The organism is Pseudoalteromonas sp. NCIMB 1079 (assembly GCF_040567695.1).
Classification (GTDB): Bacteria; Pseudomonadota; Gammaproteobacteria; order Enterobacterales; family Alteromonadaceae; genus Pseudoalteromonas; species Pseudoalteromonas distincta.
Genome location: NZ_JBEWZA010000001.1, coordinates 2,364,530 through 2,422,200, shown reverse-complemented (window position 1 = coordinate 2,422,200; position 57,671 = coordinate 2,364,530). Strand labels below are relative to the sequence as shown.

48 protein-coding genes, 1 pseudogene and 1 riboswitch (2 of these 50 running past the window's edge) are annotated in these 57,671 nt (G+C 39.6%); of the genes and pseudogenes, 28 read left to right on the top strand and 21 right to left on the bottom strand.

The window, feature by feature from the left end; genetic code table 11:
• The 4 genes from ABX891_RS11145 to ABX891_RS11130 form a co-directional block, all read left to right on the top strand.
• Window positions 1–1,004 carry the final stretch of a TonB-dependent receptor plug domain-containing protein gene (locus ABX891_RS11145; RefSeq protein WP_354629511.1) on the top strand. Its footprint begins 2,035 nt before the window's first position, so the window shows 1,004 of its 3,039 coding nt (coding positions 2,036–3,039); its start codon lies beyond the left edge, outside the window; its stop codon occupies window positions 1,002–1,004.
• A 307-nt stretch (window positions 1,005–1,311) separates the two neighbouring features.
• Window positions 1,312–2,622 (top strand): IS4 family transposase, encoded by a 1,311-nt coding sequence (locus ABX891_RS11140; RefSeq protein WP_354629510.1) that lies wholly within the window; start codon window positions 1,312–1,314, stop codon window positions 2,620–2,622.
• A 41-nt stretch (window positions 2,623–2,663) separates the two neighbouring features.
• Window positions 2,664–3,191: a hypothetical protein gene (locus ABX891_RS11135; protein ID WP_354629509.1), complete on the top strand. Its 528-nt coding sequence runs from the start codon at window positions 2,664–2,666 to the stop codon at window positions 3,189–3,191.
• 27 nt (window positions 3,192–3,218) lie between these two features.
• A complete protein-coding gene (locus ABX891_RS11130) occupies window positions 3,219–3,842 on the top strand; it encodes a hypothetical protein (RefSeq protein WP_354629508.1) in 624 nt (207 codons plus the stop codon).
• Window positions 3,843–4,043: 201 nt separating this feature from the next.
• Here ABX891_RS11130 and ABX891_RS11125 read toward each other — a convergent pair whose 3' ends face one another.
• The 3 genes from ABX891_RS11125 to ABX891_RS11115 are packed head-to-tail and all read right to left on the bottom strand — an operon-like array spanning window position 4,044 to window position 8,638.
• A complete protein-coding gene (locus ABX891_RS11125) occupies window positions 4,044–6,818 on the bottom strand; it encodes an Mks condensin complex protein MksF (protein ID WP_354629507.1) in 2,775 nt (924 codons plus the stop codon).
• Window positions 6,815–7,363, bottom strand: coding sequence for a condensin complex protein MksE (locus ABX891_RS11120; protein ID WP_024605891.1), 549 nt, complete (start codon window positions 7,361–7,363; stop codon window positions 6,815–6,817). Before ABX891_RS11120 ends, ABX891_RS11125 begins: the two co-directional genes overlap by 4 nt.
• A 3-nt stretch (window positions 7,364–7,366) precedes the next feature.
• Entirely contained in the window at window positions 7,367–8,638 is a 1,272-nt protein-coding gene (locus tag ABX891_RS11115; RefSeq protein WP_354629506.1) for an MksB family condensin complex protein, read from the bottom strand.
• 222 nt (window positions 8,639–8,860) lie between these two features.
• On the opposite strand from ABX891_RS11115, the gene nhaD reads away from it, so the two are divergent.
• Together nhaD and lysC are read left to right on the top strand one after the other, a co-directional pair.
• A complete protein-coding gene (gene nhaD / locus ABX891_RS11110) occupies window positions 8,861–10,108 on the top strand; it encodes a sodium:proton antiporter NhaD (RefSeq protein ID WP_354629505.1) in 1,248 nt (415 codons plus the stop codon).
• A gap of 101 nt (window positions 10,109–10,209) precedes the next feature.
• Window positions 10,210–10,382, top strand: a riboswitch (Lysine riboswitch).
• Between the two features lie 75 nt (window positions 10,383–10,457).
• Window positions 10,458–11,861, top strand: a complete 1,404-nt coding sequence (gene lysC, locus ABX891_RS11105; protein ID WP_350634943.1) for a lysine-sensitive aspartokinase 3 — start codon at window positions 10,458–10,460, stop codon at window positions 11,859–11,861.
• A 59-nt stretch (window positions 11,862–11,920) separates the two neighbouring features.
• Here lysC and ABX891_RS11100 read toward each other — a convergent pair whose 3' ends face one another.
• Window positions 11,921–12,679, bottom strand: a complete 759-nt coding sequence (locus ABX891_RS11100) for a 4'-phosphopantetheinyl transferase family protein (RefSeq protein ID WP_354629504.1) — start codon at window positions 12,677–12,679, stop codon at window positions 11,921–11,923.
• Window positions 12,680–12,820: 141 nt separating this feature from the next.
• Here ABX891_RS11100 and ABX891_RS11095 point away from each other — a divergent pair, with 141 nt between their 5' ends.
• Window positions 12,821–14,143 carry a sodium-dependent transporter gene (locus ABX891_RS11095; protein WP_354629503.1) on the top strand — a complete coding sequence of 441 codons (1,323 nt, stop codon included), beginning with the start codon at window positions 12,821–12,823 and terminating at the stop codon, window positions 14,141–14,143.
• Between the two features lie 95 nt (window positions 14,144–14,238).
• On the opposite strand, the gene ABX891_RS11090 is transcribed toward ABX891_RS11095, so the two are convergent.
• Together ABX891_RS11090 and ABX891_RS11085 are read right to left on the bottom strand one after the other, a co-directional pair.
• Window positions 14,239–15,219 carry a 2-hydroxyacid dehydrogenase gene (locus tag ABX891_RS11090; protein WP_354629502.1) on the bottom strand — a complete coding sequence of 327 codons (981 nt, stop codon included), beginning with the start codon at window positions 15,217–15,219 and terminating at the stop codon, window positions 14,239–14,241.
• Between the two features lie 88 nt (window positions 15,220–15,307).
• Window positions 15,308–15,868, bottom strand: coding sequence for a glutathione peroxidase (locus tag ABX891_RS11085; RefSeq protein WP_024595202.1), 561 nt, complete (start codon window positions 15,866–15,868; stop codon window positions 15,308–15,310).
• Window positions 15,869–15,989: 121 nt separating this feature from the next.
• Here ABX891_RS11085 and ABX891_RS11080 point away from each other — a divergent pair, with 121 nt between their 5' ends.
• Complete coding sequence (locus ABX891_RS11080; protein ID WP_354629501.1) at window positions 15,990–16,871, top strand: NAD(P)-dependent oxidoreductase; 882 nt, start codon at window positions 15,990–15,992, stop codon at window positions 16,869–16,871.
• 140 nt (window positions 16,872–17,011) lie between these two features.
• Here ABX891_RS11080 and sbcB read toward each other — a convergent pair whose 3' ends face one another.
• Window positions 17,012–18,457, bottom strand: coding sequence for an exodeoxyribonuclease I (gene sbcB, locus ABX891_RS11075; protein WP_154903754.1), 1,446 nt, complete (start codon window positions 18,455–18,457; stop codon window positions 17,012–17,014).
• A 235-nt stretch (window positions 18,458–18,692) separates the two neighbouring features.
• Window positions 18,693–20,495: an anti-phage dCTP deaminase gene (locus tag ABX891_RS11070; RefSeq protein WP_290193339.1), complete on the bottom strand. Its 1,803-nt coding sequence runs from the start codon at window positions 20,493–20,495 to the stop codon at window positions 18,693–18,695.
• 493 nt (window positions 20,496–20,988) lie between these two features.
• Between ABX891_RS11070 and ABX891_RS11065 the strand changes: the two genes are divergently transcribed.
• Together ABX891_RS11065 and ABX891_RS11060 are read left to right on the top strand one after the other, a co-directional pair.
• Entirely contained in the window at window positions 20,989–21,396 is a 408-nt protein-coding gene (locus ABX891_RS11065; protein WP_149592073.1) for a hypothetical protein, read from the top strand.
• Between the two features lie 293 nt (window positions 21,397–21,689).
• Complete coding sequence (locus tag ABX891_RS11060) at window positions 21,690–22,940, top strand: cation:proton antiporter (RefSeq protein ID WP_024590868.1); 1,251 nt, start codon at window positions 21,690–21,692, stop codon at window positions 22,938–22,940.
• A 105-nt stretch (window positions 22,941–23,045) separates the two neighbouring features.
• Here the strand turns inward: ABX891_RS11060 and ABX891_RS11055 are convergent, their stop codons facing one another.
• Entirely contained in the window at window positions 23,046–23,594 is a 549-nt protein-coding gene (locus ABX891_RS11055; protein ID WP_165723094.1) for a hypothetical protein, read from the bottom strand.
• A 379-nt stretch (window positions 23,595–23,973) separates the two neighbouring features.
• Here ABX891_RS11055 and ABX891_RS11050 point away from each other — a divergent pair, with 379 nt between their 5' ends.
• From ABX891_RS11050 to ABX891_RS11025, 6 genes and pseudogenes are all read left to right on the top strand, one after another.
• Window positions 23,974–24,381 carry a hypothetical protein gene (locus ABX891_RS11050; RefSeq protein WP_007583292.1) on the top strand — a complete coding sequence of 136 codons (408 nt, stop codon included), beginning with the start codon at window positions 23,974–23,976 and terminating at the stop codon, window positions 24,379–24,381.
• Window positions 24,382–24,782: 401 nt separating this feature from the next.
• Entirely contained in the window at window positions 24,783–25,364 is a 582-nt protein-coding gene (locus ABX891_RS11045) for a hypothetical protein (protein ID WP_354629500.1), read from the top strand.
• Between the two features lie 235 nt (window positions 25,365–25,599).
• Window positions 25,600–25,937 (top strand): annotated as a pseudogene (locus tag ABX891_RS11040) (methanolan biosynthesis protein EpsI).
• Entirely contained in the window at window positions 25,930–27,270 is a 1,341-nt protein-coding gene (locus tag ABX891_RS11035; protein ID WP_002961828.1) for an SPFH domain-containing protein, read from the top strand. The pseudogene ABX891_RS11040 and the gene ABX891_RS11035 overlap by 8 nt, the downstream one beginning before the upstream one ends.
• A 151-nt stretch (window positions 27,271–27,421) precedes the next feature.
• Window positions 27,422–27,688 (top strand): YrhK family protein, encoded by a 267-nt coding sequence (locus tag ABX891_RS11030; RefSeq protein ID WP_165742813.1) that lies wholly within the window; start codon window positions 27,422–27,424, stop codon window positions 27,686–27,688.
• A 91-nt stretch (window positions 27,689–27,779) separates the two neighbouring features.
• A complete protein-coding gene (locus ABX891_RS11025) occupies window positions 27,780–28,295 on the top strand; it encodes a peptidoglycan DD-metalloendopeptidase family protein (RefSeq protein ID WP_165742814.1) in 516 nt (171 codons plus the stop codon).
• 74 nt (window positions 28,296–28,369) lie between these two features.
• Here ABX891_RS11025 and ABX891_RS11020 read toward each other — a convergent pair whose 3' ends face one another.
• The 4 genes from ABX891_RS11020 to ABX891_RS11005 form a co-directional block, all read right to left on the bottom strand.
• Complete coding sequence (locus tag ABX891_RS11020; RefSeq protein ID WP_165742815.1) at window positions 28,370–29,539, bottom strand: MFS transporter; 1,170 nt, start codon at window positions 29,537–29,539, stop codon at window positions 28,370–28,372.
• 396 nt (window positions 29,540–29,935) lie between these two features.
• Window positions 29,936–30,937, bottom strand: coding sequence for a LacI family DNA-binding transcriptional regulator (locus ABX891_RS11015; protein ID WP_007583313.1), 1,002 nt, complete (start codon window positions 30,935–30,937; stop codon window positions 29,936–29,938).
• Window positions 30,938–31,013: 76 nt separating this feature from the next.
• Window positions 31,014–32,540, bottom strand: a complete 1,527-nt coding sequence (locus ABX891_RS11010; protein WP_354629499.1) for an MFS transporter — start codon at window positions 32,538–32,540, stop codon at window positions 31,014–31,016.
• 32 nt (window positions 32,541–32,572) lie between these two features.
• Window positions 32,573–33,901, bottom strand: coding sequence for a GH1 family beta-glucosidase (locus ABX891_RS11005; RefSeq protein WP_354629498.1), 1,329 nt, complete (start codon window positions 33,899–33,901; stop codon window positions 32,573–32,575).
• Between the two features lie 239 nt (window positions 33,902–34,140).
• On the opposite strand from ABX891_RS11005, the gene ABX891_RS11000 reads away from it, so the two are divergent.
• Entirely contained in the window at window positions 34,141–36,717 is a 2,577-nt protein-coding gene (locus tag ABX891_RS11000) for a glycoside hydrolase family 3 protein (protein ID WP_354629497.1), read from the top strand.
• A 77-nt stretch (window positions 36,718–36,794) separates the two neighbouring features.
• Here the strand turns inward: ABX891_RS11000 and ABX891_RS10995 are convergent, their stop codons facing one another.
• The 3 genes from ABX891_RS10995 to ABX891_RS10985 form a co-directional block, all read right to left on the bottom strand.
• A complete protein-coding gene (locus tag ABX891_RS10995; protein ID WP_354629496.1) occupies window positions 36,795–38,282 on the bottom strand; it encodes a tryptophan halogenase family protein in 1,488 nt (495 codons plus the stop codon).
• Complete coding sequence (locus ABX891_RS10990) at window positions 38,275–39,825, bottom strand: tryptophan halogenase family protein (RefSeq protein WP_354629495.1); 1,551 nt, start codon at window positions 39,823–39,825, stop codon at window positions 38,275–38,277. The genes ABX891_RS10995 and ABX891_RS10990 overlap by 8 nt, the downstream gene beginning before the upstream one ends.
• Window positions 39,826–39,927: 102 nt before the next feature.
• Window positions 39,928–42,894, bottom strand: coding sequence for a TonB-dependent receptor (locus ABX891_RS10985; protein WP_182197215.1), 2,967 nt, complete (start codon window positions 42,892–42,894; stop codon window positions 39,928–39,930).
• A gap of 457 nt (window positions 42,895–43,351) precedes the next feature.
• Here ABX891_RS10985 and ABX891_RS10980 point away from each other — a divergent pair, with 457 nt between their 5' ends.
• The 8 genes from ABX891_RS10980 (at window position 43,352) to ABX891_RS10945 (ending at window position 48,008) form a co-directional block, all read left to right on the top strand.
• The gene (locus ABX891_RS10980) at window positions 43,352–43,507 is read left to right on the top strand and encodes a hypothetical protein (RefSeq protein ID WP_259395740.1); all 156 of its coding nucleotides are present in this window, start codon (window positions 43,352–43,354) and stop codon (window positions 43,505–43,507) included.
• 75 nt (window positions 43,508–43,582) lie between these two features.
• Window positions 43,583–44,242 carry a hypothetical protein gene (locus ABX891_RS10975; RefSeq protein WP_354629494.1) on the top strand — a complete coding sequence of 220 codons (660 nt, stop codon included), beginning with the start codon at window positions 43,583–43,585 and terminating at the stop codon, window positions 44,240–44,242.
• A gap of 3 nt (window positions 44,243–44,245) precedes the next feature.
• Complete coding sequence (locus ABX891_RS10970) at window positions 44,246–44,920, top strand: Crp/Fnr family transcriptional regulator (RefSeq protein WP_290192934.1); 675 nt, start codon at window positions 44,246–44,248, stop codon at window positions 44,918–44,920.
• Window positions 44,921–44,991: 71 nt separating this feature from the next.
• Complete coding sequence (locus tag ABX891_RS10965) at window positions 44,992–45,399, top strand: hypothetical protein (RefSeq protein ID WP_354629493.1); 408 nt, start codon at window positions 44,992–44,994, stop codon at window positions 45,397–45,399.
• 84 nt (window positions 45,400–45,483) lie between these two features.
• Window positions 45,484–45,987 (top strand): Mpo1 family 2-hydroxy fatty acid dioxygenase, encoded by a 504-nt coding sequence (locus ABX891_RS10960; RefSeq protein WP_354629492.1) that lies wholly within the window; start codon window positions 45,484–45,486, stop codon window positions 45,985–45,987.
• 59 nt (window positions 45,988–46,046) lie between these two features.
• Window positions 46,047–46,838 carry an SDR family oxidoreductase gene (locus ABX891_RS10955; RefSeq protein WP_354629491.1) on the top strand — a complete coding sequence of 264 codons (792 nt, stop codon included), beginning with the start codon at window positions 46,047–46,049 and terminating at the stop codon, window positions 46,836–46,838.
• A 61-nt stretch (window positions 46,839–46,899) separates the two neighbouring features.
• Window positions 46,900–47,493, top strand: a complete 594-nt coding sequence (locus ABX891_RS10950) for a DUF2238 domain-containing protein (RefSeq protein WP_007375475.1) — start codon at window positions 46,900–46,902, stop codon at window positions 47,491–47,493.
• Window positions 47,494–47,555: 62 nt separating this feature from the next.
• The gene (locus ABX891_RS10945; protein WP_354629490.1) at window positions 47,556–48,008 is read left to right on the top strand and encodes a GNAT family N-acetyltransferase; all 453 of its coding nucleotides are present in this window, start codon (window positions 47,556–47,558) and stop codon (window positions 48,006–48,008) included.
• Between the two features lie 47 nt (window positions 48,009–48,055).
• Here ABX891_RS10945 and ABX891_RS10940 read toward each other — a convergent pair whose 3' ends face one another.
• From ABX891_RS10940 to ABX891_RS10925, 4 genes are all read right to left on the bottom strand, one after another.
• Window positions 48,056–48,598, bottom strand: coding sequence for a hypothetical protein (locus ABX891_RS10940; RefSeq protein WP_354629489.1), 543 nt, complete (start codon window positions 48,596–48,598; stop codon window positions 48,056–48,058).
• A gap of 158 nt (window positions 48,599–48,756) precedes the next feature.
• Complete coding sequence (locus tag ABX891_RS10935; protein ID WP_354629488.1) at window positions 48,757–49,737, bottom strand: hypothetical protein; 981 nt, start codon at window positions 49,735–49,737, stop codon at window positions 48,757–48,759.
• Between the two features lie 611 nt (window positions 49,738–50,348).
• Window positions 50,349–50,528 carry a DUF6435 family protein gene (locus tag ABX891_RS10930; RefSeq protein WP_007375469.1) on the bottom strand — a complete coding sequence of 60 codons (180 nt, stop codon included), beginning with the start codon at window positions 50,526–50,528 and terminating at the stop codon, window positions 50,349–50,351.
• A 151-nt stretch (window positions 50,529–50,679) separates the two neighbouring features.
• Window positions 50,680–51,855: a PQQ-dependent sugar dehydrogenase gene (locus ABX891_RS10925; RefSeq protein WP_354629487.1), complete on the bottom strand. Its 1,176-nt coding sequence runs from the start codon at window positions 51,853–51,855 to the stop codon at window positions 50,680–50,682.
• Window positions 51,856–52,094: 239 nt separating this feature from the next.
• Here ABX891_RS10925 and ABX891_RS10920 point away from each other — a divergent pair, with 239 nt between their 5' ends.
• From ABX891_RS10920 to ABX891_RS10910, 3 genes are all read left to right on the top strand, one after another.
• On the top strand, window positions 52,095–53,138 hold the full coding sequence (locus ABX891_RS10920; protein WP_354629486.1) for a flavin reductase family protein: 1,044 nt from the start codon (window positions 52,095–52,097) through the stop codon (window positions 53,136–53,138).
• Complete coding sequence (locus ABX891_RS10915; RefSeq protein WP_309166412.1) at window positions 53,135–54,187, top strand: fatty acid desaturase family protein; 1,053 nt, start codon at window positions 53,135–53,137, stop codon at window positions 54,185–54,187. The genes ABX891_RS10920 and ABX891_RS10915 overlap by 4 nt, the downstream gene beginning before the upstream one ends.
• A 200-nt stretch (window positions 54,188–54,387) precedes the next feature.
• Window positions 54,388–55,389 carry a branched-chain amino acid aminotransferase gene (locus tag ABX891_RS10910; protein WP_257983256.1) on the top strand — a complete coding sequence of 334 codons (1,002 nt, stop codon included), beginning with the start codon at window positions 54,388–54,390 and terminating at the stop codon, window positions 55,387–55,389.
• A gap of 81 nt (window positions 55,390–55,470) precedes the next feature.
• Here ABX891_RS10910 and ABX891_RS10905 read toward each other — a convergent pair whose 3' ends face one another.
• On the bottom strand, window positions 55,471–57,671 hold the 3' portion of the coding sequence (locus ABX891_RS10905) for a TonB-dependent receptor plug domain-containing protein (protein WP_354629485.1). Its footprint extends 370 nt past the window's final position; the window shows 2,201 of its 2,571 coding nt (coding positions 371–2,571); its start codon lies beyond the right edge, outside the window; the stop codon is at window positions 55,471–55,473.

The window sequence follows — 57,671 nt, the reverse complement described above, 5'->3', positions numbered from 1 at the left end:
TTGGTGATACAGTAAACTTTAAGCTTGCTGGTAACTGGTCTGTAACCGACGATATTTCACTACGTGGTGCATTAAGCTCAGGTTTTAGAGCGCCTTCAATGCAGCAGCTTTACTTTAATAACGTAAGTACGCAATTTGTTGTTGGTACTAATGGTAATTTAGTTGCAGAAGAAGTTGGTACATTTAGAAATGATTCAACACTTGCGCAAAGTTTAGGAATTCCTAAACTTAAAGAAGAAAAATCACAAAACCGTAGTTTAGGTATTGTGTATAACGTTACCGATAATATTAATGTAACCGTTGATTACTACTCGATTGATATTGACGACCGTATTGTAATTAGTGATCGCTTAGGTAAAGGGTTATCTACAAGCCTTGATGCAGCACTAAACAGTGCTGATGCTGGCGTAGGGCAGTTTTTCTTAAATGGTGCTGATACAGAAACTCGTGGTGTTGATTTTTTAGCAACGTGGAACACCGAAGGTTTAGGCGGCACGCTTGATTTTACACTTGCAGCTAACTTTACCAAAACAGATGTTGTATCGTTGTTCTCTCCTGCTGGCTCAAGCCTTGAGACAGTAAAAGTAGAAGATATATTCTCAGCTGAAGATATCTCTATTATAGAAGAGTGGCAACCAGAGGACCGTATTAACTTAAGTGCGCTTTATCAACGTGATGATTGGACTGTTAACCTCTCACTTAATCGTTTTGGTGAATACACAGTAGAAGATGGCGGTCGTCAAACGTATGGTGCAGAAATTTTAACTGACGTTAAAGTTAACTACTTCGTTACTGAAGACTTATCAGTAAATATTGGTGCAAATAACTTGTTCGATGTTTACCCAGATAAAAATGAAATAGGTAACTCTCGCTCAGGTACTATTGTAGATGCTAATGGTAATACCGTAATTAGCAGCTCAGGTGTGTTTGACTACTCACGTCGTTCGGCTCCGTTTGGTTTTAACGGTGCTTACTACTACGTAGGTGCAGAATATCGTTTTTAATTACTAACCTAAACTCTGGTTAAGATATTTAAACTTTGATTTCTCTTGCCAGAGGTTTTCAGTGAAAACAAGGCGAATTTATGCGTCAATAGCTGGCCTATTGCAATTAAATTCAACGCAGTTAACGCTGAAAATAGCTGTTAGAGATAGATTTATTAGCCAGAATTTAGGTTAAGCAACTCTCCCTTTTGTTATTTAACTCAAAGGGCCGTAAGGCTAATGCCGATCAGTTAAGAAAATGACCGGTTGACCGATCCAAACGATCATGCAAAATCCGTAGTTAGGAAACTAACTACGGATTTTTTTTGTGAATATAGAACAAGCACTGCAAGCAACACTTGAAGAAAGCAGCCGATACCATACCTTTGAAAAATTATCAGAAATTCTTGACCCTGAAATCATTGAACAAGGTTTTCAACAAGCAGGGATTGCAACCGTTCGTAAGCGAAGGTTACCGCTTGAGGCCGTTTTGTGGTCAGTTATTGGCATGGCATTGTTTCGAAAAGAATCGGTTTGGAATATCGCTAATAAGCTAGATATCATGTTACCAGACAAGAACCAACTCGTTGCTCCAAGTGCGATGGTACAGGCGAGACAAAGGTTAGGTGATGATTCCGTTAAACACGTTTTCAATAAATCTGCTCAATCAATGTATAAGCAACAGTCATTCGAAACATGGAATGGTTTGAACCTATTAGCTGTTGACGGTGTTGTGTGGCGAACAGCCGACACGCCTGATAATCGTAAAGCCTTCTCTTCTGGTAGCAACCAATACGGTGATACAGCCTTTCCTCAAATACGCATGGTCTGTCATATGGAATTGACCAGCCATCAACTGCTCAGTAGCGAGTTTGATAACTATAAAACCAACGAGATGAAATTAGCTGAGCGTTTAATTGAACGTACACCAGATAATTCGCTGACTATGTTTGATAAAGGATATTATTCTTTAGGCCTGTTAAATCGTTGGCACCAAACTGGGAAGATGAGGCACTGGTTGATACCAGCAAGGCCCGACTTACAGTATGAAATCATCTCCAGCGCGGGTAAAAATGACCATATCATTGAATTGAAAACAACAAAGCATGCACAAAAAAACTTTCCCGATGTTCCTGAAACGATTAAAGCGAGATTAATCAGTAAAACAATAAAGGGCAAAAGCTACCGTATATTAACCTCGATGACGGATAGATTGCGTTATCCAGGTAATGAAATTGTTGAATTATATTGTCATCGTTGGGAGATAGAACTTGGGTTTAGAGAAATCAAACAAACCATGCTTGATAGCGCATACCATTTAAGAAGCAAGCGTCCAGACATGGTGCGTCAGGAGCTATGGGGCGTGTTACTCGCCTATAATTTAATACGAAGAATAATGACGATGGCGGCGACAGTTACAGGGATATGGCCTAACCAGCTTAGTTTCTCTAGCAGTTCGATGGCTGTCATTCAGTATTTCTCGTCAGTATCTATAATGAGTCCAGGAAACATTCCAATACACTGGCAGCACTTACTCAATACACTGGTCTTATTTAAGCTTCCAGCTAGACGAGAGGATAGAAGATATCCCCGATGGGCTGACGAATCCCCAAAACGTGACAGGCACAGCAATTTATGATCTTATGTAAATCACCACAACCCACATAAGTCACAACTGCTATGCCTGAGACATCAGTTTGCCATAAGTACTTTAAACATGCATTAGCGCCATTCAATAATGCCAGAGTAAAAACATTACTAAGCTGCAGTAATGCATTAATTTCGGGCAATAAACTTACCTTAACTGAAATCGGCAGAAATTTGTCTGGCGCTGTGGATGTAAAACATAAAATAAAACGCGTTGATCGCTTCTTAAAAAATACTCACCTCTACAATGAAAGGGTCGCTATCTATGAAACATTAGCTCATCCTATTATTGACTCTTTACCCATGCTTGCAATTGCCGTTGACTGGAGCGGTGCCTGTGGTCACGACTATCACTTACTGCGAGCAAGCTTACTTGTGGATGGGCGCTCTATCGTGATTTATAACATGATTGTTGAGCAGAAGGATTTTGATAGCCCAGCAACCAACAGCCTGTTTTTAGATGAACTTTATGAAGTGCTTGGACGACATCCTAGTGTCTATATTGTAACAGACGGCGGCTTTCTTACGCCTTGGTATAGTAAAGTACGCGAACTTGGTTGACATATGATAGGTCGATTAAGAGGCTCAATGAAGTGTAAACTAGCCATGCAATCACAATGGCATACATTAAAACAACTTAGGGCTGGTGCCAGCGATATACCTAAGGCGTTAGGTCAAGCACGACTAACTCAGTCCAGCCCGACAGCATGCGATGCATTTTTACACGTATATCATGGAAAAAATAAAGGAAGAAAAGGAAAAAGCAGATTTACGAAAGATACAAAAATGTATCAAAACTTAGCTAAAGAGCCATGGTTACTCGCGACATCAGACAATACAATGACGAGTAAGCGAGTAGTTGGTTTATATAGTAAAAGAATGCAAATAGAGCAAAATTTCCGCGATGACAAAAGTTTGAGATATGGTTTTTCGTGGCGTTTTAGTAAAAGCACCGGCATAAATAGAATAGGAATATTATGCTTGATAGCCACAATAGCGAGCACTGCGTTATGGTTTATAGGGTGTGAAGCAGAAAAAAGAAAGTGGCATATAAAATTTCAAGCAAATAGCGTTAAGAATCGCCGAGTTCTTTCATTTTTAACCTTAGCCAAGCAAGTCATAAAGCTATGTAAGGGACGTATTACACAAAGCTATATAGAAAAAAGTTTAAAAAACTTTATTTTGAATTACGAAAAAGAGGCCGCTGGATAAAGTGGGGATCCCTCAGCCCGAAGGGTTCTGCCTAGGGGCAATTAACTCTTTGTTGCTCGGTTTTTACTTAGCCCACTAGGTTACAAACCTCACGCCGCGATTAAATTGCCCCTAAATTGAACAAATTTCAATCCACAAAGGTCAACACGCCCTAAGGCTGAACGACTAATTAACCTCTGTTAATTAGTCATCAGTAAAAGTTTAATGTTCAACTTCAATCCAATCTTTTTCATCTACCCAGTTTTGTGCACCGTCTTTTACCGAGCGAATAGGCACAATGTAGTCACAACTTATTTGTGGCTTAACTGAGGCAAATATAGGCACAAAACCAAAGCTTAGTGCGGTTTCTATAATTGCTTTTTGATTTTGTGGGTCAATGTCAGCCGCTTCATCTATGTAAATAGGTATACGGTATAGGTTTTGTTCCTGATCGCTTAATAAGTAACGAATAAACAACATGCCACACAATAACTTAATCGTAATACGTGTGCCGTTTGAACCCGCCGAATCTATTTTTTCAAAGTGTTCGGTTTCACCTGCGCGGTTAACTACTTCAAATCGAATATCAAATAAATCGGTAAGTGTTAAGCCCGCTTTATCTGAGGCGAGTTTAATTAAGTGATCTTTTGCTTCGTTTACCGCACTTTCGCTGTAAGGTTCTTGGCTAAGTAAATCTAGCGTGTCGCCTTGCTCAAACTGATGCGACGTGCTGATAATGGTATCTATACTATCAACCAGCATTTTGCGCGGTATGACGTTAATTTTAAACGCTTGCAGGTTTGAAATACGGTGCTGGCTTATGCCTTTATTAAAGCTATTCATTTCGCGGCGAAGTCGGTCTAAATCCTCTCGCAAGCCTTTTATAGTTGCGGCCACTTCGGTAAGCGCAACGCGTGCTTGGCGTTCAACCGCATCGCGTTCGTTATCAATATTATGAAAGGCGCTTATTAGCTTTTGGTATTTAGTGTATTCGTCATTTTCGTTATCGAATTTAGTAATACCCGCGTTATATACATGCAAATAGGTGTTGCGTACGTTTATGTCAAAATTACGCAGCTCTTGGCAGTCTTTATTAAAATGATGAACAAGGTCGCTTAAGTTATCAAAGTCGACTGTAATATCAATCATATACGGGGTTACTTTACCACTGTATAAATCAAGCGTGTGATCAATTCGCTCACTTTTAACTTGGCGTAAGCGCTCAGTTTGGCGATTAATTTGCTCTTGTTTCGATTTAATTAACGAGCGACGATCGGCAATTGAGCCACTATTTTTTTGAATATCTTGCAGGTAGTCGTCAACTTGTTCGCGCTCAGCTAATAACTGCTCTTTTAGCATGGCTTGCGCTTCAACCGACTGTTGCATTATATCAAACTGCTCTAAGCGTTTTAGGGCGCTCTCTGCGCTCATAAGCTCATCGTATAGCGCGTCTTTTTCTTTTTGCTTGTCGGCAACGTTTGCTGCAACATCGCGTTGTTGCTTAAACTCTTTAAGTGAATGCTCAAGTGCATTTAGCTGAGCGGTTAATTGCTCCTTGTTTTCGCCGCTTTGCATTTGCACAGGCGAGAGCTTTTTGAGATTAATGCTCGCACCTGGTAGCGTTAATACACCGCCTTTAACGTTTTCACTTAATAGCGATAAAAACTCCCCAAACGCGTCTTCGTCATCAATGGTTATATCGCCATTAGTGGTGGTCGCAAATGAGAGAATATCTGGGTTTAAAATGCGCGATATTTCTTCTACTTCTTTTAACGAGAGGTCTTCGCGCATACGGGTAAACAAATTAAACTCAAGGTTTTTAAGTTGCAGCTTTAAGCTCTTAATTTGTTTTTGTGTTTCGCTAATGCGGTAGTCAAGCGTGTGTAGGCTTTGCCCTTGTGCGCTGGTTATAGAGTGCGAAAGCGACTCGTAATCTTGCTTTAATTGAGTCAGGCTGGTTTTAAGCGTGGCTTTATTTACCAGTTCAAACTCGCTTTTAAGCGCATCGTAATCTAAAAACCACTGCTCAATTTGAGTTTGTCTGCGCTCTATATCACGCGATTGCTGTACGTATAGGCTTTGTTTTTGCTCAAACTCGTGTTTTTCGTGCTCTATATCTTCAAGGGCTATGGCAAGCTCAGAGAGTTGCGACTCTTGATAAGTGTCAAAATCAATCAGTGCTTGGTCAACTTTAGGCGCATACGCCGCTAATTTACCTTTAAGCACGGTTTGGTTTTCAAGCATTGATTCAAGCGCGGCTATTGGCTCTTGCATTGACTCAAGGGCTTTTAATTCGCGTTTTGAGCGGTTTACTTTATCAAATGAGCGACGCCATACTTCATAAAAGTCGACTTTAGAGTTCGACATATGGCGTTCAAACACGCGTAGCATAAAGCGTTTTACGTCGCTTGCGCCTAATTTGTGTAAGTTAAGAATACGTCTAAATATTTCTTTATAAATAGAAGAGTCTTGTACATTATTTAGCGGGATCATTTTTAGGTTAATGTCGCCGTCAAAAGCCGTTGCGCCGCCAGTCAACAGCGCGTTTAACTCTTGTGCTTTTAACTCAATAGGGTTGTAGTTAAGCGATTTTAAATGGTTGAACAGATTGGTAAATTTAATAATAGTTTTACCTTGCGTATACTGCTCTAAATCAAGCTTACCTTGATAACAAAAGTACTGATGCGCGTAACCGGCAATTTTACCAAGTCCTGCAACTCCAATTACTACCGAGCCATGAGGCAAGTTAGCTTCTAGTAAAATGTATGACTGATCGGATGAAAAATAAAATTTACGGGTTTCATCTAAATCGTGTCCGTCCCATTCTGTTAAGCGCAAATCGTTAATAAGCGGAAACTGCAGGGCGTTAATAACCGAGCTTTTACCTGTGTTATTGGGCGCGCAAATAGAGCTGCTTTTATCAAGCGGGATCACACATTTTGCATAGCCTGCGGTGTTAAGTAGGGCGAGTTTGCTTAGTCCGTATAGATTTTTCATTCCTCGTCCTCTGTAATATAGGTTTCTTCGTTTACTTCCATGAGTGCATCTATGTAGCGGTGAATTGGCGCTTGTAGCATAAAGCCGCCTTCTACTTCACGGGCTAAACCTAAGCGCACCATGCGCAGGTAAACGTCTTTACGCAAATCCGATCCCGAAAATATCTCAAGCTGATCAAACAAATGTTTGTTAATTTGCACCAGCGTTTGCATAAGCTCTAAATCGTTTACGTCGTCAAACAATGCGCGCATTGGATCTTTACCCGTATTGGCGTAGTGCTCAATTAAAATGTAAATGGTGAGTGCGATAGCGCGAGATATTTTGCCCATATTGGGTGTGCTTTCGTCGCTACCAAAATAATAAAAGCCACGGCTATCGTGTTTTAAATCGTTACCTAAAGCGGTAAATAGGGCGGTGTAGTCTTCTATGTGTTGGTCAAGCTCTTGCCACATTACGTTGTCTTGCTCGCAAATGTGATAACCCGCTACTAATTTTTTATTAATGGCTTGTAGATGAGTTAGCTCGTCTAAGTTTATGTGTGTCATGGTTTATTTACCTGCCTTTGGATCTGGCTGAGGCTCTGAATTAAATGGATATAAAGAAAAGTGCTGACCGGCAATTTTTACGCGGGCTTTTTCATCGCTTTGAATTATTTTAATATCGCTGTCGCTGACTAATTTTTGATACAAAAATAGCATTTCGTCGGCATCGAGATCTGGGTAGCTTTCGTCTAAAAATTGCAGCAAGGGCTGCGGCTTTTTGCGTTTTTTATTAAAGCGCTTAGCAAAGCTGGTTTTAACATCGTTGTAGTCAGGAATATTAGGCGTAACAAATGCAGGCACGTCTTGCTGGTCAGGCAATTGGTATTCTTCGTGCTCAAATTCAATCAAGCTTGCCATATAAGCCACAATATGGCGTTGCTGACCAAGCGAATATCGCTGCGCGTCGCTTACAAAATGTGGTTGCACAGCACTTAGCATATTGTCTACGCCATTTTTACGTACAAGCCCAAGTACTTTGGCTGCTTGGCGAGTAATTAAGTTATTACGGCGAAGCTCCTCGCGCAGTGGCATAAGCATATCGGCACTTTTACGTAAGCTTTCTCGGCCCATTAAATGCATTTCGAGTATACGGGTACGTAATTGCTCCAGCATACGTTTATCGTTATACGCTTTACCTGAGCGCTCAATGTGCAGTATTTGCTTACTTATTTGCTCTTCAATGAGGGTAAAACACGCATGAAACTCACCACGAATATCAACCATTTCAAGCATTGGCTCTATGTATTCGTCAAAGGCTTCTATTACCGCTTTGTAACGCTTTTGCAGCGATTGCACTGCATTATTTGATTTGGCTTGTTCAACAATATTTAAAATAGCGTTTTCGTTGTGCGTATAGAGCTTCATTATTTTACGCACCCGATCATCCATAATGCGGCTGTAGCGGCGCAAATCGTCAAAGTCTTCTATTTCGCCAGCGTTATCTAGGCGGTTACCTAAACGTGCAAGGTCGTCGACTAATACGCTAATTTCTTGCGCTAAGCCTAAATGCTCTTCTTGCAGTAAAAACGTAGCAAAATCGGCAATAGCACGATTTATTTCAAGCTGAGAGGATTTAGCCAGTGGAATTAAAATATCTTGGTTTAACAAACGATTTGTTTCTTTATAAATGCGTTCGTTTGACCACGTAGGCTGCTTTTGCTTAATCGCGTTTTGTACGTCTTTTAGGCTAAAGTCAGCCATTTTAAAACGTTTAAATAATAGCTCTAATACACCCCAATGTTCGGTTATGGTGTTTAGCAGCTTTTTAGCTGGGATCATAAGGGGTTACAACATCCTAGTATTTTATTATTGAGTTCTTTTAGAAGACTCATTATTACGTATTTTTAATTAACCTTGTCTGTATATAGTATTCGTTTTTAAGACCATTTAATAATAGTTTTTGCATAGAGGCAGTGCTAAAATTCGCGCCGAAAATAGGCACATGAAATGGAATGTTATTTGTGTGTTCTTTAAAACTATATCAAAGGTTGTTTAACTACCATGGTTTCCTCGATTATTCTAACCCTGATAGCGATTGCATTTTTACTGATCGTTATAGAAGATATAATCCATGTCAATAAAGCTAAAACCACGCTGTTTTTTGGTACGCTTTGCTGGATTCTTCTTTTTATATACCCTCTACACGGGCAAAGCCCCGATACGATTCAATACCTTCTAAACGAAAATATTTTAGAAATTGCCTCATTATGGCTATTTTTAATGGCTGCGATGACCTTTGTAGCGTATTTAAATTCAAAGGGGTTTATAGAAAATATTGTGCACCGCGTTATGCCAAAAAGTATTAGCGAAAAAAAGCTCATGTTTTTGGTGGGTGGTTTTGCATTTTTGTTTTCGTCGATTTCAGACAACGTAACAGCGACGCTTATATCGCTTGCGGTTGTTATGTCGTTAAAACTTGAAGCCAAAAAACTAATTAAATACGCCACGCTTATTGTGTTTGGGGTTAACTCAGGTGGGGTATCGCTAATAACCGGTGACGTAACCACACTAATGATATTTTTAGATGGCAAAGTAACCATTGCTCATTTATTACTACTTATAGCGCCAGCACTTACAAGTGTTATGCTGCTTGCCGCGTTACTATCTATTGGTATGAAAGGGCGTGTTGAGTTTGCTAGTGCAGGTAAAACTCGCATCGAAAAAACCGACATAACTATTGCTGTTATATTTTTATCTACCGTAGTGAGCACACTTACGCTAAGTGTAATTTACAGCGTACCGCCTCTATTAACCTTTTTGTTTGGCTTGTCAGTGATGTTTTTAGTGGCGCAATTTTTAATGCGCAAAAAAGACATAAACAAAGACATTATCGATTTTGTTCGCGATATAGAATACGACACATTATTGTTTTTTGTAGGTGTACTTTTACTTGTAGGCGCACTGAAAGAAATTGGTATGCTAAGTAAATTTACCGACCTATATACGGTAATGGCACCTGAATACGCAAACTACTTAATGGGCATATTATCAGCAGGGGTCGATAACGTACCGCTTACCGCTGCATTATTAAAAGCCGATATAGTAATGAGCCAGCAACACTGGTTGTCGTTTACGTATGCAACGGGCGTGGGCGGTTCAATGCTTATAATTGGTTCGGCTGCGGGCATTATTGCCATGAGTAAAGTTAAAGCGCTTACCTTTATGAGCTACTTGCGTTTATCGCTGCATTTATTAATTTGTTACACGGTTGGCTATGCGGGCTCGTATTACATGGGCAGTTTTATTTAACTCATAAATTATTAAATGCTTGACAGCTAGACGTCTAAACGATAAGTTTCAAAGCCCCGCTACTTAGTGGGGTTTTGTTTTATTAGCCACTGGTTAATAAAGCATTCAGAAGAGGTGCGATACTTAGGTACTTAATGTTAGGCGACGAAAGCCGATGATCATTAAGGAGGGAAGTACTCGCCGAGGAAAATAATGGTACGTCGTCATTGTTTTTCGGTTTATGGGGCTGAATCCTCAAAACTGTCACCAATATAGGTGGAGAGCTTCTGGCAGTGGACTTATCTTCAAGCATTCCTTTGCCAAGTTCTTCTTGTTTTATTGCGGTTTGGATACCGCGAAAGGAGACTAAATGACTACCCAATCAGCGCCACAAACAGTGCCTCAAACAGAGTTAAGCGCAAAATCAGATTACATCGTTGCCAAATTTGGCGGAACCAGTGTTGCAAATTTTGAAGCGATGAGTCGCTGTAGCGAAATTATTGTTGCAGATAAAAGCGTACGTATTGTTGCCGTGAGCGCCAGTGCCGGCGTAACTAACCATTTAGTTGCACTGTGTAAATCAAGTATTACCTCAAGTGAGCGCCAAGAACACATAAATGGTGTGCTTGCTATTCAACAAACTATTTTAGATGAGTTATCGCTAGATGCCGATTTAGCGGTTGGCTTTAACGAAACCTTAAAAGCATTTCAAACATTGGCTCAAGAGCCACTAACAACCGATCAGCAACATGACGAGCTACTTAGCTTTGGTGAGCGTTTATCGTCGTATTTGTTTGCACAGGTACTGCGTTTACAAGGTTTAAACGCCGATCGCTTTGATGTGCGCAAGGTGCTTAAAACCGACAGCCAATTTGGCAAAGCAACGCCTAATGTTGCAGCCACAGCGCAAGCCGCTAAAGAACATTTAATCCCGTTATTAGACGCTCAAGTAATTGTAACTCAGGGATTTATTGGCAGTGACGAATACGGCCAAACCACAACGCTAGGACGTGGTGGTTCTGACTATAGCGCTGCACTTTTAGCTGAAGCAATTAACGCTAAAAGTGTGCATATTTGGACCGATGTAGTGGGTATTTTTAGCACCGACCCGCGTTTATGCGCAAAAGCGACGCCTATTGCACGTTTAAGTTTTGACGAAGCCGCTGAAATGGCAACCTTTGGCGCAAAAGTATTGCACCCCGCGACTATTTTACCAGCAAGCCGTAGCCACATTAACGTGTTTGTTGGTTCGAGCCGAGAGCCTGAACGTGGCGGTACGTGGATTGAGCGCGAAAAATCGCAGCAACCAGGTATACGCGCAGTAACGCAACGTAAAAACCAAATATTGCTTACGCTTAAAAGCCCAGAAATGCTACTAGCAAGCGGTTTTTTAGCACGCGTATTTACACTATTAAGTGAATACAATATATCGGTAGATTTGGTAACTACATCAGAAATCAGTGTGGCTATAACGCTTGATAACGCGCAAAACGCCTCGCGTCCAGAGCTTGATCAAGAATGCCTAGATAAGCTTGCAGAGTTTTGCCATGTTTCGGTAGAAAACAACCTAACATTGGTGGCACTTATTGGCTCTGAGATTCAATTACGCCAACACGAAATGAACTTAATGAGTGTACTAAAAGACTTTAACATTCGATTAATTTGTCACGGTGCAAGTAAGCACAACTTGTGCTTTTTAGTAGAGCAAACTGAGTCAGATAACGTAGTACAGTCTATTCATAGCCGTTTATTAGAAAACGATTTTGCTGCGTAAGTAACGGTTATTCAGGGAAATCACTTAGTAAAATTACCTAGTAAAGTTACTTAACAAAATTACTTAACAAAGTCGGTTAATAAAAAGCATCGCCAGTCGATGCTTTTTTTATGCACCACACTTACATCAAAACAAACATTGCTGTCACTTCTATCAGCTACAGTAAGGCTATTACTGCAAGCAATAAGCTTTGCACTATTTAATTCGTCAAACACATTGGGGCTAAGTAGTTGTGCAATAGGGCGGCTGGTGGCTTTAGCAAGTGACTCTTTTAATGTCCAAATTCTAAAAAACGTATCTGCTTGGGCTTGGGTATTAGTAGGTTCGGTGATAAGTGTAATTTCATCATTATGATAAAAATGCTTAGCGAGCTTTTCAAACGGGCGCTTTAGGCTTACTTTTTCAATATCAAAACCAAACTCACTTTTATTAAAATTTAGCGCGACCCCAACTAAACCATGCGAGTGCGAAATACAGGTATTAATAACATCACCATTTACGTGTATTTGCAGCTTTGAGCTTGCCTCGTCAAATTCGGTACTCATTTTATTAAGGGGTACGTGCGTATGTTGCGGCTGCGTTACTTTAATAAGGTGTTTTAACAATAACCGCGTAGCTAAATACTCTTGCTTAGCTGGCGGGCTTTTACGGCGGTTTATAATGGTTAACTCAAATGGGCTTAAGCAATCGGGTAAATTAAAGTCACTAAGCTCAAGTGTTTTAGCATTAAATAATAAAATACTGTTACTCGCTAAAGATAAATTTGCCAATTGAGTTGAAGTAATACTCAAGGCGTTTTTAAAATAGTGTTCAGTCATAAAAGCCCTAAAGCAAAAGAAGTCGCTGATATTGTGAGCGGTTAACGCCACTAATAAAGGCTGGGTACAATTTTATTACTCAGCTGGCATGAAATATGGTTTAATTCACAATAATCAAAATAATAACAGATTTGTAGATGTATGGCACAAGTGCGTGATGGGTTTCAAAGCCGACTTGGTTTTGTTTTAGCCGCTGCTGGCGCAGCAGTGGGTTTGGGTAATATTTGGGGTTTTCCTACGCAAGCGGCCAACCATGGCGGCGGTGCTTTTTTACTGGTTTATTTTATTGTTATATTTTTACTTGCGCTACCTGCGCTGTATACCGAACTTTATTTAGGTCACAAAGCACAAGCTAATCCTGTAAAAGCATTGGGCGATGCATGGCAAAACACTAGCCGTAAAGTAGGCGCAGCAGCCGGTTACATAGGCCTTGCGGGCGCAGTTGTTATGCTAAGTTTTTATTCAATAGTGGCAGGGTGGATGCTCTCGTACGCTATTGAACCCATAACAACCTTTTTTGGGTTTTCAGGCGCAAGCGAATTTCTACATAGCGACTCAGTGCTGCGTAATTTTGTATTTACGCCGCTTATGCTTATTTTAACCGCCAGTATTATTTTAAAAGGTGTTAAATCGGGAATCGAAACCTGGTCGCGCCGTTTAATGCCACTATTACTTGTGTTGCTTGTTGGTTTAATTGCCTACATTGCAACACTCGATGGCGCAAGCGAAGGCTTTGCTGCGTATTTGATTCCTGACTTTAGCCAGATACTCGACCCTAATTTAATTATTGCGGCAATGGGGCAAGCGTTCTTTTCGCTCTCACTAGGTGTGGGCTGTATGATGATTTACGGCTCGTATTTACAGCCAGATGCTAATTTACCAAAGCTCACAGCAGGTGTTGCATTACTTGATACTGGCGTTGCTTTTTTAGCGGGATTACTCATCATTCCTGCTATTTATGTGGCGCAGCACAACGGTGTTGAAGTATTTAGTGGTGGTAAACTGATTGGCGAAGGGCAACTAATTTTTGCTATTTTACCTGAGCTATTTAACACCATGGGCGAAATTGGTTTATTAGTTGGTTTATTGTTTTTTGTATTAATGTCTATTGCATCGGTTACGTCAACAATATCGACGACTGAAATTCCGGTAGCGTTTTTAGTCGAAAACCATAACGTTAGTCGCACCAAAGCAACATGGGCGGTAAGCGCCGTTGTTCTTGTGTGTGCAAGCGCGATTATATTAAATTTTGATTGGTTATTTGGCTTAGTTATTATGCTATTTACTCAATATCAATTACCGCTTATGGGTTTATTTTACTTTATTACGGTAGGTTGGATGTGGCAGCGTGGTAATAAATTACACCAAGCAACAACAGGCGTACATTACTGGTTTGCTCAGTATATTCGTTTTGTTTGCCCAATATTAATGACCTTGGTATTTGCAAACGTTGCCTTTGGTTAATTTTATCTAAGCCCTAAAATAAATTAATAAAGCGAAGTGAGTTTAAAACGCACTTCGCTTTTTTTGTGCCTGTTATTTAGGTATAGCCAAGAACTTTATAAAACCTCATTAGTTAGAGGTTTACCTTCACTTACTTCAAACGCGTTAAGCAGGGTTGTGTTTGCTATTTCGGTGAGCGCTTCTTGGGTAAAAAAGCCCTGATGCCCCGTTACTAATACATTTTTAAAGCTCACTAAGCGCGAAAATATATCGTCTTGGTTTATTTCGTCACTGTGGTTTTTAAAAAACAGCTCCGACTCTTGCTCGTAAACGTCGAGTCCTAAATACCCTAGTTTTTTAGTTTTAAGCGCACTAATACATGCGCTACTATCAAGTAATGCACCACGAGAGGTGTTAATAAGCATAACGCCGGTTTTCATTTTGCTAAATGCCTCGTCATTTATTAAATGATGAGTTTGCTCCGTTAAAGGGCAATGCAAAGAAATCACATCGCTTTGGCTAAGCAAGGTGTCTATATCGGTAATTGTATAATTGCCAGGTTGTGCGTAGGGGTCGCACACTAATACATTAGCGCCAAAGCCATTTAAAATGTTGCACAGCGCAAGGCCAATTTTACCGCAGCCTACAATACCCACGGTTTTATTGTGCAAGTTAAAGCCTAGTAATCCATTTAAATCAAAATTGTCTTCGCGTACGCGGTTATACGCTTTATGCGTTTTACGGCTAAGCGTTAGCATAAGTGCAATACAATGCTCGGCTACTGCTTCTGGGCTGTATGCTGGTACGCGTAATACTTTAATTTTATGTGCTTTTGCTGCAGGTAAATCAACATTATTAAATCCTGCACAACGCAGCAAAATAGTATTTATGCCTTGGCTTGCCAATTGTTCAATAACCGTGGCGTTTACAGTGTCGTTAACAAATATGCATATGGCATCAAACCCATTTGCTAAAATAGCGGTTTGTTCGCTTAGGGATTGCTCAAAATATGTTATTTTTATATCAGGATGATCGCGTGTACTTTGTTCAAAAAAAGGCAGTTCGTACTTTTGAGTACTAAAAAAAGCAATGTTCATGGTAATAGCCTCGACGCTTAATAAGTATCAATACAATAAACTACTTTATAAACCTGTGCTTTAGTAACACGCATTTTATTGATTTAAATTAAGCCTTAGCTGGCGTAAACAAAGGTATTTTTGATGCTACCTTTTTACCACCTCTTGCAGCGCTTAACTTTGCAGCTTGCAGTAAGTTGCTTTCTATTACTTGTTTAAGTGTTTCGGGCTTAGTACGCGGTGCATAGCGTGCAACAAGTTGCCCTTGTGAGTTAATTAAAAACTTAGTGAAATTCCACTTAATTGCACGGTTTTGCGAAATACCCCGTGTATGCGACTTTAAATAATTAAACAACGGATGTGTTTCTGGCCCGTTTACCATTACCTTACCAAATACCTCAAACGAGATATTAAATTGATCTTGGTAAAAGTCTTTTATGGCTAAATTATCAAGCGGCTCATTTTGGCCAAACTGGTTACACGGAAACGCAAGCACAGTAAAACCATTACTTTTGTATTGCTGGTAGAGCTTTTCGAGTGCGTTTAATTGCACCGAAAAATTACACTTACTCGCTGTATTAACAATAAGGACGGTTTTGCCCTGTAACTGGCTAAGAGGAAAATTTTCGCTGTTATAAAGTGGTGCATTAAATTGATAAATACTGTCCATAGGTTACCTACTTACCTTTCCCGCTAAGGAAATTTTATAAAGACTTTCATTCGCTTTTTTATCGACCGGTTGACATAATCGAGGTCTAGTTTCTAAGTTATCAGTTAAATAGGTCATTTTTATGTCAATGAAAGTCGCATTTATAGGTTTAGGCGTAATGGGTTACCCAATGGCGGGGCATTTAGTAAAAGCAGGGCACAGCGTATGCGTTTATAACCGCACACAAGCTAAAGCACAAACGTGGACTGCAGAACATTCAGGAAGCTTTGCATCAACCCCGCGCGAAGCTGCCAGCAATGCCGACATTGTATTTATGTGTGTTGGGAATGATGACGATTTACGCTCAGTAGTGTATGGCGACGACGGCGTGTTAGCGGGCATGTTACCGCACACTGTTTTGGTTGATCACACCACAACCTCAGCTGAAGTAGCACGTGAAGTGGCTGCAAAAGCGGCTCTGCAAAATATCGATTTTATAGATGCGCCTGTATCGGGCGGACAAGCTGGCGCCGAAAACGGCGTATTAACGGTTATGGCGGGTGGCAGCGAAGCCGTATTTGCTAAAGTGCAACCAGTTATGGCCGCGTTTAGTCGTTTTAGCCAATTACTAGGCGGCGTTGGCTCGGGACAACTTTGTAAAATGGTTAATCAAATATGTATTGCTGGTGTAGTGCAAGGTTTAGCCGAAGGCTTACATTTCGCCAAGCAAGCTGGGCTTGATGGTGAAAAAGTTATAGAGACCATTTCTAAAGGTGCAGCCGGTTCGTGGCAAATGGAAAACCGCTACAAAACAATGTGGGCGGGTGAATATGAGTTTGGTTTTGCCGTAGATTGGATGCGTAAAGATTTAGGCATTGCACTCGATGAAGCTAAAAACAATGGCGCTACATTACCAATGACCGCAACGGTCGATCAATACTACGCCGATGTACAAGCACTCGGCGGCGGCAGATACGACACCTCAAGCTTACTAGCACGCATTGAAGCGCTACATAAAAAGTAACGTTTACGTCGAGTATGTCGATGACGCTAAGCTTGCTGGCGTGATGGGCGAAGCCCATAAAAATTCAAACAAAAACGCGACGCTTAAATTACTATAGCGTCGCGTTTTTATATGCGTTGTATAAGTACGTCTACACCAAATTACATGCTTTGTGCGTAGTTGTACAGTGCCTTTAAAATTGTAAGATTTTTTTCGCTGTCGTCATGTTCATGCGCTAGGTTTTCAAGGGTGATCATAAAATCTTGCGCATTAATCGACGGTTGATCTTCCCCGTGCATTAACTTGTTTTGGCAATACTGGCGCCATTGGTCAAGCTCTTGCTGGTTTAGCGTTTCAGGCCAGTTACGGGCGCGGTATCTAAACAACAACGTATTAAACTTTTTATCTTCAAAGTCTAACTTCAACCCTGCTAATTCATCTGGTTTTGCATCACGAATAATCGCAAATTTAGCTTTATCAGCATGGCTTGTAAACCCATCGTAAAGTAAGTAGTCAACGTTAGTAGTTGCGCTGTAATCGCCTTGCTCGTTAAACACTTCGGTTACTTTATCGCGAAGGTCGGTATTGGCTTTTAAAATAGCTAAGTTAGCTAAGCATTGCTCGCGGTCAATCCCAAGGCGGGCGGCGTTTTCAGGCAATAATGTTTTAGCTGGGGCTAAAATAGGGCACTTGTTTAAATGCACTAATTTTAAGCCAACAGGTAATTCACCCTCGGCTAAATCAACACGTTTGGTGTATAAACGTTTGCGTAACTCTTCTACGTTTAAATCAATGAGTACTTGCGGGTTTTGGGTTAAATCAAAACAAATAACCGCGTTTTTATTAACCGGATGAAAGCTCATTGGTGCAACCCAGCTTGTACAGCCTTGTGTTGCAGGTATGCGCGATGTGGTATGCACCAGCGGCGTCATGTTAAATACATCAACCAATTCAGCAAGGGCTTTTTTATTACGCAGCCCAAAAAAGAAGTTATATAGCTTTGGTTGTTTTTCTTTTATTAGCTTAGCCAGTGCGATAGTGGCGGTTACATCGCTTAGTGCATCGTGCGCTGCAGCGTGTTCAATACCATTGGCTACGGTTAAATGCTCTAGCTTAAAGCTTGGGCTGCCGTCTTCTTTTAACGGCCATTCAATGCCTTCAGGGCGCAGCGCGTAACAAGCACGTACTAAATCAATAATATCCCATCGGCTATTGTTATTTTTGTATTCACGCTCGTATGGGTCGTAAAAGTTACGGTAAAAGCTGTAACGACTTACTTCGTCATCAAACCGAATACTGTTATAACCGGCGACACAGGTGTTTGGTACGCTAAATTCGGCATGAATTTTTGCTATAAACTCAGCTTCAACTAAGCCTTTTTTCATCGCCACTTGTGGCGTAATACCCGTTATTAAACACGCCTCAGGGTGAGGTAAGTAATCCGCTTGCGGCTTACAATATTCAATAAGTGGCTCGCCAATAATATTTAAATCAAGATCGGTACGAATACCCGCAAATTGGCTCGGCTTATCCTTTTGAGGGCTCGCCCCCCAAGTCTCGTAGTCGTGCCAATAGATTGTTGCTTGATTTTGCTCTTGATATGCCATGCTGAAAACCCTGAGTAGTTAACTTAAAAGCGCCTAAATACGCGCCAAGTTACTAAAATAATGAATTATTTAGATTATGGCATATGGGCGAGGGAGTTTATAGGTTTGGGTAATAAATGATGTGCTTGTTGCATTTGCTTTTAATAGTGGAGCTCTGTGCTATCTGTTTTTTTTCAACACAACACTTACTAGATACAAGAGTTGTGTTGCAAAATTAAATATTCTAAATAGTGGTCTAGTTATCAGCTAAATAATTTAATTCGTCTTTATAAGGCATTAAAGGTTCATACAGTTGATGGTATGCTTTGCCGACAGCCCCTCTGAATTGAATTAGTTTAGGCGGATTTATCCCTATGGATATAATATGTTGAATAGCTAGACCTGGGTATGGATCAATAAATATAATTTCTTTGATACCTAACTGGTAGGCTTTTTTAGCACATAGTTCACATGGACTAGCTGTAGTAAATAGTTTCCCGCCTTCAATACCAACACCACCATACTTAGCTAACTGTAAAAATGCGTTTTCTTCAGCATGAAGTGAACGAGTATGAACTTGGTTTTTTTCTTTATCTACTTTGTTTTGAATTGATTTAAAGCAATATGCTAAATTTCTTCCTTTCTCTCCTAAATGCTTTATTTTAATTAATTCATTTGATGCAAATTTTCTAAAATTTTCATCGTTTCTTTCATACTCGCTGTAAGTAGTATCACTAGAAAAATTTTCTAAATCTTCAAGTGAACGTAAATTACATGGTACTTGTCCTTTGGCTACATCATTCCATCCCACAGATTTTATTGAGTAAGCATCATCTGTTACAACAGCCCCAACTTGTCGAGATATACAACCTGAATTCATTTTTGCCGTAAATGCAATTTGCATGACACGCTCTAATGGAGTTGGGGTTACTAAGCCTGGGTGTTTAATTAGACTTAAATACCAAGCTAACTGAGCTTTCAGAACGTTGTGGTTTTGTGGTTCATTTCTTGGGTTAAATATATGTATATCAGATATCTCAATACATCTTTTTACATTCGAGATTATAAGTTCATCGTATTTGTCATGTTTAGATGACTTATTTATTTCTTGATTACATTCGCCACATTTTGCATCTGTTTTACCTTCGGTAGGGAATTTACCTGATTCTCTTTCATCAATTTCGGCTATTTTATCAAAAGTAAACTTATATTTATCTTGCAGATATTTCTTTCGATCTTCTGTTGTCGCATTAATAGAAACCAAATAAAATGCTGCATATCTATCTTTAAAATACTTTGCTTCATAAGGGTTACGAATAGTGTCTATGGCAATATATGTTTTTTTCTTGTCTTCTTTATCTTTATAGCGATAGAATTTTATTAGCCGGTTTACCATTCGTGGTAATTCGAATAACCCTTCTGGCACAAAGCTATTTTCTCTGTAGTTAGGAGTAATCTTTTTTGTCCGGCGTATCGAATCACCAACGCTTTGATAGATAGTTACATAACTATTAGCTAAATCAGATTTTAGTACATCCTTTAAATTTAATGTGAACTGGTTGATGATGTCAAACCAACTTGAAATATTTAAACCTTTTAGTTCATGGTTATGAGAGCTTGTACCATTAATAAAGTAATCAGATTCTTTAGATAGCTTTTTAAATGCTTTTTGGCTTTCTTTAAATTTACATTTTTCTAATACTTGCTCTATTTTTTGATGTAAATCTTTATCAATTACAGATTCAATAAAAGTTCTAAAATCATCTTCTGTAATATTTAAAATCTGAGCGCTAATAAGTTCACTTATTTTAATTACTTTAAATAGATCATTATTCTCTTCAGCGTATTTTTTTACAATTTCATAGCGCTTGATATCCATACCCGAGAAGTAAGGTTCAGTTTTATAGTTAACTTCGTTACTGGCAGGGAATTTTAATTTATCGCCACTTAATAAATTTGCTGTTGTTGAGCAGCCAGAGCCAGTTCTACCGGTTAACCCTATTAATATGAAATTGCTACGTTCACCTAAAAGATTTGAGATTAAATCTGTATTTATCACTTTGAATTCCTTTTCGTGTTTAATTTGGGCTATTGATGGTAAATAATTATTCAAATCAACAGAGTTCTTAAGTCAGTCTGGACTGTCTAATTTACATCCATTTAGAATCAATAAGATAACTTGTAATTGTATCGGTGAATATACCACGAACGCTCAACACTGCAATTACTTCGACCTCACTATTAAATAAGCCTCACTAATTATTAGACTAAAGTCTATAGATTAGTTTTCTTCACTTATTAAGTTTGTTTTAATCGTTTGTCGGTTTTGTGTTAATTCTCTAAAGTTCAGTTGTCGGCAACAAGTACGATTTAACTAATACCAATTTTATTAAAACATGATCATTTTAGCGAATTAAATAACTCACTAACTGCGTTAAAAATTACTTATATAGAACGACTATATTTCATAATTTTTGCCTTGTTATTAAGCTATTTTCTTGACGCTAAAAAAGCTCACTAATTTAAACAATTGGCATAACAGGACTACGACCATGAAACTTACTCTTATCAAAACTATCGCTCTTAGCTCACTACTTACATGTTCAGCTGCTGCAATGGCTGAGCAAAGTGATTACAAGTTAATGGTTATTGAAGCTGCAACAGCACCACAGCCACTTGAGCAATCATTTAATAGCTGCGCACTGAATGTTAAGTCAAAAAATTACGCTGAGGCTGAAGCAATTTGTACTAAAGCAATCGCACTTTTAAAAGACGCAGATGGCCCTAAATTTAAAGTACGTCAACTTACATCGTTTGCATTAAGCAACCGTGGTGTTGCACGTTTAAAAGCGAACAACGACACTGCAGGCCTTGCTGATTTATACGAAGCAAACCAAATGTCTACAAGTACAATGGTATCGCACAACTTAACTCGCGCTAAAGAAGAGCTTTCTTTATAAGTACTTTAGAAACGCTTTTATAAAGTGCTTACCAAAAGCATGTTATAAAATAGCGAGAGTAAAAAAGCCCATGTTAGGTTAATTCCTAACATGGGCTTTTTTGTTTTATTTAATGCGTAAGTTAATACCTTAAATACGTCAATAGAGTAGGGTGTGTATTTATAATTAATATTTTGGGTATGCTTGTTTAGGCTACGCGAATATAATGCGAGATAACCGTATAAAAAATAATAACCCTTCTGCTTTGCTTATTTTGAGCAGGGCATCATTAAATAAATATTGAGATTTAAACCATGGCACCAGGAACCAGCCTAAGCGTACTTGAAATAAGTGCGATATTTTTATCAATTACCGCGTTACTCACCTATGTAAACCATCGCTTTATTGGCTTGCCAACAACCATTGGCGTTATGGTTATTTCGATGCTTTTATCTATCGGCGCTATATTTTTGGGCTTTTTAGGATTTGATGATCTTATAGATTACGAAGTGAGCTTGCTCGATCAGTTAGATTTTACTGAAGTTTTGCTTGATGGCATGCTCTCTATGCTGCTTTTTGCTGGGGCGCTACATGTAAATGTTAGCGATTTAAGGCGCTATAAATTGCCAATCGGTATTTTGGCCTGTGTTGGTACGTTGCTATCAACGGTTATTATTGCAGGCGCGCTTTATTTAGTACTTCCTTTGCTTGGTTTTGATTTAGCATTTATTTGGTGTTTATTGTTTGGCGCATTAATTTCGCCAACTGATCCTATTGCGGTAATGGGTATTTTACAATCTGCGGGGGCGCCTAAAAGTATTGAAACCGTGATTGCGGGTGAATCGTTGTTTAACGATGGTATAGGCGTGGTTATTTTTGTGCTTTTATTGGGTGTTTTATCAAGTGGTGATATTCCTACAACTTATTATGTAGCACACACGCTGGCGGTTGAAGCCGGTGGCGGTATTGTTTTTGGTTTGGTATTAGGTGGTATTTTATATTACTTACTTAAAAGTATTGATAGTTACCAAGAAGAAGTACTCCTTACTTTAGCGGGCGTTATTGGTGGTTATGCACTTGCAAGCCATTGGCATTTGTCGGGCCCACTTGCAATGGTAATGATGGGGCTAATGGTGGGCAATCATGGTCGCAGTATGGCTATGAGCGACAAAACACGCCATTACGTTGATTTATTTTGGGAGCTGATTGACGAAATTTTAAATGCCATTTTATTTGTACTCATAGGGCTTGAGGTCGTCATGATTGCATTTTCGAGTAATTTGTTTATTGCTGGTGGCTTAACAATTTTAATAGCGTTACTCGCACGTTTAATTGTTGTGGGTATAACAACCACTACATTTAATAAGCAATTAGAGTTGCCATCTGGCGCATGGAAAGTTTTAACCTGGGGTGGCTTGCGCGGTGGTATTTCGGTTGCACTGGTATTGCAACTACCTGATGGGAACGAGCGCGATATTTTGTTGGCTCTCACTTATGCGGTTGTGGTGTTTTCAATTTTAATTCAGGGTTTGAGTATTGGTAAAGTAGCCAAAACTATCCGTTAAATATAAATTGGTTAGATCAAACCTGTTAAATGTAATTTTTTAAAAAGCGTGTGAAATAGCTGTATTTCACACGCTTTTTATTTTTCTTATAAAACAAAAGGGCAATTAAAACGTAAAGCTGAGCTGCACACCGCTGTAAATATGTTCTTGTGCTTCCCAGTAGTCGCCATCTATTTGGCGTGCTCGAGTAAATACCTCTATTTTAAATGGCTTAAAGTGATAACCCGCACCTATACCTGCGTAGCCGTCTATGTCGTTGTTCGATTTTTCTATTTGGTAGGTGTTGTCGCCCCTATCGTTTTTAAAGGCGAGTTCGAACAGATCTAAGCCAAGCTCTGCGTATATAAAAAAGTCATTAAAATAACCAAGCTTCATTCCGTTGTCCCACGTTATAAATTCTTCTTGCTCGCCTTGTTTATTATCGATTACTGCCGCGCCAATTGCGCTTGTAAAAACAACACCAAAGTTACTGTAATTTTGTTTGACCATCATTTCTACACCCGCAGATGTAATGCTGCTATCGCCATTAAATTCTGATTTTATAAACATACCGGTGTTAGGCATGTCATTACCGAGCAAAAGCCTTGCGTTAGCATTTTGGCTAAATGATAAAAGCGTGCTTAATAAAACAAAAAGAGGAAGTGTGTGTTTCAAAAAAGTTAACCCATTAATGATGAAAAGTTACCAGAGCCGTAATTATAAATACATAACTTAGTATTGCATGTAATTAAATGTATAAATTTGTTTGATTGTTATTCAGTTATGCCAAAGCAAGGTGCTTAAAATAAAACCGACTAAATAAAAGCATAAATAATTATATGTATTTTAAAATGCAAAGTAGCGATTTTAGGCACGTAAGATAGTGCGTAAGTTGTTTAAATATATAGAAAAAGTTTAAACGTATTAGACTAAGGTCTATAGGTTAATTTTTCTCACTTATTAGGTTTGTTTTAATCGTTTGTCGGGGTTGTGGTAATTCACTAAAGTTCAGTTGTCGGCAACAAGCACGGCTTAACTAATCAGGAATATGACCATGAAACTTACACTTATCAAAACTATCGCTCTTAGCTCACTATTAACATGTTCAGCTGCTGCAATGGCTGATCAAAGTGATTACAAATTAATGGTTATTGAAACTGCAACAGCGCCACAGCCACTTGAGCAATCATTTAATAGCTGCGCACTGAATGTTAAGTCAAAAAATTATGCGCAAGCGGAAGCAATTTGTACTAAAGCAATCGCACTTTTAAAAGACGCAGATGGCCCTAAATTTAAAGTACGCCAACTTACGTCATTCGCATTAAGCAACCGTGGTGTTGCACGTTTAAAAGCGCATAACGACACTGCTGCACTTGCTGATTTATACGAAGCATCAAAATTGTCTAACAGCTCAATGGTATCGCACAACTTAACTCGCGCTAAAGAAGAATTATCTCTATAAGGTCTTTTATAAAGTGCTTACTAAAGCATAATATAAAATAGCGAGAGTAAAAAAGCCGATGTTGGATTAAACCCCAACATCGGCTTTTTCGTGTTTATTAACTTTGTATTTTGCTATTAAAAAATAAAAAAATGTATTTTTATATATATTGTTTAGTTGTTTTCATGGATTTTAACTAATTGTAATTACTAAGTATTTTTACAGGTGTTAGACTAAAGTCTATAGGTTAGATTTATTCACTTATTAGGTTTGTTTTTATCGTTTGTGGTAAAGCAAAAGATGCAGAGTATGGGTTTGAAAATGCATGGTACCGCGATAAAGTTATTTTTGCAGGCGCTGAACTTATTTATGAGCAAGTAAAGCTTCAAAATACAGACGAACTCGACAAAATTGACGTTATTTTGTCTCGATTGGATTCAACAGATACGCCTTGGGGCGAAGAATCGTTAAATGGAAAATTAACAGTTAGAGACGATGTTTACATTAACGCCGATCGTACTTACCGATGCTCTAGCATTGAGAACGTTAGTTTTGAGCAAAGCAATGTGCTTTATGGCGTTGCTAATACTAGCCCATCGGTTAACTTTCCTACAGCTGATGAATGCGTTAGTGCTAATTTAGATACACCGTTCGAGCGAGGTTTTAGCATTAGCTATACTGAGTCAGGATCGTTTTACCAAACTGACTTTGCCTTTAGAGAGGAAAATGCCGACTTTCAGACATTATCTGATTGGGTAAATGTTAAAGACAAAGCTACTGACTTAGAAACTCAAGATTTAGTGACCGTACTCGCTGCTATGCCCTATGAGTTTGATGACGAAACATCTATTGATGCTAGCTTTTGGCGTAAATACAAAACCACAGACAACGTACGTATTATTAAAACAATTGAAGGGAAATGGTTTAGAGATACCCGCCGAGAAGATGGAACAATGCTGCATGAGTGCGGTGAAAATGGTGTTGACAGGGTGCAATGCGAATAATGTAAAAAGCACTTTAATAAATATTAGTTTAATGCCAGTCAGCTAATAACTGACTGGCATTTTTTGTTTGAAAAAGCTTACTTTTATGTGCGGTTATAACTGTATACCTGATGAACTTTATTTTTAATCTGTTTTTTACTCGGGTTTACTGTAAAATTACTGGGTTAACATTTGTAAAGTGATGCTTACAATTGTTATTGCTCATTAAGTATTTAAACTAATTTAAGTAGAGCTTATGATTTTTTATATTATAGGGTTAAGTTTACTTGTTATTATTTTATGCGTTGCACTTTATGTAATTTACAGCAACGTACATAAAAGTCGGGTAAGAAAATCCAAGGAATACAACGTACTGTTTGATAAAGACACGATAGTTGATGAACTAATCACTCAACTAACAGAAAAAATCAAACACAAGAAAACCAAGATAAAACAGCTAAAGGTAAAGAAGAAATCCTTGCAACATTTGTTGAGTTACATCGCTCTGGTAGCTTTTGCGCACATTTGAGTGAACAGGAAATTATTTACTTTGTTAAAAAGAAATTAAACATGGAGAGTAATAAAAATGGATAGCGAAAAAGCAGTCCCAGCAGTAAAAAGTGACTCATTTATGAGTCGATTTGGTCGTCGTAATGTAATTATAGTGTCATCAATTGTTGTTGTATTGGTCGTGATAGCAACTCTTACATCGCAAGTTGTTTCATGGAATGAAGCAGATGAGCGTTTAGTACATCAATCGGCTTTTACAGGTAACTTAACCGTAATAAATCAAGCAGGCCCTTACTTAAAAGCGTTTGGTAGTACATCCGCTTATAAAAAAGTAATTTCGATTAACTTTACGGGCGATGCCGGTGCAACAGCAAGCGCAATTGTACCGCTAATACCAATTCGATTTTTAGATACCACAACAGGTGGCGCACGAGGTGTCTCTCGTTTTAGATTACCAGGCAATGTACCAGCAGCAGAGTCGGGTGCTCTACGTGGTTTACTTAAAATACACGAAGAGTTTGGTTCACAAGAAACATTAATATCTAATTTATTAATGCGTGCAACCACCGAAAATGTAAAAGCGTCGGCGCGAATGATGTCGGTAGAGCAACATTACTCTGGTGGTAATGGTCAATTAAGTCAAGATTTTGCTGATCAATTAACCAACGGTATTTTTGTTACTGAACAAATTATTAGTACGGGCGAGCGCGATAAATCTGACGATTTAGGTAATTTAAGTAAACAGCAACGTGTCACTATTAATATTAAAATGGATGATGAGGGTAATACACTGCGTAACGCACCTATTTTAGGCGCTTACGGTATTACAGTAGTAGATGCCAGCATTATTGATATTGACTACGAAAGCAAAGTAAATGCTCGCCTTGAAGCCCAAAAGCAAGCTGCTGCTGATGAAGCGCTAGCGCGTCAAAACCTTAAAAAAGCAGAGCAACAAGCGCGTACTGAAGTGGCTTTAGGTGAACAAGCAATTGCTAAGCAGCGTGCTGAATCTGAAAAGCTAAAAATAAAAGAGCAAATTGATGCTGAACGGATTAAGGCAAATGCCATTATTTCTGCACAGCAACGAGTGGCTGTAAAAGCGGAGCTTGCAAAAGAGCAAGAAGAGATTCTAAAGCAACAACGTTTAGAAGCATTAGGTATGGACGTTTTAGCTGAGGCTCGTTTAAGAGCTAAGTCTGCTGCACTTGATCCAAAGTATGTATTTGATGAAACACTAAAAGCAGAAGTTAAAATTCAAACCGCTTTATTTACAAGCTTAGGTAATAGCCGTTTAGTGCCTGAAATTGTAATAGGCGCAGGCCAAGGCGAGCAAAGTAATGGCTCTGAATTCATGCGTTTATTAGCCGCCGATGCTGCATTAAGTCTTAAAAAGCGTTTAGAAAAAGAGAAAAAATAAACGATTAGTTAAGTATTGCACAAACAATAAAACGTTGGCTGATTCGCATTGGCCAGCGTTTTTTATTGCGTAAATTTTGTTATTGTATGGTGCGGCTTAGCTTGTGAAAACAAGCTTTTTAAATTATGAAATAAAAGAGTGAGCAGTACTTATGGACCCCAGTAATCAGTTTATTTTAGATTTAGGGCAAGAGCATATTACCATCCAGCGACGATATGAAGCGCTGGGAGCGTTTAACGATTTTTTGATTGCTGTTTGGTTTTTAATTGGCAGTTTTTTCTTTTTAAATGACTCACTAATAGAAAGTGGCACATGGCTGTTTATAGCGGGCAGTGCTCAATTGCTTATAAAACCTATTTTGAAATTGATCAGCTTAGTACATGTTAGTCGGGTATTTCATTCAAATAAAACTTCATAAATAAAACACCATAAATACGACTCATGATGAGTTCAGTTATTATGGCTAATAATTTACCAGTATAAGTTATATAAATATCAAGGATAGAAAAGTGAAAGTACTTAAGTGGATTGCAATTGGAATAGCTACTTTATTAATTATAGGCTTACTAATTCCCGAAAAAATAATGATTCCGGTACAAGGTGCCACAAGTAAAGATTGGAATCATAACACGTTTTGGTACGAGCCTTGGGGTAGGTCGGGTGTGCACAAAGGAATTGATATTTTTGGCACAAAAAATACTCCCGTAGTTGCCTCAACAAGCGGTATTGTTATATTTGCAAGTGAGTTAACCCGTGGTGGTAAGGTGGTTGCAGTGCTTGGGCCTAAATGGCGCGTGCATTATTTTGCACATTTAAATGACTACTCGGTAAGTACAGGTGATGTAGTAAGTATAAACAGTCAAATTGGCTTACTGGGCGATACCGGAAATGCCGCAGGAAAACAGCCTCATGTGCATTATTCTATTTTATCGTTAGTGCCTATGCCGTGGCTTTTTACAACGCAAAACCAAGGGTGGAAAAAGATGTTTTTTTTGAGCCCACATAAAAAACTCACTGCTAAATAATAGTTTTAGCTGTTAAATCAAGATGTTTAACAGCTAAAATCCGTTAATAAACAAGTGTGTATTTAAGCTAAAAATTAGCCTGCAACTGGGGTTTTACCCGCGCGTATATTTTTAATGCTTTTAATAAACATATAAATACAGGTAGTGATTAAACAGCCTGCTAAATAAAACACAATACCGTTGGGTGCATCAGATAAATTTGCAGCAAGCATAGGGCCAAATACCGAACCAATACTGTAACTCAAAAGCATTACCTCAGTTGCCGATACTATTTTTGCCATTGGCAATGAGTCGCACGCAAGTGTTATAGCAATCGGGTAAAGTGCAAAGCTGCATGCGCCTAGTATTAAGTAGCTTACTATTAATCCTGCTAAAGTGTTTGCTTGTAGTATACCCGCAGCACCGGCTGCGCCTACTAAACAAAACATACCCATCAATAAGCTTTTTTCAAGCCGAGTAGATAAGTAACTCACAAGCGGCTGCACGACCATGCCGCCTAAAATAATAACCGCCATAAGTGTTCCTGTGTACTGAGCTTGATCAGCTTGTGCTGAAATATACACCGGCATTAAGCCGTAAATAGGGCCCAGTAATAAGCCCGATGCTAAGCATCCGAGCATAGCTGGGTGGCTTAATGTTTTTATTTCTTTTAGTGGTAGTTTTTCAAGGTGCTGTTTTTCGGGCTGACCTTTAGTTATTAATAAAGGCGCCAAAATAGCTAAAAATAATAACGAGGCTACAAATAAATAAGGCATTGAACCTTCGGTGCCAAGCGGCCCTATAGCAAGTTGACCAACCGCGCTGCCCCCATAAAGTGAGGTCATGTATAAACCCAAACGTTTAGCCCGCGACTTTGCTGTGTTGGTCATTAACAACCAAGACTCAACAACGACAAACACACCGGCAACAGCAACACCTGCTACAAATCGTGCAATTAACCAGTTAACGGTATTTGGTAGCGCAAGTTGTGCAAGCACACTTACTATTAACAAGCTTAAAAATAATATAAAGGCGAAGCGATGACCCATTTTTACCACAATGCGCTCTATTGTGGTGGCGCCAATAAGTAAGCCAAAGTAAAAAATGCTCGCAAGCCAAGGCGCTAGATTTTCATCAAGTTTAAATGCAGGTAACGACAGCGGAATAAGGCTCATTAAAAAGCCTGATGCAATAGCAAAAAATGACAGCCCGATAACGGGTGCTAAAGGGTTGTTAGAGGTGCTTGTGGTGGCTGATTCGGCCATTTGTGTTTATCGACTCATCAAGGTAAATAACCACTGTTTTAAAGTTTGAGAGGTTACTTTAATAATAAAATTTGCGCGAATTTAGAGCCAAATTAAAAATAAGTAAAGTGATATTTTATTAAACAATATAAATAAACTTTAAAACGATCTTTTTGGTAAATTATCGGATCTATTATGCTTTTTATTGTAGTGTTTTTATGTAGATATTGTTTTATATTTGTGAGCATTTATGTCTGAATAGAGTTTTTTGAAATGCAAGCAGACAGGCACATATCGCATGCTGCACGTCACTTGTAAAGTTTACGCAGCAGCGCGTAGATCAATATTTAAATACGCAGTGGGTGCGTAATGAATTACATAACTTAGATTTAAACTAGATTTAAATTCGGTTTAAAGTTAATTAATATCGGGTGTAGAGTCTCTTAAAATAAGCTTTGGCTGAAACACGTGCTTTACTGTTATGCCGCTTTTTTTGTAAATGTCTTTAAGCACTAAGTTAGCCGCAGCTCGGCCCATTTCGGGAACTGGGTTATCTATTGTAGTCAGTGTTGGGTAGAGATAATTGGTAAAAATTACGTTATCGAACCCAATAATGGCTAAATCTTTTGGCAGGTTAAAACCGTGTTCGCGGGCGTATTTCATAGCACCCGATGCCATTTCGTCATTGGCGCATACAAGGGCGGTTATTTGCGCTTTATTTTGAATAAAATGCCTTAAACCATCGCTGCCGCCGGTTTCTTTAAAGTCGCCTATGTAAAATAAGTTTTCGTCAAAGGTTAGGTTGTATTCTGCCAGAGCTTGTTTGTGACCTTTTAAACGGTTTGACGCATCTTCTTTAAACTGCGGGCCTGCTATGTATGCAATGTTTTTATGACCTTTGTTGATCATGGCTTTAGTGGCTAAGTAGCCACCCATTACGTTATCGAGGCTAATGCAGTTTTCTTCAATTTCTTTAACGTAGCGGCTCATCAAGTAAATAGGGGTTTTGCCTTTACTTAACTCAATTAGATACTCGTTTGATACCGCTTCTACGTGGGCAATAATAGCGTCGCAGTTACGGCCTATTAAAAATTCAAAGCCGCTTTTTTCTTTTTTCTCGTCACTGTGCCCAGGGGTAATAATAACGTGTTTACCCGCAATACGAAGGTGCTCTTCAATGGCTGACATCATTTGACCAAAAAACGGACCATCCAACTCAGAAACTAAAATACCGACGCTGTTTGTAGTGCTAGACGCCAAAGAGCGAGCAATAGAACTTGGCTGATAGCCTAGCTCTTTCATTGCTTCTAATACCTTTTTTTTAGTTTTTTTGCTTACGTAGTCGTTGTCGTTAAGTACCCTTGAAACAGTTGATAAAGACACACCTGCCATTTCTGATACTTGATAAATTGTCGCCATTGATGTCCTAGCTTATATGAATTTTTACTCGAACTTTATAAAAAATATAAAGTGCGAAGGGCCATTAAAAGTTAATTTACACATTACTGCGTCTAATTGCTAAGTCTTCTGTTATTTTTTGCGTCATCGCTGAGGTTAGTGGATAAATAAGCATCAATGCGGCGCCTAAAAAAGCAAATGCGGCAGGTATCCAGCTCATAAGTAGCTGCATGCCAGGTAAGGCTTGTGTAATTGTTAGCTCATCCATGCCGTTATAGCCGTAGCCTGCAAGTACCACTAATACTAATGCACCTGCAAAACCACCACCGGTTTTTTGCACAAATGTACCCGCAGAATAAATAAGGCCTGTAGCGCGGCGTTTGTTTTTCCACTCTGAATAATCGGCTGAATCACCAAGCATACTGAAAAATAATGTTGGCATCATTGCGGCAAAAAATTCAGCAGCGCAACCAAAGGTAAATACAGCAATAAGGTTGTCGCTAGGCACCCAGTAAAATGCAGTAGTGAGTATGCCGCTTAGCATTAATGATGCTATAAATAGGTTTCGTTTACCCATAATTTCGGCCAGTTTACCTGTGGCAAGTGCGCCTAATATAGATACAACCAATAAGGCGATAAAGTATTGCCCAGCCATGAGTTCATTGGCTACGTGGTACTTAAAGTAGTACGCAATTACACCGTATTTTATGCCATTAAACATCATGGTTAAAAAACCAATGCCGAGTAATACCAGCCAAGGTTTGTTGGTCAGAAGATCAACCATGTCGCGCTGTGATCCCGTTAAGCTTTGCTTATCTTTATTGAGTAATTTTTTAATAACGAATGTCATTGCAGCCATAACAAGGGCAAAAAATACGCCGCTGTATAAATCGCGGTAATAAAAAAACAGGGTGGTAGCAAGCAAAGGTAGGATTATAAATGGCAGGCTTTTGGTTAAATCAAATAACTCTGATTTTAAATTCCCTTCATTTGAGGCATGCGGTGTTACACGCTCTTTGGTGGTCGCAAACGTTATAATCATTAAAATAATAAGTAAGCTGGCAAATAAGTACATAGTAAGCTGATAGCCTTTGGTGTTGTCACCGCCACCAAAAAATGCCACTAGCTCAGGTAAAAAACCCATAACCAATAAGCCACCAGTAAACGCACCTGCAAACCTAAAACCAGAGAGCTTTGTGCGCTCTGTATCGTCTGGTGTCATTACGCCCATAAGTGCCGAGTAGGGCACATTACTTACGGTGTAAGCAAGCGTTAAACCTATATAAGTTACGTAGGCATAAATAAGTTTATTGGTGGTGCTAAAGTCGGGTGTAGTAAAACACAACACCATAAACAAGCCCAAAAACGGTGCCGAATAGAGTATCCACGGGCGAAATTTACCAAAGCGCGACTGCGTTCTATCGGCAATCATACCCATAATAATATCGGTTACGCCATCTGATAGCCTTACCACCAAAAACAACATGGCAGCGGCGGCTGCCGATATGCCAAATGTATCGGTGTAAAACACCGCTAAATAAGCAAGCGCACCGCGCCATACTAAGTTAGCGCCGGCATCGCCCATGGCGTAACCGACTTTTTCGTATAAAGGGAGTTTGTTCACAGTGTGTGTTCTTATTGTTATAAGCCGATAAATTATCGGCTAGTTATTAGGTTACTGTACGCTTTACCGCTGGCTTTAACAGTTCGTTTTTGTGTGTTGTAGTCTACGTGTACTATTCCAAAGCGCTTTAAATATCCTTCTGCCCATTCAAAGTTATCCATTAGGCTCCACGCAAAGTAACCATCTACTTTTACGCCTTGCTCGGTTGCGTTATGTAGGGCATTTAAATGCTCGTGGTAATATTCAATACGGTCGTTATCTTTGATTTCACCGTCTTTAAATTCGTCAGCCATGGCTGCGCCGTTTTCGGTAATATAAATAGGCGGTAGGGTGTATTTTTCGTTTAACGTTACAAGTAATTCTGTCAGCGCTTTAGGATAAATTTCCCAGCCAATATCGGTCATTGGCGCTTTATGTGGCAGCTCATGGTAAAAGTCGGTATCGCTTGCTTGATAATGCATGCGGGTATAAAAGTTAACCCCTAGGTAATCTAGCGGTTGAGCAATTATTTCCATGTCGCCATCTAAAATATCTGGGCGGTGGGCTTTAGGTAATTGCTTAATAATATCAGGGTATTTACCTTGCATTACAGGCTGCATGTACCATTGATTTATATAGTCATCAGCAAATGCAGTAGCTTTTAAATCGTCTTCACTTTGGGTCACTGAGTAACAAGGCGTAAAGTTAAGTACAATACCGTTTAGTGTATTTGGGCTATTTTTAGCAAGTACTTGCATAGCCAAACCGTGACCCAGTAATAAGTGGTGCGCGGCTTTACGACCAAATTCGCGACCTACTATGCCAGGCGCATGTACGCCAATTTCGTAGCCTAAGTAAGAGCTGCAAAAAGGCTCGTTTAAGGTGGCGTAAGAGTGCACACGTTCTCCAAATGCTTTGGTAATTAAATCTGTGTAATGTGCAAACTCGTAAGCGGTGTTACGGTTAAGCCAGCCACCTTCGTCTTCAATATGTTGTGGTAAATCCCAGTGGTACAGCGTTACAAAAGCTTTAATGTTACGACGTTTTAATTCATCTAAAATGTCGGTATAAAACTTAACGCCTGTCGGGTTTAAGTGACCGCTTTTAGTCATTACGCGCGGCCACGAAATAGAAAGTCTGTAAGCGTCTACACCTAATGATTCAATTAAGTTTATATCTTCTTTCCAGCGAGTGTAGTGCTCGCAGGCTACATCGCCATTTGAATTATCGACTATTTTACCTTCTTTACTGCAAAAGGTATCCCAAATACATGGCAAGCGATCAGCTGCGCCGCCTTCGATTTGAAATGAGGCCGTAGCTACACCATAAGTAAAATTTTTGGCTAAAAGTGGTGAGCCACTAGGTAAAGATAATTGTTTCATTAAGAGAAAACCTCTGCTTCTTTTTTGGTAAAGTTTGCTTTGTATAGAGCGTATATTAAATTCATTATTGGAAGCGCTTCCATATTTAATTTGATTAATCACTAAGTATGGTATTTAATAACTTTAAGGAAGCGCTTCCATATTTAGGTTAGTGGCTATTGTTAAACAGGTCAATAGTTTAATTTAAATAACAAATGGGTGCTCACAAAATCACACTGACACAACACAGGGCTATAAATATGAAAAAAAGCTTAAACACTAACAGGTTACACATGCTCCCCATTTTAATAGGAGGACTGTGCGTTTTAAGTGGGTGTAATAAACAAGAGATTAACGCAAATAATAGCCAAGGCGCCGTAGCCAAAAAGGCTGAGCATGAGCAAGGTGATTTATCACTTTGGCCAACGCTTAAAAGCAAGGTAGTGAAAACGCCCGAAATTGAAAATACAATTGCACAGTATTTAAAAACAATGACGCTTGAGCAAAAAGTAGCGCAAATGATCCAACCTGAAATTCGCGATATTAGTGTTGAAGATATGCGCAAATACGGTTTTGGTTCGTATTTAAATGGCGGTGGCTCGTTCCCAAATGCTAATAAGCATGCAACGCCTGCAGATTGGATAACGCTTGCTGAAAGCATGTATCAGGCCTCGGTTGATGACTCAATTGATGGCAGTAAAATTCCAACCATGTGGGGCACCGATGCAGTACATGGGCATAATAATGTGATTGGGGCGACGTTATTCCCGCACAATATTGGTTTAGGTGCTGCTAATAACCCCGCATTAATTGAGCGCATTGCAGCAGCTACTGCAATAGAGGTAATGGCAACAGGTATAGATTGGGTGTTTGCACCGACTGTTGCGGTTGTGCGCGACGACCGATGGGGCAGAACGTACGAAGGCTACTCAGAAGACCCTGTAATTGTACGTGAGTATTCAGCCGCAATTGTAAACGGATTGCAAGGCAGAGCCGATGAAGACTTTTTAAGTGATAAACGCGTAATTAGTACCGTTAAGCACTTTTTAGGCGATGGCGGCACAGTAGATGGTGACGATCAAGGCGATAACATTGATAGCGAAGAGGTGTTATATAATATTCATGCGCAAGGTTATATAGGTGGCTTAACCGCAGGTAGTCAGTCGGTTATGGCATCGTTTAATAGCTGGAATGGTAAAAAAAATCACGGCAATAAGCACTTACTTACCGATGTATTAAAAACAAAAATGGGTTTTGATGGCTTTGTTGTAGGAGATTGGAACGGACACGGACAAGTTGCAGGCTGTACAAATGAAAGTTGCCCGCAGGCTGTTAATGCGGGGCTTGATATTTTTATGGTGCCAACGGGTGCTTGGAAACCACTTTATGAAAATACAATTAAACAAGTAAAAGCGGGCACAATAACAATGGCGCGAATAGATGACGCCGTAGCACGTATTTTACGCGTTAAATTACGTGCAGGTTTATTTGATAAACCAAGTCCCGCAAATCGAAAATATTCAGGTAAATTAGAACTAATAGGTGCGCCAGCACATCGCGATATTGCCCGCCAAGCGGTACAAGAGTCGCTAGTACTGCTTAAAAACAACAACCATTTATTACCGCTTAACCCATCAAGCAACATACTTATAGCAGGCGATGCGGCCGATAACATAGGCAAGCAATCGGGCGGTTGGAGTATTACGTGGCAGGGAACTAATAATCAAAATGCAGATTTTCCCGGAGCAACGTCTATTTATGCGGGGCTAAAAACGCAAATAGAAGCTGCTGGCGGTAACGCTATTTTAAGCCCAGCGGGTGAGTTTAATACCAAACCCGATGTAGCCATTGTTGTATTTGGTGAAGAACCATACGCAGAGGGACATGGCGATAAAGACAACCTTGAGTTTGAACGTAACAATAAACGCTCTCTTAAAATATTAAAAACATTAAAGCAGCAAGGTATTGCGGTGGTGTCGGTGTTTATATCAGGCAGACCAATGTGGGTTAACAGCGAGCTAAACGCGTCAGACGCATTTGTAGCAGCATGGCTTCCTGGCACTGAAGGGCAAGGCATTGCTGATGTTTTATTATCGGATGCAAATGGGAAGATACAGTATGACTTTAAAGGTAAATTGTCGTTCTCGTGGCCTAAATCGCCACTACAAACCGCAGTAAATAAGGGCGATGCTGATTACTCGCCATTATTACCCTATGGCTTTGGCTTAACGTATAAAGATGAAAGTACGCTTAGCAATAATCTAAATGAAGACTCAGGTGTTGATATTAGTAACCTTGCGCCACTGTCTATATTTAATGGCAGCTTTAAAACACCGTGGCGTTTGTTTTTAAATTCAAACAGCGAGCAGCACCAAGTAGCAAGTAACAGTGTAAAGCTTGGTAGCATTACTTATCGCACTGAAGACAAAGCGATTCAAGAAGATGCGATGCAATTTAATTTTGATGGCACTGCAGCCAGCTACATCGAAATTAATAGTAACTTTACCGAAGACAAAGTGGCCTACATTGAAGCAAATTCCGCCCTTAGCTTTAGCTATAAAGTAAACCAAATACCTAGCTCGCAAGCATACCTTGCAATGAAGTGCGAACAAGGCTGTGGCGGCGAGCTTGATATTACCCGTGATCTTGAAAATGCTGATTTAAATACATGGCAAACCATGAGTATAGATTTAACGTGTTTTGCTAAAAAGGGTGTTGATTTTGCCAGAGTAACCAGCCCTTTTATTTTTAAAACGGCAGGCGAGCTTAACGTTTCAGTTGCAGATATTAGCTTTGAACCACAAGGCGCTGAAACAGCAAAAATAAAGTGTGAGTAGTAGAGTGCTTATAAGTTAAGTTTATTGTGTATTGTCTCAAAGCCCTTAGTAATAAGGGCTTTTTTTAAAGAGGATATTTATGCTGGGCAATACTGTTTTAAAAACTCATGATGAGATGGTAATTGGCTTACGCGTTGCTCTATTTGTTGCTTAATACCGTGTAAAAAACGGGTGAGTTCTTCATCGCTCATCATGCTGGCTATTAAGTGATGTTGATTAGGCTCAATACCTTGACCAAGCATAACTTGCACCCACGAGTCGACTCTAAAAATGTCGCCATCGTCTAAAAATACACGGCCGGTTTGTTTAAACAAATCAATTTTATGCTGAAGTGTTTTTGGCACTTCCATGGCGCTACAATGTTGCCAAAACTCACTGTCATCGCGATTAGTTACTTTGTAGTGCAGCACAATAAAGTCGCGAATATTTTCGATTTCGCTTTTAAGTTGTTTGTTGTATTCGTCAATTGCGTGATTGGTAATGCCATTAAACGGAAATAAACGCATAAAGCGAATAATACCCGACATAATTAAGTGAATGCTGGTGGACTCAAGTGGCTCTACAAAGCCGCTAGCAAGGCCAAGCGCTAGGCAGTTTTTGTTCCAGCCTTTTAAGCGGCGCCCTGTTTTAAATTTAATAATACGTGGCTCTGTAAGCGCCTCGCCCTCAATGTTACTTAATAAGAGCGCTTTGGCTTGTTCGTCATCCATATATTGGCTGCAATAAACTAATCCGTTGCCGACACGGTTTTGCAGTGGTATACGCCATTGCCAGCCGCTTTTGTGGGCAATAGAGCGGGTAAGTGGCAATACGGTATCGCTGGTTGATTTTGTTTGCACCGCAATGGCGCTATTACACGGTAGTAAATGCGACCAGTCTTCGTAGCCAGTATGTAATGCTTGCTCTATTAATAAGCCTCTAAAGCCGGTGCAATCAATAAAAAAGTCGCCGTTAATGTGCTCGCCATTATTTAAAATCAATGATTCTATATGGCCCGTTTTAGTGTTTTTTACTACTTTTTGTATTTTACCTTCAATGCGTTTTACACCTAATGGCTCAGAAAATTCACGTAAAAACTGTGCGTAACGCGTGGCATCCATATGGTATGCATAGTTGATGGGGTTTTGCTGATTAAACGCAAATTTACCGGCTTTAGCCGCTTGCAGCTCGTAGCAGTAATCGCCAAATGGATTGTTTATTCCAAGTGCTTTACCTTGCAACCAAAAGTGATGAAATTCACCCGCCCAACATTCTTTGCCCGTTGCGCCAAATGAGTGAATATAATGCGTGTTTTCATCGCCCCAGTTTTCAAAGCTAATACCGAGTTTAAAACTGGCTTGAGTGGCTTTCATAAATGCTTGCTCGTTTATACCCAGCAATTTATGAAATGTACGAATAGGCGGAATTGTTGCTTCGCCAACACCTACAGTGCCAATATCGTCAGATTCAACAAGAGTTATGTTTATATTGCTACCAACTAGTTTAGCAAGTGCTGCTGCGGCCATCCAACCTGCAGTGCCGCCTCCAGCAATTACTACGTTTTTAACAGCATTTGTTTTAGTCATTATGTGGCTGCCCATTATTTGATAAAAGATGATTTAAAAGCGCGCGATTACTTGGCAGTCCATTTAAGCACTGCGCTATTTTTTCGCGATTTTGCTGATAATAGTAATCCCCAGTACGTGGGTCGTTAAATGTATTTTGTGCAGATACTGTTTGTGTATTAAAGCCCATGCCATATAAAACGTATTGATAACTGCTTGATGAAAACACTTCTTCGTTTTCAATAAAATCAAAGCGGCTAGGGGGCTGAAATTGCCAAAGTTTAAGTAAGTTTTGCAGGCGCTCGGGCGCGGTATTTAAATTACTAATATCTTGCCAATAAGGAGTGTCGTCGCGCTCGCTTAGTACATAATGAAGTTTTAAAAACTCAATAACGCGCTGCCAACGAGTGCTAAAGCGGCTGTTAAAACGACTTGCAAGCTGGCTCATGTGGGTGCGGTTTTGCGGTAGTTGCTCGCTTATCATGCTAATTGAAAGTTCAACCATAGCAAGAGCTGACGCTTCAAGCGGCTTTAAAAAGCCAGCTGACATACCCACGGCAACACAGTTTTTAATCCAAAATTGTTGCCTGTAACCAGGGCTGAATTTTAATACACGGTAGGTAAGTTGCTCAGCTTGTTGCTCACTGGTGCTTTTGGCTATGTAGCTTTTTAGTGTATTTGTTGCGCTTTCATCGCTTTGATATTTACTACTAAATACATAACCTGTACCACGGCGTGTTGGCAGGGCTATATCCCAAATCCAGCCGTTACTTTGCGCTGTAGATAGCGTAGCAGAGGCAATTGGCTGATCGATGTGTGCATTAGGTATTTGCGCCGCAACAGCGCTGTTATTAAATAAAATATGATCTTGCGCTATAAACTCACTATTAAAATGCTCACCAATTAAACGAGCACGAGAGCCTGAGCTATCTATAAATAAATCACCTGTTATATCGCCATTATTATTTGTTTTTAATGAAGCAATATAGCCATGTTCGTCGTTAATAACCTCGGTTACATCGTCAATAATATGTGTAACGTTTAGATTTTTAACACAGTGATTTTTTAAAAACTCAGCAAATTTACCCGCATCTAAATGATTGCCATAGTTGGTGACCGCTGCATATTCGGGTGTTTGTAATTGCTTTGGTGCAAGTGCTGCTTGGCATACAAAGCTTTGCATATTAACAACGTCGGCAAATTTTTGATCAGGTGCAATACGTTGCCAGCTGGCGTGTAAATTAGTGTGCTCGTAGCCTTGTGGATTCATAAAAGGGTGGTAGTAGTTTTCTCCCTCGCTGAGGTTGCGCCAATTTATAAATTTAGAACCTTGTTTAAATGACGCGTCGCACTGGGTTATAAAATCAATTTCTTTAATGCCAATGCGCTGCAGCGTGTTACGCATTGACGGCCATGTGCCTTCGCCCACACCCAATATAGGCACGTTTGCCGACTCCACTAACGTTACATTAAGGTGCGGGTGTTCGGCGGCTAATAAGCCTGCGCTTAGCCAGCCGGCAGTACCACCACCTAAAACGACTATTTTTGTTATTGGTTTGGTCATGAGTTAACACCCTAAAGTTGATAACAATTAAACTAGCATTAATACTGTTTTAAATACAAAAAAGCCGCTAGTAAAAACTAACGGCTTTACTTTGTATTACCTTTAGAAGTTGTAACGCATACCAATATTGTAACGTGCACCTAGCTGTTGTAGGTTCCACAATTGTGCTGACGTACGGCCATGTTCGCGGCTGTTTTGTTCAGTAATGTTAAGGCCTTCAACAAAAAACGATAGTTGTTCGCTGTAGTTGTACGCAACATTAAAGTCGATTTGATAATATTCTTCAGTAAAGCCAGGCTCGTTTACGTATCGAGCTGCGCTATTTAAAAACTTATCACGCCAGTTGTAAGCAATACGTGCTTGAAAATCATCGTTTTCGTACATTGCAATAAAGTTGGCTGTATCGCTTAAACCCACTAGTGCAAATTGTGTAGTAGTAGGGTCAGCGTTTACATCAAAGTCTATGTCGCCATTAACTGTGGTGTAGTTTGCTTGCACACCAAAACCGCTTTCACCAAAAAAGTGTTGAAAGGCTATTTCGAAACCATCAATAGTGGCATTTTTATTGTTGGTAGGTACTTGCGCTGTAAATTCTAGTAATGGGTCGTCGCTGTTAGCAATTACATCGTAAGCGGCTTCAAACTCTTCGTAGGTCATAGAGTCAAAATCAACGCCATTTTCTGTTGCGGCAACCATTTGAAATAAGTTCGAATCGGTTAGAGCAAGTCCGCGAGATTCTAGCTCAGCAATGGCAGCTTGAGCGCGAGGGCCCGCTGTTGCATCGCGTAACCCGTAGTAGTTTTGCGTCATGGGTGTTAAACCAATAAAGTTTTCGATGTCTTTAGTGTAATAACCTACCGACACATAACTTGTTTCTGCAAAGTACCACTCAGCCGATACATCAATATTATCTGATTCAAGCGGCACTAAACCAGGGTTACCCGTTGACGCTGTAGCTGGTGATGAACCCGCTAAAAGAGTAGGGGCACCTGGTACACCAACAGTCGCTGCTGAACTTAAGTTGTCGTAAGTTGGGCGAGCAATTGTTGTGCTATAAGAAAAACGCGCTTTTACGTTTTCAATTACTTCTATGTCAAAGTCAAAGCTTGGTAAAAAGTGATCGTAGCTAGATTTAAGCGTGAAATCTTCTTTAGCCGAGCCAAAACGAACATTAAAGTCGTTATTACCTTCCCACGCTACTGCGTTAGGTAAGTCGATATTAGCCGTTGAGGTAATGTCGGTAGACTCTTGGCGCGCGCCAATTACAATGTTGTATGGCATATCGCCAATGTAGCCGTTGTAAGTAAATTGCACAAACGCTGCGGTGATATCTTCTTCAATGGTGCGGTTAGTTGCAAATGCGCCATCGGCTGCAAAGTTAAAGCCGTATTCTTCACCTGCCCAGTAACCAATTTGCGATGCGCTGCCGGTATAACCTTGGTTGTACGAGCCCGATGTATCGTAGTCGTCAAACTCAGCTAAAAAGTTTGTTGGGTTTAGGTAGCCATCAGGTAGTTCGCCTGGGTTTTCGATACCCCAGTTACCCATAGTATTACGTGTAAGTGATTGCAGTGAATGGCTTTCCATAGAGCGAGACTCTATACCAAAGTCAATTGCGCCGTTTTCAATTTCGTATTTACCATGGATTCTAAATTCTGTTATTTCAGACTCTTGGCGAGCAAAGTTAGAATCTAAAATAGACGTACCCACATCAGAGGCATCTAACGTGTTATTACAATTTAGGTTGTCTCGGCGGCAATCATCAAAATCGATACTCATTGATGGAAGTTCGCGGCTAAAATCAACTTCTTGTGCGTTAACTACGTTTGCGCCTAAGCCTGCGTTTACCCAGCTGCCGTAAGGTGCATCTGGTTTGCTAGTGGCTTTTGAATTGTGCGCATCAAACATAAAGCTTAATTCTGAGTTGAAATAGTACTCAACGTTTAAACCAATAGAGTCGTTTTGGTTAACTTGGTTTAACTCTTGAAACGCTAAACCTAAATCGCGTGTTTGCTGATCGCGACGTTCTTCTCGGTAATAAATAGGAGTTTTTACTGTGTTGTCGTCAAATGTTAGCGCGCTTTTGTAGTTATCCATCCAAATTGATTGCTCGGCACGGGCTTCGAATAAATCTTGCTTAGAATATGTGTAATCAAGCGTGGCTGTTAAATCATCAATTGGGCTGTATTGCAGCGTTAATTGCGCGTTTGTACGAGTACGTTCTCTGTCGGCAATGGTGTAGCGCAAATCTGATGGCATTGAATAAAGCTGGCCAACGGCGGGTGCATTAGTTAAAACAATATCGTCTGCAGCTTGTGGGATTGTGCCGTCAAAAGCTGATGTATTCCATTGATTTACAAACGCACCTGTTGATGAGCTATCGCGCTGTTGCATGCTTGCAGTTAACGAGGCACCAAATTTAGCTTCACTGTCGGTCCAGCTAATTAAACCCGAAAGCTCAGGTGTTATGTCATCACCAACGCGGTTTGTTGAGTCGTGTAATGCTTTTACGCCAATGCTTGAAACAAAGCCAGGGTTGTCGAGTGGGCGAGCCGTATTAATATTAATTGTTGCGCCAATACCACCTGATGCAATGCTTGCTTTACCCGTTTTATATACTTCAACCGATTTAACGCTATCAGACGCTAAGTTTGCAAAATCAAATGCACGAGAGCTAGGTGTACCACCGCCTGCAGGCAAAGATGCCGCCGGCATTGTACGCCCGTTTAGGGTTACCATATTGTAGTCGGGGCCAAAACCACGAACCGTTACTTTAGAGCCTTCACCATTTGAGCGATCAATCGACACACCCGTAATACGCTGTAGCGACTCGGCTAAGTTGGTATCTGGGAATTTACCAATATCTTCAGCTGATATTGCATCTACAACACCGGCGGCGTCGCGTTTTAAACGAGTCGACTCTTTAATACTGCTTTTAAAACCAGTAACTTGGATTACTTCAACATCTGTATTTGCTTCTTGTGCATATACAGGCAAAGAGATTGATGCACCTAAAATCAGAGATAGGCTGGTCGCTATCTTTGTTTTTCTTACAATATGGTTGGACATTCGGTTTCCCTCGCGCTTTTATCATTATTATTAACAGCTTGTATGGGGCTGTTATTGTGTAGTTATAAACATTGTCAAATGTGTGGAAGCGCTTCCAGAAAGATCTATTTAACTAAATTTTGTGGAAGCGCTTCCAGAAATGCTAGTTTATATTTTGAATAGGGTCAACTGTTGTTTTAATAAAATGAGACTAAATTGTTTTTAAAATGTATGTTTTTTGGATTTAATTTTATTTAAATCATAAATTACAATTGGTTATAAAAATCCGTTTGCAATAGTACTGTAACAACATTTTATTATAAGAAAACCAATTATTGATTAATTTAGTTATTTACACATTTTTATAAGGTGTTTAAATCAGCTTTTAATACTAGCTAAAATTAATAAATCGGCCGTTGGTCACTCAACAAAAAATAGGTACATTTGCTAACTTAGCGAAAATGCCGATGTAGTGATTATGTACAACGCAATTGATGAAAACGCATCAAGCGGCGGTTCTATCTCAGTTTATGAATCGGTCATTAAAAACCAGTGGTTGTTTAAAAAATCGTTAATTAAATCACTAAAAAGTAACGTAGTTTTTGCAGAAGATGGTTTAAAAATAAACTTATAAAGTATTGCGCATAAGGTGTTGCGAGTCGCTAGTTTTATCGCTATTTTAAAGGCTCTCTCATAGATGGATTTTATTATGCGCATTAAATTTTTAGCGAGCTTTTATTCTTTCTTCTTGTTTGCTCTGTTTGGTTGTGAAGATCAAAGTATGGCAATTCAAGGTAGTCCTCAGCTAAATAATAATGTAAGTAACTCACCCTCTAATCTCAAAGTAAACACGCCTCCAGCAGCTCAAACAAACGAACCCGCTTTAGTAGTCGGTATGCTAGCAACACATTGTAATAGTAATGAAGCAGCCTACATTAACGCAAAAATGCATAAAGTTGTGCGTAACCCAGATGAAAATACAGCCTACAAGTTAGAGCCTACCGATAAAGTGCTTTCTATTTGCGTTGCAAAAGATGACTCATCGCTTAGTTATCGATTTGGTAGAGTTAATGACATAGGGCTTGAAAAAGAAGCAACACCAGATGCACCATTTGGTAGTTACTACAGGCAAGTAGGGCGTATTGGCGAGAGTATTTTATTTTTTAGTAACGGCGAATATCACTACTATATTATTAACTCAGGCGGTATGGGCAGCGGTGTAACCGTTAATGTTTATAAAAACGATACATTAATAACTGAGCTGTTTTCGGGAAATGATCCTTACGATGATTTTGTTATAGCAACCGATTTAAACTTCCCTAAAAAATTGGTTATCGAAAAACAGCCATTTAATAAGCAAATGCAGTAAATAATGACTCCACAGCAGCAAAACGTTATAGAGCAAGGGCATTGGTTTAAAAACCGTAGCGCTTATTTAAAAAGCTTTTTATTAACGCAGGGCAAAACGCTCTCACTAAAGGCTCAGCAATCATTATTTTTGCGAGGTGATAAGCACGATGGAATTTATGCAGTACTTAGCGGCGTGGTGCGTATTAGTGGCGTAAGTAACGAAGGCAAAGAAGCCGTATTGAGCTTTATTGATTCATCACTGTGGTTTGGCGAAGTTACCTTGTTTGATGGTGGCCTGCGTACTCATGACGTATATGCACAAACTGATGTTGTGCTTTTTTACGTGCCCCAACGCGAGCTTGAACAGCTATTAAACAAGCAGCCACAATATTGGCAAGAGTTTGGTTTATTGTTGGCACAAAAGTTACGCCTAATGTTTAGCTCAATGGAAGATCACGCATTACTAAGCGCTGAGCAAAAAGTATGCAATCGACTTTTAATGCTCAGCGAGCATACAGAGCACTTAACACCACTTGTTTTATCTCAGCAGCAACTTGCTGATATGACCTACCTAACGCGCCAAACTATTAATCAAATACTGCAACAGCTTGTTAGCCTACAAGCCATTAGTTTGGGGTATCAACGCATAACTGTTTTAGATAAACAAAAGTTACAGGCGCGTGCTACACAAGCTTAAATAGAGACTGTTTTATTTAGTTGGAACCAAAATTGCTACAGATAATGTAACGCAACAATGGATTTGAGCTAATGACTACAATAACCTTTAAAAATCAATATAGTAACTATAAATCTCCTGCAGTAAATAAAGCGGCAGGTCCAAACGAAGTTGCGGCAACTAATACCCTCCCTAACGTAAAAACAAGTGATGCTAAAGGCATTACCTCAGCCCCTAAAAAACCAACGTTTTTAGAAAGTGCCCAAGAAGCACTGGTTTATCAGCGCTTAGGCGTAAACAAAAACAAGATAGACGAGCTAAAAGCGATAATAGAAGAGCTCACTAAAGAGCTACAAGGTCAGGGCGCAGACCCTAGCGCAATTGCTGATAAAATAGAGGAACTTCAAAAAATGCTTGAGCAAGAGTATCAAAAAGGGCGCGAGCGAACGGATATGAAAGGTGAGCATGAGCTAGGTAAAATAGTTTCTGCATTTGTTTAATTTACAAAATGTCGGATACCTGACATTGTTGCTGTGTCTACTTTTGCTAAAGTAAGTTTTATATATAAAAATAAAGGCAAAACAATGAAAACACTTCAACAGCAACTTGGTAAATATGGTTTATATCATCGTTCTAAACGCAACGTACTAACTCACTTTTTTGGTATTCCGCTCATTGTATTTGCAGCGTTGTGTTTACTAGCGCGCATTCAAATACCCCTTGGTAGCGTAGTAATTGATGGCGCACAACTTTTTGTATTAGCGTCGGTTGTTTATTATTTTATGCTGAGCTTTTCGCTTGGCTTTATTATGGCCGTGATATTCACTTTACTCCTTGTTGGTGCTCAGCCTATTGCGACAATGGCGTTTTGGCCTTGGTTGAGTATTGGCGTAGGTGTGTTTGTATTTGGCTGGGTATTACAGTTTATTGGGCACTATTACGAAGGTAAAAAACCGGCGTTTGTAGATGACTTAATTGGTTTAATTATTGGCCCTTTGTACGTAACTGTTGAACTACTATTTTTAATGGGTTTTTACAAAACATTAGAAGATGAAGTAAACGCAATAGCAGGCCCTACAAAAGCGTAAAATACATTACTAAGTACTTTAATAAAACCTAATAAATAACAATAAAAGGCAGATAACGAATGCAATATAATAATAAAACCGTGTGGATCACCGGCGCATCATCAGGTATTGGCAAAGAGCTTGCTATACAATTTGCCGAGCTTGGATCGCGCGTTATTTTATCGGCGCGCAATGTAGATAAATTAAACGATTTAAAAGCAACGCTTAAAGGCGAAGGGCACTTAGTTGTGCCACTGGACTTAGCACAGCCAGAGCATGTACTGAGTACAATAACAGCAAAAATGAGCGATCTTCCTGCAATTGATATTTTAATTAATAACGGCGGCGTATCGCAGCGTAGCTTATTTTTAGAAAACGACTTTAACGTGTATCGCCAGTTAATGGAGGTTAATTACTTTGGCTTAATTGCACTTACTAAAGCTGTATTGCCTACTATGGTGGCAAGGCGCAGTGGCTCAATTGTGTCTATTAGTAGTGTGGCGGGTAAAGTAGGTTCAAAATTTAGAACAGGTTATTCGGGTTCTAAATATGCGGTTGTTGGTTTTATGGATTGCCTACGTGCAGAAGTTAGCGAACATAACATTCATTGTTTAACAATTTGCCCTGGCTCTATTAAAACAGCAATAGCGCATAACTCACTAAACGAGCAAGGCATAGCGCAAAATAAACCAGAAGAGTCGATAGAAAATGGCATGGATGTAAGCGTAGCGGCTACAAAAATGATTTGTGCCATTAGTAATAAAAAAGACGAAGTGATTATTGGCAAAGGTTTAAGTGGTTGGGCGCCTACAATTAAGCGCTTTTTTCCTACTTTGTTTAATCGCATTACCGCAAAAACAAACTATAGGTAGCGTCGTTTATTTCAAAGGCGTAAAATGCCGTAAATTTGATCAAATTAGAAAAGGATTCTAAATGAAGTATTTATGGCTGAGCCTGTTTTTTATTGTATTAATTTGGTCTGGTATTAACCCAAAAGATCAATTTACATGGCTGCTTGAAGTTATCCCCGCAATTATTGGTTTAGTGCTGCTAGCAAGTACCTATAGCCACTTTAAACTTACCCCTATTTTATATACATTTATTTTAGCGCATTGCATAGTGCTGATGATTGGCGGGCATTACACCTACGCCGAAGTTCCTTTTTTCGATAATCTATTTGGTAGCGAGCGTAATAACTACGACAAAGTAGGGCACTTTTTTCAAGGGTTTGTACCTGCACTACTAGCACGCGAAATTTTACTGCGCAAAAAAGTAGTAAATGGTCGAGGCTGGTTAATCACCTTTGTTATTTCGGTATGTTTAGCATTTAGCGCGTTTTACGAATTAATAGAATGGTGGGTTGCAGTGTTAAGCGGCGAAAACGCAGAAGCATTTTTAGGCACGCAAGGTTACGTGTGGGATACCCAATCAGATATGGGACTGGCGTTATTTGGTGCTATTTGCTCGCTATTAGTACTTTCAAGAGTACACGACAAACAGCTAAAAAACGTTAAAGACTATTTATAGAAACGTTGAAGACTTTCTATAGAAATGTTTATAAAAACATTGATAAAAAAGACTATTAACTTATGAGCGCAAACATTAGTAACTACTCAATAAGCACAGACAAAAGCAAACTTAACTTTAACGTTATTTATAACTTTATTGCTAATAGCTATTGGGCCAAAGGCATTCCTAAAAGCGTGATGCAATCGGCTATTGATAACTCAATGTGCTTTGGTGTTTACAGCGCTCATAACGAACAAGTTGGCTTTGCCAGGGTAGTGACCGATAAAGCAACCTTTGCCTATTTAGCCGATGTATTTATTGCCCCGCACTCGCAAGGTAATGGGCTGAGTAAGTTACTTATTAAAACGATAGTAGAGCATCCTGAGCTGCAAGGGCTCAGGCGCTTTTTATTAGCGACTTCTGATGCGCATGGCCTTTATGCGCAATACGGGTTCAAACCTATAGACGACCCCGCACTACTAATGCAAATAAGTCCTGAGAATGTGTATGAAAAAAATAATCGTGATACCTAATAAACGGGAGCGAAGAACAAATTCCGTCTAATGTTCTTGTTAGGTATTTATATGGCATTAGCAGCTTGTTTACCAACATTACAAAAAACGTCCATATTAAACTCAGAGATGGAATCAGGTTGCCCCATCCCAGCATTTGTAAATATATAAAGAGAATGACTATTTGAGTTGGTTATAGAAAAATTAACTGCAATAGAAGCTCTATGTTTTAGTTTATTTAATGCTACTTCCAAGCTCAAAGGTTCCACTGGGACTGAAACAGGGAGAGAACCGTTTCCAGGAGATAAGCTTAAAAAGTTTTGTTTATAGGAAGTTGCATTCTTAATCAGACTTCCTACAGGTAAAGATAAAGCCACTTTAAGAGGATGAGAACTCCAATTAGGAGCATTTCTTTTATCGTCTCTATGACGAAGTAATTCGTTTTGAATATGATCTAGTACCTCAAACGCTTCTTCACTCGTAGCTTGAGCGTCGGATAACTCTTGGGTAGTCCAACTTCTGCAAAAACCAGATGATAAGTTCAATAGCTTTCGAAAAGATTCTGGTAGTGTTTGAGGTGGATTTCCATTTGGGTTTACTAAAAACTGCAAAATAATACTCCTTTATCATTGAACACCCGACTTGGGTTTAAATACCTAACGCCCGCATAAGCTGCGGAGTATGTTGGACGCTTTTTTGCGTCCTTTTTTTTTAAGCAAAAAATCGGACAATGTGTGACGTCAGATTTGATGCGCTTGTTATACCCCAGTCAACGAAGATTATATATTCCTGTTTCAACTAGCTCTTCAAAGTTGATGGCATCAAGATTACTAAAACCATTTGCAATACAATCACTCTCTAACCATGAAGTTAATGACGCAAACAGATTATCTAAACTCTCATGCCTATAACGCTCTTCAACACTTGGATAAGAGACTAAAACCTTAGCTGCGATCCAGCGATTCATCTGTTTTAGGTAACTAGGGTGTGTTGGTGCTAATTCAGCACAAATGTGCTCAACTAACTGATAAATATAATATAGTAAGTATGGCAACCTGCTATATAAAAACGCCCATAAAGATGGATATTGTTCGCCACGTGCAAAAATGAAATTTATATTTCTACTTTCTGTTTTTAACGTTTTACGTGAAGTAAATAGATGCATTGCTTTATTGCATACGCCATCAAAACTATCTTCGATTGATTTATCATAGCGTAGTTGAGCTATGTAGCTTGCATCAAAGCTTTCTACAGCTGGAAAATCAAGTTTTTTAAGCACCTTTTCAATGCGTGAAATATGCCCATCAAGACCTCCCGTACTACTTGATGAAAGCTTTTTTTGCTCATTAGTAAAATCTTCGATGAACTTCTTACGATCTAGAGCCATTGATTCCAACACAAATAAGCTTTCTTGAAGAGGTTTTCGAATTAGCATATACGCAATTGTCAATTTACCTTTCTTAGAAGCTTGAAGAGTTTCGTAAATGCAATGCATCATGTCGGAAAGTAAAGCAGGAAGAACAGTTGAACGAATAACAAAAGAGCTTTCTTTATACTTTTTATTATCCTCTAACCACTCAATTATGTGCCCTTCGGTAGACTCTAAAGATTTAGCTTCGACGTCCGTAAGATCAAAAGTCTGATTGAAAGCTTTTTGCTTTTCAGCTGAGTGAAGAAGTTGCACCATAATGTCATGAATTAAAAAGCATAAATCATGTGAATCTTCAAATTTGCTATCTAATACTTCCATTATTACTATCCAACTCAGAAAAGGGTATAACAGCTTTATCAGAGGACACTTTCCTCTTTTTATGAGCAACGTATGCCCTCTTAATTATTTTAAATATTAATAGCAAATCCTGTAACACATTGCGAGTATTAAACTTTAAGTCGGGCTGTTCTTTTAATAATATGCAGAAAAGAGGAAAACGTCCTCATTTTTTGACTTAGGAGGAAAAACACCAGCGCTGTATGTAAATGCAGCAATTAAATATTTAAAATGAAAACCACACCCGATTTTAAATCATTTAATATTCACTAAAAAACGGTGGCGATAACGTAAGTAACGGCCTTAAGTACACTTTTTTGTGTAAGCTTATTATAAAAGGTGGTTTAGGGATGGTGGAAGCTGTAAAGCGAGGTCATGAACTATTTACTAAACGCGTCTTCCTTCTTTTAAAACAGGGCAGACACGATGTTTATACCAATCGACTTAAATATTTAGCCTTTCTAGCGTGCTAAATAAAGCGTTAACGGCGTTATAAATTTCTCATGTAGAACAACTACATGTCGAAATTTATGCCTTGTTATCACTTTATTTATCCGTGGCTATAAATGTCTAATAACTTAACACGATTGGTATTATTTGGCTTTTTTAGCCTCAAGAGTTTCTATTTCACTCCAGATTTTTTCGGCTTCTGCACTTAACATGGCAAAGCTTTTAATGTCGCCTTTTCTTTGTGCCTGCATGCCTTGCTCTAGTTTTACGTCGTATTCTTTACGCAGTTTTTTTACGGGATCAGGCTTTAAAAATGAAAACATTAGTATTCTCTTAATTTATTAAATTATATGTAATTAGTGTACGCATTAATGGGCTTAATAGTTCTTTGTTTGGTGAAAATGTTTACTTTGCGCTTTAAAAGCGCAAAGTAAACACGGTGTAATTTTGCGTACTGTGTGCTAGTTCTAGTGCTTACGTTTCTGGCTCTAGGCGTTTAATACCTTGCCCATCAATACCTAAATAAATAAAACCATCACTGCCTTGGGCTAAGCTGCGTACTCTGCCAATTCCATCGAGTATTTTATATTGCTTAACAACCTTACCTTTTGAGAGCTCTAGTGCGCTAATGAATGCAAATTTCATTGATGCTAGTAATAGCTTACCTTTAAGCTTTGGGTATTTATCACTCGTTACATACAACATATCGGAAGGGGCAATTGAAGGGGTCCAATGTAATACGGGCGATTGCATGCCGTCTTTTTCTTTAAGGTCGGTAAACTTGGTACCGCTGTAGTTAACGCCATAGCTTACTAAAGGCCATCCGTAGTTAGCGCCTTTTTTTATTATATTAAGTTCATCGCCGCCGCGTGGTCCGTGCTCGTGAGACCATAAAATATTGTTTTGATTATTAAACCACATGCCTTGTGGGTTACGATGTCCATAAGACCATACCGCATGTTTTGCATCTTTTTGTTTAACAAACGGATTATCACTTGGGATATTACCATTTTCGTGTAAGCGATAAATTTTACCGCCATCACGAGTGAGATCTTGCGGGTTTATGTCGCGCGAGCCGCGATCGCCAATTGAAAAATAAACATAACCTTCATCATCAAACACAATACGGCTGCCGTAGTGCTGGCCTTTGGTACTATTATGCTCGCCTTTGTATAGCAATTGCTGATCAGACAACTGCGTATGATCGCTATTTAGCTTGGCGCGCATTAAGGCGGTGTTACTTCCGCTTCCTTTGCCTTCACTACTTGAGTAACTAAAGTACAGCCATTGGTTTTGCTTACTATCGGTGTGTAGTGCTAAATCAAGCAATCCACCTTGGCCATTAGCGTCAATGTCAGGAAGCCCAGAGACCTTAGTTAATTTAGTGGTATTTTTAGGTAATAAAAATAACGCTCCACTGCGCCCAGATATCAATAAATCACCATTAGCTAAAGGCTCAATAGCCCATGGTATAACCACACCTTCTGCCGCTGTTACTGCGTTAACGCTAAGCGATAAAGTATCGAGCTGTTTATAGTTTTTTACGTAATCGCTTTTTGCATGCGCGGGTGCGTTAGTAGCAAATATAGCAACGGCTAAGCCCGTATTTATTAGTTTATGGAGTGTGTTATGTGACATTAAATTTATCATTATGGCTTCCAAAATTAATCCAATCTTACATAACCTTATCATGGCATAAATAAATTTGTTAAGTGTTGAGTTGAATGAAAAATGCACACTTACATATTTTAAAATTATCTCCTAACAGAAATTGTTTAAGCAAATTGCGCTAATAAAAATTGAATAATTACTCTATTGGGGTTGAAAACTTAAAATTTGAGCGTACACGTGTAAGTTCAAAGTAATTAAGATTTGATAGAGATTTAACCATGATGACTCAAGTATTAAACCAATTTTCAAAATGGTTTTTACACCATCAAAGTTTTGCAGGCTACATAGAGCCCGTAATGCAGGTGTTTAAACCTGCGTGGCGTGCAGGGCAGTTTAGAGCGCAAGTAGTTAGTACAGCTGTACTTGATGGCGGTTTTTTAAGTGTACAACTTAAGCCAAGCAAACAATGGCAGGCGCATACGTCAGGGCAGCATATAAGTTTAACGGTTGAAATTAATGGGCGATTATTAACACGCGTTTTTACCGTGGCCTCAAGCGCTCAGCAATTTAAAAATACAGGTTTGGTGCGCTTACTAATCAAAACAAATGCGCAAGGGCGCTTTACAGGCTTACTCAGCAGTGCATTAAAAGCGGGGTTGTGGTGCAATATTTCTGCGCCAAGCGGCGACTTTGTGTTTAAAAACACACACACGCCAGTCACTTTTATTGCAGGCGGCTCGGGTATAACACCTATGCTAGCTATGCTTGATGATTACTTAAGCCAAACAACGCAAAAAGTCTCGTTAGTGTATTACGCAAAAGCCACTGAGCATCAATGTATTGATGAGCTAAGTGAGTTGGCAGCGCAGTTTGAGCATTTTTCGTTTTTATTATTAACGCGTGAGCAATCAAGCGACATAACCAGCAATATTAAGCCGTGGGAAAACCCAGGTATTTACTGCTGTGGTCCTGCAGCATTTATGCAAACGGTGAGCGATTTTGCTAAAACGCATAAGCTAAATTACTACCAAGAAGCCTTTGGTTTAGCGCTGCCTAGCTTAAACGACGATAGCCAATTTAATGTAAAAATTAACGCCAGTGCCCATGTTATATCGGGCAACGATGTTTTACTGACTCAGTTTGAAGAAAAAAAGCTACCCGTTAAACGCGGTTGCGGTATTGGTATTTGCCATCAATGCCAATGTATTAAAAAGTCTGGCGTGGTACGTAATTTAAAAACAGGTGAATTGAGTGACAACGGCGAGCAATTAATACAACTTTGCGTAAGCCAACCTGTTAGTGATTTGGAGTTACAATTATGAAAAACATTAACTACGACATGCTCGCAAACGAGCTAGATGCCATTAAAATGGACACCCTTGGCAAAGTTGGCCAACAAGATGCTGACTATATTCGCTCTGTTGTACGCAAACAGCGAGTGTGTGAATGGAGCGGGCGAATTTTGCTAATGCTTGGTTTTATTCAGCCATTATTATGGGTTGCAGGCGTGTTGTTATTAGCACTTGCTAAAATTTTAGACAATATGGAAATTGGCCACAATGTAATGCATGGTCAATACGATTGGATGAACGACAAGCAACTTAACTCACAGCATTATGAATGGGACATAGCGTGCGATGGACAAAGTTGGCACCGCGTTCATAACTTTGAGCACCATACTTATACTAATATTATTGGTAAAGACAGAGACTTTGGTTATGGCTTGTTGCGTTTAAGCGATGATTTTAAGTGGCGCTTTAAAAATGTATGGCAGTTTTTTACGTATATTAATTTAAGTGTGTTATTTCAGTGGGGCGTGTCGTATCACGAGTTGGCTGCAGAGCGTGTTTTTATTGGTAAAAAGAAAGAAAACCGCGAAGGGCTTGTATCACACTCTACATTAAAGCAGCGCTTTTTTAGTAAAGGCGCTCGCCAGTTAATTAAAGATTATGCGATATTTCCGTTACTTGCAGGCCCTTTATTTTTATGGGTATTGGCGGGTAATTTAGTGGCAAACTTAATCCGTAATTTATGGACGTCGACCATAATATTTTGTGGTCACTTTACTGAAGAAACGCAAACTTTTAAGCAAGAAGACTGCGTAAACGAAACGCAAGGGCAGTGGTATTATCGCCAAGTCCTGGGCTCGTCTAATATTAAAGGGTCGCATTGGTTTCATGTTTTAACGGGGCATTTGAGCTGCCAAATAGAGCATCACTTATTTCCTGATATGCCGTCTTCGCGATATCAAGAAGTAGCGCCTCAAGTAAAAGCTGTTTTGAAAAAACACGGTATTGATTACCATACGGGTGGTTTTTTTAGGCAGTATACGTCGGTGTTAAAACGTATTATTAAATATTCGTTTAAATAAACATGTTTTAATTAACGAATGAAAAAATCGGTCTGTGTAACTACACTGACCGATTTTTTTGTTTATTGCACTCAATACGGTTGATTAGTAAACAGCACTTGCAAAAATTTCTCATAGTTAATTAAAAAAGCCTTACTTTAGCTATGGTTAAATAGCGTGTGATTGTCATACAATGGAGGAAAATAGACCACACAAGAGAGATTAAAATGGCCGCATTTGGTACCGTGTTTATGCCGCAGATGATTCAAGCTCGTTTTTCTGATAATAAATGGAGCGAGAGCTCAATTGTCCCTTCCGATAAACTTGAACTTCATGCTGGTGCGCACGTTCTTCATTATTCAAGTACATGTTTTGAAGGCTTAAAAGCCTTTCGCCATGAAGATGGTTCTGTTTATCTTTTTAGAATGGATGCAAACATTGCACGCATGCAACAAAGCTCAGCGCTATTAAGCTTACCGAGTTTTGACAGCGATATGCTAAAAACGATGATTATCGATATTATGCGTGAATACGCAGATGAAACGCCATTACCACCAGGCTCTATGTATATTCGCCCAACGCACATTGGTACTGAGGCGGCAATTGGTAAAGCAGCTGCGCCATCAATGAGCTCGCTTTTATACACGTTACTATCGCCAGTAGGTGATTACTTTGCAGGTGGTGCAACAGCACTGCGCGTATTGCTTGAAGAAGATGGCATGCGCTGCGCTCCGCACATGGGTATGGTAAAAAGTGGTGGTAACTACGCCAGTGCTCTAGCACCTATAAGTGCTGCACGAACTAAGTATCAAGCAGATCAAATTTTATTTTGCCCTGGTGGCGACGTACAAGAAACCGGTGCTGCTAACTTTATACTTATTGATGGCAACGAAATTATTACTAAAGCGCTTGATAGCACGTTTTTACATGGTGTAACGCGTAATAGTATTTTAACCATAGCCAAAGATTTAGGTATGACGGTAAGCGAGCGTAACTTTAGCGTTACTGAGCTACTAGAGCGTGCTGCTAAACCAGGTACTGAAGCGGCGCTTTCGGGCACTGCAGCTGTACTAACTGCTGTGGGTACGTTTATTCATAACGATAAAGAATACAAAGTAGGTACTGGCGAGCCAGGCCCAACGACTGCGCGCCTTCGCCAAGCATTGAACGATATTCAATGGGGTAAAAGTGAAGACAAGCACGGCTGGTTAACTAAAATCTAATTATAGATTTAATAGCAACTCGCATTAAAAAGCCACCTAATCGGTGGCTTTTGTGTATTTGGTTACTTTAAGCTGTGCTTTTTAGAACTTCATTTCTATTTTACCGTACACGTAGCGTCCGTTAAATCCATACGGCGAGAAGCTAGAGTAAGCAAATAAACGTGAGAAGGTGGTTACATCGTCAACATTTTCACGGGTTGCATCTGGGTAAACATCAAAAATGTTATTAGCACCTAAGCTCAGCGATACGTTTTCACTAAGCGAGTAGGCTACATCTAAGTCGGTTATCCATTTAGGCTTAAGCACTTCGTTACGTTCTGGGATATCTGAAGGGTCTTGAGTTTCACCGTAACGCGTTGTTCTAAGCGTTGTACGTATGTCGTCGTTTGTCCATGTTGCGCTTAAGTTGTACTTATTACGCGGTGTGCTTACTTCAAAACGACGCAGCTCAGTGCCTGAGAACAAGTTGTCTTGATCAAACCCTGCACCTTGTAGCTCTGCTGGTGGGTCGATAATATTTGTTACTTCATTTTTGCCGTAGTTATAACCTAGGTTAAAGGCTAAATCGCCGTAACCATCAGTTGCTACATTATATGAGGCAACCACATCAACACCACGGGTTTTGCTGTCAATTGCATTTAAGAAGAAACGACCTTGGTTAGCGCCTGTGCCTTGAAGTAAATCGGCAATAGCATCGCCCGATAAGTTGTTTGATAACACAATGCGGTCATCAATTAATATTTGGTAGTAATCAACCGATAAGCTGAAATTAAAGTCGGTAGACCATGTAAAACCAACGCCGTAGTTAGTAGCTTCTTCAGCATCAAGACCAGGTGAGCCCAGTGCTTTTGCTACATCGCTGCTTGGTGCGAACGTACCTGTTTCGGTTGGTTCGCCATCAACAAATACAGTGGCCACTGAGGTAAAGTATTGTTGCTGCAAAGAGGGTGCTCTAAAGCCAGTTGATACAGAGGCGCGCAGCGCTAAGTCTTCAGTTAATGAATAACGAGTCGCAACTTTACCGTTAAGTGTATCGCCAAAGTCTGAGTAATCTTCATAACGGGCGGCAACCGCTAAATTCCAATCGTCGGTTAGGTAGGTTTCAAGGTCTATATACAAGCTCACGTTATGGCGGCTATTGTCGCCCTCAGACTCGGGTGTAAACCCTGGGAATACTTGTGCGCCCGCTGCGCCAAATGGGCCATCAACTGGGTCGGTTACTTCGCCGCCTGGGCCAAATGACCCTTGTGCATATGAAGCTTCTTCGCCTGCATCTATTTGGTATCCTTCGCGGCGATACTCAGCACCTACAGCTACACTTACCGAGCTTTCTAAAAAGCTGACGTCTACTTCGCGGCTAAAATCAACGTTTAAAGTAAGTTGATCGTAGGTAAGTGTTCCTGCATCAAAGCTTGTTTGGCTAGTCGGGCCGTATGAGGTATTCAAGCTATTTATTACACCAAACTCAAATGCATCTTGACCATATACGGCCGATACATCGTAATTCCATTCACTTACAAAACCTTTAGCGCCAAGTGCCAGTGAAAAGTCATCTATGTCTGAGGTGATAACAGGCAAAAAGCCATCAGGATAAACTTCTTCTATATTACGGCTATCGCTTGCACGGCGATAAAAACCGCCGCCTTCGCCTTCGCGTTTGCTGTAAGAGCCAAACGAATATAAATCTACTTCGTTTGTTAATTGATACCCCGCGTTATAAAACACTGAAAAGTCTTCTACATCGCCATTACCAAAGTTATGGTTATATCGATTTACGGTAAGTTCACGTGGGTCGAGAGAGCCATCATCTAATCGTGCGTAGTTTTCACGGTTATCGTAGTCAGAGCGGTTAGTTGAATGGCGGTCGCGGTATTCTGTTGAAATGTTTAAAAAGCCATTATCGCCAAGTTCAAAACCCATATTACCTTGCAGCGTTAGTGTTTGGCCGTCTGTTAAAGAGCGATCGCCCCCTTCGGTAAAGGCTAAATTACCATCACTGCCTTCAGATACAGACTCAAGCTGTGGTACACCGTCCATTTCGGTTACGTTAGCACCATATATAGCCGCCACTGAGCCACCGCTGCTGGCACTTTTAAGCACAATATTAATAACACCGGCTATAGCATCAGAGCCATATTGGGCTGCTGCACCATCACGTAATACTTCAATGCGGTCGATAGCATTTGCTGGAATAGCATTTAAATCAACTGATGATGAACCACGACCCGTTGAGCCATTTAAGTTAAGTAATGCATTGCTATGGCGACGCTTACCATTAACAA

Bases quoted from the DNA above. Each gene is read 5' to 3' on its own strand.
- ABX891_RS11035 (WP_002961828.1), top strand. From the start codon at position 25,930: ATGGATAGCGAAAAAGCAGTCCCAGCAGTAAAAAGTGACTCATTTATG.
- ABX891_RS10965 (WP_354629493.1), top strand. From the start codon at position 44,992: ATGACTACAATAACCTTTAAAAATCAATATAGTAACTATAAATCTCCT.
- ABX891_RS11090 (WP_354629502.1), bottom strand. From the start codon at position 15,219: ATGAACATTGCTTTTTTTAGTACTCAAAAGTACGAACTGCCTTTTTTT.
- ABX891_RS11050 (WP_007583292.1), top strand. From the start codon at position 23,974: ATGAAACTTACACTTATCAAAACTATCGCTCTTAGCTCACTATTAACA.
- ABX891_RS11060 (WP_024590868.1), top strand. From the start codon at position 21,690: ATGGCACCAGGAACCAGCCTAAGCGTACTTGAAATAAGTGCGATATTT.
- ABX891_RS10950 (WP_007375475.1), top strand. From the start codon at position 46,900: ATGAAGTATTTATGGCTGAGCCTGTTTTTTATTGTATTAATTTGGTCT.
- ABX891_RS10985 (WP_182197215.1), bottom strand. From the start codon at position 42,894: ATGTCCAACCATATTGTAAGAAAAACAAAGATAGCGACCAGCCTATCT.
- ABX891_RS10925 (WP_354629487.1), bottom strand. From the start codon at position 51,855: ATGATAAATTTAATGTCACATAACACACTCCATAAACTAATAAATACG.
- ABX891_RS10915 (WP_309166412.1), top strand. From the start codon at position 53,135: ATGAAAAACATTAACTACGACATGCTCGCAAACGAGCTAGATGCCATT.
- ABX891_RS10980 (WP_259395740.1), top strand. From the start codon at position 43,352: ATGTACAACGCAATTGATGAAAACGCATCAAGCGGCGGTTCTATCTCA.
- ABX891_RS11030 (WP_165742813.1), top strand. From the start codon at position 27,422: ATGGACCCCAGTAATCAGTTTATTTTAGATTTAGGGCAAGAGCATATT.
- ABX891_RS11125 (WP_354629507.1), bottom strand. From the start codon at position 6,818: ATGAAAAATCTATACGGACTAAGCAAACTCGCCCTACTTAACACCGCA.
- ABX891_RS11120 (WP_024605891.1), bottom strand. From the start codon at position 7,363: ATGACACACATAAACTTAGACGAGCTAACTCATCTACAAGCCATTAAT.
- ABX891_RS10960 (WP_354629492.1), top strand. From the start codon at position 45,484: ATGAAAACACTTCAACAGCAACTTGGTAAATATGGTTTATATCATCGT.
- ABX891_RS11130 (WP_354629508.1), top strand. From the start codon at position 3,219: ATGAAGTGTAAACTAGCCATGCAATCACAATGGCATACATTAAAACAA.
- ABX891_RS11085 (WP_024595202.1), bottom strand. From the start codon at position 15,868: ATGGACAGTATTTATCAATTTAATGCACCACTTTATAACAGCGAAAAT.
- ABX891_RS10945 (WP_354629490.1), top strand. From the start codon at position 47,556: ATGAGCGCAAACATTAGTAACTACTCAATAAGCACAGACAAAAGCAAA.
- ABX891_RS10955 (WP_354629491.1), top strand. From the start codon at position 46,047: ATGCAATATAATAATAAAACCGTGTGGATCACCGGCGCATCATCAGGT.
- sbcB (WP_154903754.1), bottom strand. From the start codon at position 18,457: ATGGCATATCAAGAGCAAAATCAAGCAACAATCTATTGGCACGACTAC.
- ABX891_RS10920 (WP_354629486.1), top strand. From the start codon at position 52,095: ATGATGACTCAAGTATTAAACCAATTTTCAAAATGGTTTTTACACCAT.
- ABX891_RS11115 (WP_354629506.1), bottom strand. From the start codon at position 8,638: ATGATCCCAGCTAAAAAGCTGCTAAACACCATAACCGAACATTGGGGT.
- lysC (WP_350634943.1), top strand. From the start codon at position 10,458: ATGACTACCCAATCAGCGCCACAAACAGTGCCTCAAACAGAGTTAAGC.
- ABX891_RS11000 (WP_354629497.1), top strand. From the start codon at position 34,141: ATGAAAAAAAGCTTAAACACTAACAGGTTACACATGCTCCCCATTTTA.
- ABX891_RS10995 (WP_354629496.1), bottom strand. From the start codon at position 38,282: ATGACTAAAACAAATGCTGTTAAAAACGTAGTAATTGCTGGAGGCGGC.
- ABX891_RS10990 (WP_354629495.1), bottom strand. From the start codon at position 39,825: ATGACCAAACCAATAACAAAAATAGTCGTTTTAGGTGGTGGTACTGCC.
- ABX891_RS10970 (WP_290192934.1), top strand. From the start codon at position 44,246: ATGACTCCACAGCAGCAAAACGTTATAGAGCAAGGGCATTGGTTTAAA.
- ABX891_RS11020 (WP_165742815.1), bottom strand. From the start codon at position 29,539: ATGGCCGAATCAGCCACCACAAGCACCTCTAACAACCCTTTAGCACCC.
- ABX891_RS10975 (WP_354629494.1), top strand. From the start codon at position 43,583: ATGCGCATTAAATTTTTAGCGAGCTTTTATTCTTTCTTCTTGTTTGCT.
- ABX891_RS11100 (WP_354629504.1), bottom strand. From the start codon at position 12,679: ATGACTGAACACTATTTTAAAAACGCCTTGAGTATTACTTCAACTCAA.
- ABX891_RS10930 (WP_007375469.1), bottom strand. From the start codon at position 50,528: ATGTTTTCATTTTTAAAGCCTGATCCCGTAAAAAAACTGCGTAAAGAA.
- ABX891_RS11015 (WP_007583313.1), bottom strand. From the start codon at position 30,937: ATGGCGACAATTTATCAAGTATCAGAAATGGCAGGTGTGTCTTTATCA.
- ABX891_RS11135 (WP_354629509.1), top strand. From the start codon at position 2,664: ATGCCTGAGACATCAGTTTGCCATAAGTACTTTAAACATGCATTAGCG.
- ABX891_RS10935 (WP_354629488.1), bottom strand. From the start codon at position 49,737: ATGGAAGTATTAGATAGCAAATTTGAAGATTCACATGATTTATGCTTT.
- ABX891_RS11095 (WP_354629503.1), top strand. From the start codon at position 12,821: ATGGCACAAGTGCGTGATGGGTTTCAAAGCCGACTTGGTTTTGTTTTA.
- nhaD (WP_354629505.1), top strand. From the start codon at position 8,861: ATGGTTTCCTCGATTATTCTAACCCTGATAGCGATTGCATTTTTACTG.
- ABX891_RS11080 (WP_354629501.1), top strand. From the start codon at position 15,990: ATGTCAATGAAAGTCGCATTTATAGGTTTAGGCGTAATGGGTTACCCA.
- ABX891_RS11005 (WP_354629498.1), bottom strand. From the start codon at position 33,901: ATGAAACAATTATCTTTACCTAGTGGCTCACCACTTTTAGCCAAAAAT.
- ABX891_RS11065 (WP_149592073.1), top strand. From the start codon at position 20,989: ATGAAACTTACTCTTATCAAAACTATCGCTCTTAGCTCACTACTTACA.